Here is a 57,671-nt window from a genome sequence, read left to right as displayed (position 1 = left end):
ACAGAAGCAGCAGCTGACTGCACGAGGAATTATCGTTACGGAGCAGCAGGTAGCCGCTTTTCATGGAGAGGGCGGCAAGCTGCAGCAGGTAGAATTCACAGATGGTTCACGGATTGAGCGAACCGGCGGCTTCCTGACCCCGGCACAGCTGCCACAGGCGTCATTTGGCGAGGAACTGCATTACGAGAAGAACGAACTGGGCGGGATCAAGACCGATGAGACGGGCAGAAGCAGCGTTCCCGGACTGTTCGCAGCAGGAGAAGCGGCGAGCGGTGGTTCCTCACAGCTCATTCTCTCTGCAGCGGCGGGCAGTCTGATCGCAGTCCATATTAATCATGAGTTAAGCGAAGACACATTCAGCAAAGGAGAATCCAATGAATCAATCCCTGTTTGATCCAGAACAATGGAAGACCGCATGGGTAAATGACCCCGAAGCAGGAGTTAATCGTATGCTGCGATCCGGTATAGAACCGGTTAACGCTTTTAATGAGGCGGCGAGAGCCAGAAGTTTTCATGAGAAAGCGTTTGGTGTAGAAGGCCGCAGCCGGGCAGTTCGGATTATGGAATGGATGCGTACCCAGGGAGTATCTTTTGCCAATACATCGGTGTTAGATATCGGCGCAGCTTCCGGTGGATTCACTCTTCCTTTTGCAGAGCAGGGAGCTATGGTTACAGCTGTTGAACCATCTGTCCATCTGGCGGGATTAATGAGAGAAAGCACTCCTGCTGACCTGACAGACCGCATCGAGATCGTTCAGGAACCTTTCGAGGATATTGTACTGGAAGAGAAAGGCTGGGCAGGCAAGTATGATCTGGTATTTGCTTCGATGTGCCCGGCGATCTTCGGATGGGAGATGGTAGAGAAAGCGATCCAGTGTGCCAGCCGCTTTTGCTATATCAGCACGATCGCCAGCCCGAGAGAACTGAGCATCATTGAAGAGCTTCGTCCGGTACTGGGGATGCAGGACAAGCCTGCGTACAGTTCGGATATGGCCTATATCATGCAGCTGCTGAATTTGTACGGATATTCCTTTCAGTCACTGATTACACGGGAGAGTGAAGTGATACGAATGTCGCTCGATCAGGTGGTTCGTAACCTGCGCGGCTGGTTCCTGTTTGACGGTATTCCTGCAGACAGCGACTCACTTCGGGAAGCGGAACACTACTTGAGAAAGACATACACGGATCCAATGGTAGAGATTCAGCAGAGCGGCCGTTTTGGCAAAGTGCTGATTCGTCTGCAGGATCAGGCGATGAGCTGAACAAGATAGCCAGCACCGCAGCATTGAGGCTTCAAAGCATCACTAAGCCGAAGTGTAAACCGAATAACATGAACATGGACTGCCAGCGCTTATCTGGCAGTCTTTTTTTGATAGAGGCTTGTGTAATAACAATGGTGAACGACATAAAACAGAGCCTGCTGCATCGCAATTCTTTGCTGCTTTATTTTCATATTACTTTTCCCATATTACTCGTTGTATCACTGTATTTCCGTGTTACTAGCCAGAACACAAATGCAGCGATACTGAAAGCCGCCCCCAGCATACATACACCTGTCCATTCATATACAGCATAGAGCTGTGTGGAAGCAAATGAGCCTGTCGCACTGCCAATCGAATAGAAGATCATATATGCACCGGTCAACCGGCTGCCTGCCTCCGGACGGGCGGTGAGAATCATCGTCTGGTTGGTGACATGTACGGCCTGTACAGCCAGATCCAGCAGAATGATGCCTGCGAGCAGAGCGAACAGGGTAACATCCAGCCAGAGCATCATCACCCAGGAGAGAATGAGCAGCAGCAAAGCGATACCGGTCGTGCGCTGTCCATATCCTCTGTCGGCCAGCTTGCCTGCGCGGGCAGCAGCGAGTGCGCCGGCAATTCCAGCAATGCCAAACGCTCCGATCTGGGTATGATTCAGATCATGGGGCGGACTGCTGAGCGGCAGCACAAGAGCGGTCCATAATGTACTGAAGGCACCGAAGATGAGCAGAGCGAGCATTCCGCGTATCCGCAGCAACGGCATCGTCGCATACAGCTGCAGTGTGGAGAGGAGAAGACGAGCATAGGAGGTGGAAGACTCCTTTTCATGAATCACGGGAAAAGCGCGATACAGCATCCCGGTAATCACAGCGAGCAGCAGTGCAGAGACCAGATAGACTGAGCGCCATCCGGCGATATCTGTCATGATCCCGGCAAAAGTACGAGCCAGCAAAATACCGATCACGATACCGCTGGTCACCAGCCCAACATTGCGTCCACGCTCGGCGGGATTCGACCATCTGGCGGTCGCAGCGACCAGCGTCTGGGCGACAACAGCGAGCAGCCCGACTGCTCCCAACCCGGCGAAGAGCATAAGATGGCTGCCGGATAGGCCGACCACGAGCAGACTGAGCACAGACAGGCACATCTGTACCATTACGAGACGGCGACGATTAATCCGGTCCCCGAGCGGTACGAGGAAAAAGAGGCCTAGTGCATAGCAGGCCTGGGTAACCGTGATCACCATGCCGAGGATGGAAGCACTCAGGTCAAACTGCAGGGCAAGCTCATCCAGAAGCGGATGTGCATAATAGATATTGGCCACCGATATCCCGCAGGCAATGGCGAACAACAATACGGTTTGCCGTGGCAGGATGGCTGCGGGATGAGGCAAGCTCACGCTGTTCTCGCTGGATCGCGGTGGCATCTGATGTGGGTCGGTGGATGATGCAGAAGCAGGCAGCGACTCAGACAGTGTACAGATAGTGGGCTGATCGGATTTCATGGATACCCTCCTTTTTATTATGTACCATTCGGTAATTAATATAACGTGAATGATAGTAGGCCATAGAATAAATGTCAACCTTTCAGTTCTCTTTATCAGGTTATTCCTCTTTACAAGTACTAAAAATTGACATCAATGCACAACTACACTATGCTTTTATTAAATAACGATTGGTATAGAAAGTGGGCGGGGCAGATGGCAAGACCACGGGAATTTGATAAGGAGGCTGCGTTGGATACGGCGATGCAGCTGTTCTGGAGACAGGGGTATGAAGCGACTTCCATGAATGAACTCGCAGCGGCGATCGGGATTCAGAAGCCCAGCATGTATGCGGCATTTGGAGATAAAAAGGAATTGTTCGAGGCTGCTCTGCGGCGGTATAACCAGCAGCATGCCTCACTGATTCGCGGTCGGCTGCAGTATGCGGAGAGTGTACGGGAGTCTTTCCGTTATGTATTTGAGCAGATGGTTCAGGACGCGGCAGTTGGTGAGAGCAGCCGGGGATGTTTTTGCATTAATACGCTGGTGGAGCTGGCTCCGCATGATCCACGATTTGAAATATTGACCCGGGAGCATCAGATGTATCTGACAGCTGTATTTCAGGAGCATATGAATCGTGGAGTTCAGTCAGGTGAACTGCGTGCCGATCTGAATGTGGAAACGGCGGCGAGAGCGCTGATGTTGCATATGATTGGACTGACGGTGATGCTCAAGAGCCGACCGGAATCATCCTGGATCGAACAGTCACTGCATACTATTCTGAGTGTATTGGAATAACAGCAAAAAGAGCCGGGATACAGCTATCTGTCGGCTCTTTTGCTGTTATTCTTTTATTGTTATATGGAACAATTCAGATTTACTTCAATGCCTTCAGCGTGATCCGGGCAGCTTTTGCAACCAGTTCATTGTCTGTTTTGGCATCCTTGTCGTCATGGTCGGTCAGAATAGCCATGATAATCGGCGCACGATCAGGCGGCCAGATGATAGCGATATCATTACGTGTACCATATGCTGCACTGCCGGTCTTGTCACCGACAACCCAGCCTTTCGGTACCGCTGCCCGAATGAGCTGATCGCCGGTAGTGTTGCCTTTCATCCACTCGGTCAGCAGTTGACGCTTGTCCTGAGTCAGTACTTTGCCGGTAGTTGTAATGAGGCGCAGATCCCGTGCCAGTGCCCGTGGTGTACTCGTATCTCTCGAATCGCCGGGCACGATTTCGTTCAATTCCGGTTCTATTCGCTCGGACCGGGTGACTGTATCACCGATTTGCCGCAGTGCTTGCTGGAAGCCGGCTGGGCCATTCAGTTCCTGGAACAGAATATTGCCAGCGGTATTATCACTGTACTGGATCGCTGCCAGGCAGATTTCCCGGAGTGTCATACCGGTCTCCACATGTTTCTCGGTAATTGGAGAATACTCGACCAGATCATCGGCGGAATACGTGATGACCCTGTCCAGATCGGAGATGGAGCTCTGCTGCAGAACGGCCGCTGCAGCAAGTGCCTTGTATGTAGAGGCAAAAGCAAAGCGTTCATTGTGACGGTAAGCGACGACCCGACCTGTACCTGTATCTACCGCATATACACCGACCCGGCCTTTGTGCTGCTGTTCCAGATGCTTCAAGGAAGTGACGACAGAGGCGTTAGAATGCTTGGCAGGCGCAGGGGCAGCAGTATGATTGATGCTGCTGGCAGCTGTCATCGCCATATGACCTGCAGGAGGTACAGCGGCAGCCTCCGCTTGGCTGGCGGCGGGAAGAGTTGAACTTGTCAGAGTTAACAAAGTGAGGGCTGCCATTGCCAACGCCGCTCTGGAAGAGTATTTGTGCAGATGTACTTTTTTCAAGGAAAACACTCCTTTTCCGGTATGGTTATCGGGACATTGTTCGTTAACCAGCATAGGAATTTTCCGGACAAGGAACAATGGAACGAATCTGATAAATCTGTCATGGAGCAATCAGGGACAGGGGAGAAGATACGGGCGCTCTGGTCTAATATACATTTGTTCCACAGGAATGACGACATATATACAATTTTATATAAATAGACCATATGGCCTCATAAGACTATATTATCTTTTTTACATATTGATTTGCCAAATACATGACAAATGTCATGGTGTACTACTGACACTTATGACTTTATCCCAACACCAGCTAACGATACAATGGAGATACGAGGAAAGTTGTTGTACACACTGCACTTATCTTGGGGTATCTAACCCACGAAGGAGAAATGTTCATGTCTTCCATCAAACAATTAAAAAAAGAAGTTGCACCTTTTGAAAAAAATGACTCTAACAAGAGTATTATGCAACTATTCACAACTATTCTTCCATTGATTATACTCTGGTTCGCAGCGTATTGGAGCCTGTCGGTATCCTACTGGCTGACAATTCCGATTACGATTGTCGCTGGATTGTTCGTTATCCGCACGTTCATTATTTTCCATGATTGCTGCCACGGTTCATTCTTCAAAAACCGTCAGCTGAATAATATTATCGGTACGATTACAGGTGTCATTACCTTGACCCCCTACATGCAGTGGAAACAGAGTCATTCGATTCACCATGCAACAAGCAGCAACCTGGACAAGCGCGGAACCGGCGATATCTGGACCCTGACTGTCAAGGAATATGCAGAAGCACCATGGTATACCCGTCTGAGCTACCGTCTCTACCGTAACCCGATTGTACTGTTTGGTATCGGCCCAATCGCTGTATTCCTGATCCAACAGCGTTTTAACCGCCGCGGAGTGAAGCATCCGGAACGTCTCAACACGTACCTGACCAACATCCTGATTGTTGCCCTGTACACCGGATTGTGTCTGCTGATCGGCTGGAAAGCATTTGTCATGATTCAGCTACCTATTTTCTACATCGCGACCATGCTCGGCATCTGGCTGTTCTATGTACAGCATACCTTTGAAGATTCCTACTTTGAAAAAGAAGACGAGTGGTCTTATGTACAGGCTGCTGTAGAAGGAAGTTCATACTATCAGCTGCCGCTGGTACTGCAATGGTTCACCGGTAATATCGGTTTCCACCATGTACATCATCTGAGCCCTCGTGTACCGAACTATTATCTGGAGGATGCCCATAACGCTACGCCTCCACTGCAAAAGGCAACCACCATTACACTCAAAACAAGCTTCAAATCGATTCGTTTCCGTCTGTGGGATGAAGAAGGCAAGAAATTCGTCAGCTTCCGTCAGTTCAAGCAGCAGGAAAAACGCAATAAGCAGCCAAAAGCATCTGCTGCAGTCTGAATGAATTTGAAGTAAAATGGAAGTAGACCGGTGGAGAATATGCATTTTCCACCGGAATACAGCAAGAAAGCAATGGTGATATGTACAAGTGACCCGGATGAATAATCTTCAGGAACTCTTTCGTAAAAGTACAGGCGGCATCAATCTGTATATATGGCTGCTCTTTTTTATACTCCCGTTCTACTTTATTTATGATCAGTTCTCCATCAAAGGTTTTGTTTTCGGTGTAATCCTGATTCTTGTATTCTTCACCGCCAATCTGCTGTCCCTGATCGTCAAAGGACGGCAGATTTATGTATGGTTTGGGATCCAAATTGTACTGTCGGTCATTATGGGATTGAGTTTTGGTTTTATTTATTTCTCGCTGTTTCTGTCCTTTTTCCTGGGAAGCGTGCATAACAAGGTCGGATTTTTTGTTCTGTATATTATCAATCTGCTTAGTACACTCGGACTCAGCTACGTTAGTCTGATCTCCGATACGGCGGAATTTATCGGTCAGCTGCCGCTGCTGATGATTAATCTGATCGCTGTTATTCTCGTACCGATTCAGGCGCACAACAAGACCCATCAGGATCATCTGCAGGGACAGCTAAAAGATGCCAATCGTAAAATATCCGAGCTGGTGAAGCTGGAGGAACGTCAGCGAATTGCCCGTGATCTGCATGATACGCTCGGACAGAAGCTGTCCCTGATCGGTCTGAAAAGCGAACTGGCCTACAAGCTGATCGAAAGCAAACCAAAGCAGGCCGAGCAGGAAATGCTGGATGTACGGCAGACTGCCCGTACGGCACTCAAGGAAGTGCGGGAACTGGTCACCCAGATGCGCGGTACCCGCCTGGAAGATGAATTGTTCCGGGCCCGACAGATTCTGGAAGTCGCGGATGTCGAACTGAATCTGTCGCAGAATGATGATCTGCATGACGTCTCCCTGATCGCCGAAAATGTACTGGGTATGTGCCTCAAGGAAGCGATCAACAATGTGATCAAGCACAGTGAAGCAACAGCCTGTGATATCGTGATTGAGTCGAGTCCGACCGAGTTAATGTTAACTGTAAAGGACAATGGCGTAGGCATTAATCTAAAGTCCAAGCGCTACCCAGGCAACGGTCTGAGAGGCATGAAGGAACGGCTTGAATTTGTAAATGGGAACCTGTCGATTACATCAGATGACGGAACGGCTCTGCGGATTACCGTACCCAATGCGGTACAACGTCAGTTATAAAGAAAGAAGGTTCTGGATATGATCAAAATTGTCATTGCTGAAGATCAACGCATGCTGCTCGGTGCACTGGCTTCGCTGCTGGATCTCGAAGATGACATCACCGTTATCGGTAAAGCAACGAACGGGGAAGAGGCGGTCCAGCTGGTTCGCACCCTGCAGCCGGATATCTGTATTATGGATATCGAGATGCCTGCCAAAAGCGGACTGGATGCGGCAGAGGAACTCAAGGGAACAAGCAGCTGCAAAGTGATCATTCTCACGACTTTTGCCCGAACCGGTTATTTTGAACGGGCGCTCAAAGCGGATATACAGGGTTATCTGCTCAAGGACAGCCCGATTGAAGAGCTCGCTCATACGATTCGTATGGTCATGGCCGGACGCAAAATCTATGCTTCCGAGCTGATCGATGATGGCTACTACGGCGAGAAGAATCCACTCACCGAACGGGAAAAGGCTGTGCTGGAACTGATCGCGGATGGCAAGAACACCAAGGAAATATCGAGCGAACTGTTTATTACAACAGGAACAGTCCGCAATTACGTCTCGATCATTATGGATAAGCTGAATGTGAGCAACCGGATCGAAGCGATCAAGCATTTCAAGGAAAAAGGCTGGTTCAAATCGCAGTGAATTTCGCTATTGAAATTCACTGCTTTTTTGTATGGAAACAGGCAGAAAAGTTAATGCTACAAGCTTGAAGGAGGCTATTTGCAACCAACAGACAGCAGCAAAAGCGGGCAGAGCGATAGGCATCTGTCTGCCAACAACCGAAACCGGACATCAAAAAGCTGCAGACCAGGCATATGCCTGTCCCTGCAGCTTTTTTTGGAATGTATGCACTTGCGAAGATACCGGTGCTTCTTCGGAATATGCATACATGTTCTACATATTATGCTTATTCGGCGACTTTGAGAATGATTTTGCCGATATTACGGTTGGCTTCCATATGCTGCTGGGCTTCCATCGCCTGAGCAAGCGGGAAGACCGTATCGACAATCGGCTGGATTTCGCCCTGTTCCATATGCGGAACCACGTCTTTGACAAAATCAGCGGTTAGCCGCGCCTTGTATTCGTCGCTTCTCGGTGTGAGCAGGGTACCGGTGAGCTGTACACATTTGGACATCAGCGCAAACAGGTTCACCTGCTCTACCTGAATACCGCCCAGAATACCGATCAGCACCCAGCGACCTTCCTTTTTAATACTGGCAAGGTTCTTGTCCCAGTAATCCGCACCGACAAAGTCGAGGATCAGATCAACGCCCTGTCCATTCGTAGCCTTGAGTACTTCTTCCTCGAACGATTGCTGCTTGTAGTTGATCAGCACATCAGCGCCCAGATTACGGCAGAAGTCCAGTTTCTCCTGGGAACCGGCGGTAACGATGACCTGTGCATTACTCAGCTTTTTGGCGAGCTGAATCGCGGCTGTACCGACGCCGCTTGCACCTGCATGGATGAGTACGGATTCGCCGGGCTGCAGACGGCCGATCCAGTACAGCGTCTGATAGGCAGTCAGGAATACTTCCGGTACCGCTACAGCCTGTTCGAACGAATAGGTGGAAGGAATCTTCATCGCCCGGTCTGCCGGCATGACAGCATATTCAGCATAACCACCACCGTTGACGAGTCCCATTACCCGGTCGCCAGGCTTGTATTCGGAACTCCCTTCGATCTGCTCGACGACGCCGGCAATCTCAACACCGAGTATCGGATTGGTGGCATAGCCGGATTTACCCTCACGGGTCACGATATCAGTACGGTTAATCGCTGCGGCATGAACCTTAACCAGCAGCTCACCGGGAGCAGGTACGGGAGCGGGAAGATCCGTTAGCTTAAGCCCGTTAGCATTTTCCTGTTGTTCAACAATAATAGCTTTCATATCAGCACACTCCTTTGTGAATTCAATAGATAGCACAACAATTAATTTTACACTATTTAATTAAGAAATGACACCTCTTCATAAGTAAATAGTTACATTACATCTAATCTGACACTCTGAGAAGATGCGCCAGTCTGCTTAAAGTTCGTTCGTTGTCCCGGCGACCTCTACCAAGCTGCCGCACACCCTGTATGGCGCAATAAATTCCATTGCCGGATAGCAGGTGCTATCAGGTTTTTAACCAGAAATGGGGCGCTTTAACTAGATTATTGGGTCCAAGCCTGCCGTAACAGCCGTACACCGGTCAGAATTTGCTCTGGCGTCAGGTTACTGAAGCCCAGCTGAACCGTGGGTCTTTGTGCTGCTGTGGGTGCGGAATAGTAACGATTCGTTGGGTAGACCTGCACACCATGATGCAGTGCCTGCCGGATCAGTTCTTCTTCAGGAACAGGGTGCTGAATCTCTACCAGAATATACAGGCCCGAATGCGTACCGATGATCCGGATCTCTTCACCAAAAGCCTCCTGCAAAGCCATAACAAGCACATGCATCTTGCGGCGGTAGATCGCCCGCATCCTGCGCACATGGGAATCCCAGTACCCCTGCTCCATAAAATAAGCCATCGTCTGCTGATGCAAAGCCGATGAGGACTGCTCGACAAAGGTAAAAGTCTGCGCATACTGCTCCATCAAGCCAGGCGGCAGCAGCATATAGCTTAACCGGATCGAGGGCAGGAACGCTTTGGAAAAGGTACTCAGATAGATGACCGGGGCATCCTGCTGCAGCGAAGCAAGTGCAGGGATTGGCTGATGCCGATAGCGAAATTCGCTGTCGTAATCATCTTCTATAATGTATCCCTGTCGTTCTTCCGCCCATTTGAGCAGCTGATGACGCTCCGATACCGGCAGCACAGCCCCGATCGGAAATTGATGGGAAGGAGTAACATAGGCGATGTTGGATACCGACTTCCTCAGCTGCAGCAGATCGATTCCTCTGGAAGTTACCGGGATCGGCTCTGTCTGCAATCCCTGCATATGAAATATGGTGCGTGCACCATCATAACCCGGTTCTTCGACGGCTACCGAAGTGCAGCCGTTTCTCTTCAGTAGTATGGACAGATGCAGGAGCAGCTGCTGTGTCCCGCTGCCTATAATCAGCCGGTCAGCGGTTGCCCGGATTCCTCTGGATTGCAGCAAATAGGCTATGATCTGCTGTCTGAGCTCAGGCTCCCCTTGATAATGACCGTACGTATAGATCCCGGGCCGATGCAATATGGCATTGGCACATTTACGCCATTGATGCAGTGGAAACGATTCGCGGTCTACACTGCCGATACGAAAATCAATTAACGACGGCAGGTCGGCTGCTGGCGGCAATCCTTTTCCAATGGGTGTTGTATCTGTGCCCAGTTCTTCGACAGGCTCTACATAATAACCCTTTTTGGCTTCACTGCGAATATATCCTTCGGCAAGCAATTGCTCATAGGCAGTCAGTGTCGTATTACGGCTGACTCCGAGCTGTTCGGCCAGCTGGCGGATTGAAGGAAGCGCCGTATGTTCCTGCAGCTCTCCTTCCTCGATCAATGAGCGAATCGAGTGATAGATTTGTATGTATTTGGGCCGATTATGATCGAGATGGATTAATAGTTCTTTCATTGCGTTATCCTTCCTTTAACAATTGTCCAGTGTAACATGATAATCTGACATGTTATAATCTGAAAAATTGTACCTTTTATACATGTCAGAAATTATAAATACTATATAAGAAACCAGCTGGACTGTACAGAACAGATACAGAATATGAAATAAAATTACAGGCTGGAATCAATGCCAGCCCAACAAAAGGAGCCTGATCATGGACATCATCAAAGCGAATTTGCAGCATCTGAGCGACATGACTTCATTATTTGATCAATACAGGGTGTTTTATGGGCAGGACAGTGACCCGGCAGCGGCTCAGAAGTTTATCGAAGAACGTATCGAGAGAGGGGAATCGGTTATCTTTCTCGCTTATGAGCAAGGACAGGCTGTAGGATTTACCCAGCTGTATCCGCTGTTTACGTCAATCGGGATAAGCCGGATTTATTTATTAAATGATCTGTTTATTGCAGGTGACTGCCGAGGGAAAGGGGCAGGACGTGCTCTGCTGGAGCAGGCTTTTAATTTTGCCAGAAATGATGGTGCTGCGCGGGTGATCCTGCAGACGCATGTGGATAATACACCAGCCAAAGCATTGTATGAGCGTGCAGGCATGGAGCTGGATACGCAGTACGACCATTATAGTAAAGAGTTGTAATCACAGCTATCTCGCTGTTTGTTGTCAGATGGAATGGTCAGAATTTGTGGAATACAGTCTCATACTTTATTTTTATGGCAGTAAAAATGAACCTCTAGGAAATAAATACAGTTATACGTCAAATAAGCTGCTCCTGTTCTATACCGGAGCGGCTTATTTGGCGTGTGCTATCTCAGCAGCGGGTTACTTGTCGGCAGGTAATTCTACTTTGGCTGATCCGGTTAGTGACCCGGTGGCGAGCCGCAGCAGTGCTTCCGGGATATTCAGCTGATGGTTATCTGTCAGCTGTTGGATCAGTTCGTATTCGGGCTGCATCGTGTCGACCGACTTGATCGACTGAACCTCATAATGCAGTCGCTCCATCTTGTGATCCAGCGCAGTAGCAGAGTCTGCAGCGTCCTTGAGTTCATTCAGCAGATGTTCGGGTACGGCGCCTTCATACTTGTAAAAGATTTTGTGTTCCAGACTCGCCCAGAAGTCCATCGCAATCGTACGGATCTGTACTTCCACATAGACATCTTCCTGCCGGTCCGACATGAACACAGGCACCTGAATAATCATATGCAGACTCCGGTAGCCGTTAGGCTTGGGATTACGGATATAGTCCTTGATCTCGATCACTCGGATATCGGCCTGATTGGTGAGCATCTCGCAGACCCGGTAGATATCTTCGGTAAAGGAACAGGTGATGCGCAGTCCGGCGATATCCCGAACCGTCTCCTTGATATCATCCAGGCTTTGGGCGAATCCTTTGCGCTGCAGCTTTTTCATAATGCTATCCGGTGATTTGATTCGGGATTTGATATGTTCGATGGGATTGTATTCATGCAAAACATGAAATTCATCGTTCAGAATTTCGATTTTCGTGGTAAGCTCTTTTAAGGCGAATTCATACATCATCATAAAACGCGTCATATTGTTACGAATTAACTTCAACTGCTGAATCTGATTTTCCATAATTCTCTCCTGTAATCATAATAACGTGAACAACCATATACTTAGTATGCCTAAATAATAATCAAAAAGAAAGTTTACTAAACAAAATACGAAAAAATAAGCGGCATAGATTCATCGTACGGGAGGGACACACATGAACATACAGACTACAGACATACTCTCGAAAAAGATTCTCACCGAGGTCAAAGGTTATCTGGATGTCGGATTTACCCATTCGCTGAATCCCTACAGCGGTTGTGCTTTTTCCTGCAAATACTGCTATGTTCGACAGATGCCGATCCAGCAGTTTCGTGACATGCCGTGGGGAGAATGGCTGGAGATCAAGACGAATGCTGCGGTCATATATGATAAGGAAATGACTCGACTGCGATCTAAAGGCAAGCCTGTTCATATCTTTATGTCGTCTGCAACAGACCCTTATCAACCCGCCGAGCGCAAGGCCCGGATTACCCGCGGTATTCTGGAGGCTATGCTGGAGAACCCGCCGGATATGCTGCAGATCCAGACACGCAGTCCGCTAGTTACCCGTGATCTGGATCTGCTGCTCCAGCTCCGGGAGCGCTGCGAACTTCTGGTCTCCATGACTATCGAGACGGATCGGGAAGATGTTAAGCGGGTCTTCGCACCCTATGCGCCGGGCATCAGACTGCGGATCAATGCGCTGACCGAGCTGCATGAACAGGGAATCACCACACAGGCGGCTATTTCACCAGTACTGCCGTTTACGCCGGCTTTCCCGGAATTGCTGCAGTCCGCTGCCGATCATATCTGGATTGATACCCTGACGATCGGCGATGGAGCCGGAGGACGTCGCTCCCGTCAGCTGGAGATGCCGGAGCTGTTCCGGGAACATGAATTTCAGGATTGGTATGCAGGCGATATTCACGAGCGAGTCCGGCGTTACTTTGGCAAATATTTTCCTGCAGACAGGGTAAGAGTATCCAAGGAAGAAGCATTTTTGAAAAGCTAAGTAAAAGCTACGTCTGGATAATTTTGTATTCCTTATTTCCATCTAAAGTGTTAATATCTACCATATGAGGAGCGAATCTTTCTCTGATTGTCAGCAGAGGGATTCGCTTTTTTATTGATGGAAATGCAGGTTATGGTCCAGCCTTTCCATAGGCAGTCGTAGATTTATTCATAAAATAGAATGAAGGGGTCTTGTCATGAATTCCGTCCGCAACTACAGAGCATCTTACCAGTCCTATCTCACACGCCAGGATGTCGATGGCGCCAAAATCAAATACATATTTATCATTAATACGATGGAAAGTCTGCAGCGATATATGAAGCGCAATAATATGCAGACTGTATTCAACAAATTCTCTCCACTGTCGATGTATGGAGACATTCAGGTATTGGCCCAGCTGGGTGGCGAATTTTACCGTTTGCCGGAATTCAATGAGAAGAGTGCACCCAAGTATATGAAAAACAGCATCTATGGTAAGGATGCCTCTACCGGAGAACGGGTGGATCTGTTCTCTGATCTTTTCCATACCAGCGAATTGACACATATTATCTGGTTTACTGATGAGGAGATTACGCCATATGTCCCGGTCGTGCAGTCGATGCATGCACCGCATCTGTTTTGGAACTTTGTATCGATCAAAGGGTATCCGCTGCGCTGTGCAGCCACGCCGCCTAAAAACATCAACCTGACCCATGCACCCAAAATCTCCAGCCTGGCGACTTCCGTGCTGTATCGCAAAGTACTCAACCGATTCTCCCAATACGTCAACAAGACTGATCTGCCTCTGAGCGGCCGGGTACGGATCAGCCGTACAGAAGATCTATCCGGCTCCACTTCCATTATTAAAGGGGCCAAAGTTCCGATCGAACACCGGAATCTCAAAATCGGTATTGGCTGGAAAACATTCGGCGAAGAATGTCTTAGCGCAGCGATGCTGTTAACACAGGATAAGCTGCTGGATGCTGAGAATATTACTTTTTTCGGTAACAAATCCACGATTGGCATGACGCATATTGATGGAAGAGAGCTGCCGACCGAAGATATGGAGCAGTACATTATTAATCTGTCCGCTGTCGAACAGGCCGGTCAGGACAAAGTACTCTTCTCTCTCGTCATGCCGGGTGGTGCGCCGGAACAGCTGTATATCCGTATACTGACCTATGATAATCGCGAGCTGCTTCGCTACCATATCGACATGAGTATGTGTCAGGACAATACAGCGCTGGAACTGGGAGCTCTATATGCCTACAAGGAAGAATGGCGCTTCCATGCCATCGGCAATGGCTATAACGCTGGTATGGAGAAGATCGGAGCGCAATATGGAATCAGCGATCTGACGGAAACCTATGATTTCACTCCCGGCGTTCTCGAAGACATTGCCCTGGATGGCAAAACATTTGAATATCATATGCAGGATCTGTTCACCAAGCTGGGATATGAAGTGGAGATGCCGACCAGCGATCCGTATGCTCCCGATTATGGAGTCGATTTGGTTATCACTAAAGCAGGCATCCGGACAGCGGTGCAGCTGAAATGCTTTAACAATGTTGTGCCGATCAAAGCGATTCAGGAAGTGTATGCCGGTGCGCAGATGTATAACTGTACCAAATATATGGTAGCCGCCACCAACTACTTTAGCCGTGCAGCCCTCCAGCTGGCCGATCAGCTGAATGTGGAGATATGGGACAAAACACAGCTGAAAAAGGTCGAAGACCGTCTCCGTTCACGGGTCGAAGTATCACCGGAGCATGAATTGAAGCTCAAGCTGTCCAAGCAGGAAGCGGAGGATGAGATCGATATCGATATCTCGGCTTTTCTCGTCAATGAACACGACCACTGTCTCAGCGATGACGATCTGGTCTTCTACAACCAGCCAGAGCATAGCAGCGGCTGCATACGCCTGATCAACGATACTACCTGGGAAAAGCTGATGTATCTGAACCTGTCCCTGCTGCCGTCTCACTGCGAGCGAATCATCATTATCGGTTCCCTGGATGCCTACAAGCAGCGGGTAGAACTGATTATTGATAACGAGCTTAATCTGTACCATACGTTTGAATACATGCCCAGCGCGGTGTGTGATACGCTTGTCCTCGGACAATTCCGCAAAATCGACGGCGCCTGGGCATTTACGACGTCCGATAAATATTTTGTGGGTGGATTGCCGGAAGCCTGCAAAATGTACGGCCTAACTGTGGAAGAATAATTTTTGTAGTCTTGCATGCTTACCATCACAGCTTTATCGATGTATCGTCGAACGGAGCTGCTTTCACAATTTACGACTGAAATTACAAGAAGCTGCCAAGATTGAATCCGGCAGCTTTTTTGTCATATGCAGCGGATATTATTTGCTATTTGACATGTAACCCGTTTCAACGTTTAGAGTGAAAACAGAGCAAGCAGCTGCTCATTACATATATAGAGGAGTCTGATAACTGATGAACAATATAGCCCAAAAGATTGTCTTTATCGATATTGATGGTACTCTGGTCGATGACTATGGAGATGTTCCTGCATCGGCTCAGCTGGCATGCAGGCAGGCAAGAGAGAATGGTCATCTGCTGTTTCTCTGCACGGGTCGCTCCAAGGCGGAGATTTACGATTCAATCTGGGATATCGGCTTTGACGGGTTGATTGGTGCCGGGGGAGGATATGTGGAGATTGCAAATGAGGTGTTATATCATAAAAAAGTGCGGCCGGAAGATGTGCGTCATATGGTTGATTTTTTCAATCGTCATGGAATTCATTTTTATCTGGAATCCAATTCTGCGCTGTATGCCAGCGCTCATCTGAAAGCGCAATTGGAGACGCTGATTTACGGGGATATCGATCATGATCCAGAGGCAAGAGTGCGGATGGAGCAAGCACCGCACCCATTTATTGCCGGGCTGACCTACGGCGAGACCGACTTGTACAAGGATGATGTCAACAAAGTATGCTTTCTGGAAAGTTCAATTCCCTTCGAGCAGATCTGCGAGGAGTTCGCAGACCGGTTCGAAGTGATTCAATGTACGGTTCCGCTGTTTGGCCCGAATAGCGGAGAACTGATGATACCAGGCATCCACAAGGCGATTGCAATTGCTGATCTGCTGGAACATCTTCAGCTGCCACGAGAGCACACGATGGCGATCGGTGATGGTATGAATGATGCCGAGATGCTGGAGCACTGTGCTGTCGGCATAGCGATGGGTGATGCCAGACCCGGACTGCTGAAGATTGCCGATGATATTACCGATCCCCTGGAACAGGATGGACTGTACAACAGTTTTGTGAAATACGGTCTGATCACCGGCCCATCCGCAGTCTGATCTTCCTGATTTATCAGCGCTCCCTTATCTGTCATAAAACGTTCTTCCCATAAAAACTGTAGAATTCCCGGATTATTGGGTAATAATAAAAAGATAGCGCAAAATCATTTAAATTCTCAATTAATTACTCACTATTGATAATGGGTGAAGTCGACAGAAATCAGGAGGATCGATATGACAAAACAATTCGATGTGTTATTCATAGGCAGTGGACAGGGAGCGTGGAATGCGGCATTACCACTCAGTGCAGCCGGCAAGAAAGTAGGCATGATTGAGCGTGACAAGATTCTGGGTGTATGCACCAACTATGGCTGTAATCCCAAAATCATTCTCGATGGCCCGATCAAGGTAATGGAAGATGCAGAGCTGTTCGGTCCGGTCGGTCTGACAAGTCAATTCAAGCTGAACTGGCAGCAGCTGATGGATCATAAAAACAAAATTATCGGCCCCCTGCCGGTTATGATGGAGAAGAACCTGCAAAAAGCAGGCGTAGAGATCATCCGGGGCGAAGCGCAATTTGTCGATGCGAGCACGGTTGCGGTAAACAACGAGCACTACACCGCAGACCAAATCGTGATTGCAGCTGGGCACCGACCAGCTTCCTTAAACATACCGGGCGAACAATATATGAAGACCAGCAATGAATTCCTGTATTTGCCGGAACTGCCGGAGCGTATCGTCTTTATTGGTGCAGGTTACGTATCGATGGAACTTGCTTCGATCTCGGTGAAAACAGGTGCCGAAGTCCATGTCGTGCAGTCTTCGGATCATATACTGAATGGATTCCACCAACCCTACGCCAACAAGATGATCGACAAAATGAAGCAAGAAGGCATTCATTTCCATTTTAATGATCATGTGACCGGTGTGGAGCAGCAGGGCAGCGAACTGGCTGTCACGACCGAAAAGGGACTTCATCTGACAGCAGGACTGGTGATCAATGCAACCGGTCGTGTACCGAATGCGGATCAGCTGAATCTGGAAGCTGCCGGTGTAGAATACAACAAACACGGTATCGTAGTGAATGATCGTCTGCAGACCTCACAGCCGCATATTTACGCGACTGGTGATATTCTCGACAAAACGCAGCCGCGTCTCACACCAACAGCCGTATTTGAAGCCAAATATCTGGCAGGTTCACTGCTCGGCACGATTAACGCTCCAATTCAGTATCCTCCGATTGCGACGATTGCCTTTACCGTGCCGAGAATTGCCCAGATCGGCATCAGCATCGAGGAAGCGGAGCAATCTTCGGACTATAAGGTCAAACCGGTGGAGCTGGGCAAGCAGTGGGACTTTGCCGGACGCAATGATACCGAAGCTCATCTGACCCTGGTGTACGATCAGGAGAACAAATTGGTCGGAGCAGCTGCCTACAGCCAGGAGGCGCTGGAGATCATTAACAGCCTGACACCGGTCATTACGCTGGGACTGACAGCTGAAGATGCGGATAAGCTCATTTATGCATTCCCATCTTTTGAGACGATGATTCCGAGTTATCTGCATCAGGCAAATCAGGCCCAATAATCGAATCTATGATTACAACCAGAACTTTCTGTAATCAAAAAACAGACGCCTTTGCAGCGTCTGTTTTTTGCATGTTCATTTTATAATCAGGCTTGTTCGTTGGAAAGTTCCACTTGTTCCCCGAATTTCTTGCCGTACTCTTCCATCAGGTCAATAATAGGCAAAAGTTCTTTGCCTTTGGAGGTTAGGGAGTATTCAACACGCGGCGGAACTTCCGGATAGACCTGGCGATGGATCAGACCTTCGGCTTCAAGTTCCCGCAGCTGCTTGGTAAGAGACCCCTGCGAAATATTCCCGAGAAAAGCCTTAATTTCACTATAGCGACGCTCTGAAGGCTTCAAAAACCACAGGATAATATATTTCCAGCGCCCGGAAAGTATATTTTGCGTATAGGCAATGCCATATACTTCGCGTTGTTCCTCTATAAATTCTCTTTCAAATCCATCCTTGCACAGTCTGGCCATCTTTTCCTGCTTTCTGCCATAGGTACAAAAAAGTGTACTACAGCAATTTTTATTGCCTTCTTCAAAAAGAGAAGAATTGATTATATTCTAGTACATGTACCGAAGATACTCAACATAATAAGCCAATCGGCAAATCATAGAGGACAGGTCATGTTATTACCCTATCAGTCTCTATCAGGCATCTAATGCTGGATACAGACTGGAGTACATTTATTTATTTCAACAATTTACAGCGTTAATAATATGAAGAGGAGGATGAAACATGCACAGAAAATTACGGGCAGGTATTATCGGCGGGTCCATAAATAACGGCTGGGCCAGAGGAACTCATATTCCGGCCATCGAGCAGCTGGATGAACTGGAACTGACGGCTGTGGGAACAAGCAATATGGAGAGCGCACGCAAAAGTGCAGAGGTCTTCCAAGCTGCCCATGCGTTTGACCAAGTGGAAGAACTGGCCTAGCATCCTGATGTGGATCTGGTCGTCGTCAGCATTAACGCCAAGGAACACTATGAAGCGGTAAAAGCAGCCATTCCTGCCGGAACCACTGAAAAGCGATTCAGGATTGGTTCTGAATGTTGCCCAGGTGTACAGCAAGTTTACCGAAGATATCCGGAATGGAACTTCCCTGACTCCTGGGTTTGCAGAGGCGGTCCAGCTTCACCGGCTTCTGGATGCTATCGAAAAAGCAGCCCAAACCGGTGAACGCCAGTACCTATAAATATAAAAGGGAGATTTACATGAATACAACAATCGAATTACTTCATAACCACACATCTGTGCGTTCCTATACGAAAGAACCACTAACCGACCAACAGCGTGAGGCCATCTTCAAGGCAGCCCATCAGACTTCCTCGTTCAGTCTTTTACAGGCCGTCTCTATTATTCGGGTAACCGATCCTGCTTTGCGGAAAACAGTGATGCAGCTGTCCGCCGACCAGCCTTATATTGAAGAAGCGGCGGAGTTCTGGATTTTCTGTGCAGATTTTAACCGTAATCACCAGATTGCTCCGAATGTGGATCTGGATTATATCGAATATTTGTTAATAGCCACTTTTGATGCCGGTCTGATGGCTCAGAATGCTCTGACTGCTGCAGAATCGCTGGGACTGAGCGGCGTATATATCGGAGGCGTGAGACTGAATATCGAGGAACTGACCAAGCAGTTAAAACTGCCGGAATACGTGGTCCCTCTGGTAGGTCTGTGCATCGGTCATCCTGCCGGAGAGAAGCCTGGCCTCAAGCCGCGCCTGCCGCAATCGATGGTGATGTTTGATAATCAGTACCAGCCGCTGGATGAAGAGAAGCTGGAAGAATATGATCAGCAGATGCGTGAGTATTACGAAGGCCGGCCGGTGAAAGCACCGTTTACCGTGAAAAAAGTAAAAGGTTGGAAAGACCATATCGAAGATCATCTGGAGCGAAGCAAGCAGCCCTTTATGATGGACTATCTGAACAAGCAGGGATATGCCCGCAAATAAATGCAGCACCGATTACATTTTGTTCTATGCTCCGCTGTCCGGTTTCTTATTTGCCGGATCAGCGGAGTTTGCTGTATGCTGAAAGAAGAGATTGTACGGTAATGAGGCATACGGAGGCAGATGATGAACGAAGAAGAATTTATCGAATATTGCTTGTCCTATCCCGGGGTGTACAAGGATTATCCGTTTGATGAGACATGGACGGTTATGAGGCATACCGGCAACAAAAAGTCCTTTGCCCTGATTTTCCAGCGTCATGGTCACTTATGTGTCAATCTGAAGTGTGACCCGATCAAAGCCGACTTTTTGCGGACATTATATCCGGAAGTGCAGCCGGGGTATCATATGAACAAAGAGCACTGGAATACGGTGACTCTGGATGGGGAGATTCCGCGGGAAGAGATAGAGGATATGGTACAGCACAGCTATCAGCTGACCCAACCGAAGATTCGCAAAAAGAAGTCGGCGGAATAAGCTGGATATCGTGCTGTTGCTGCTCTGGCTGTCGTGAACCATCCTTTAACAAGCAGTATATCAGAAAGCAAAAATTTGGCAGTGGTAGCGGTAGCTACTGAAGAAAAAATACGTACAAAACAGACGGATCAAACATCATTTTTCCTTATGATGTTTGATCCGTCTCGTTGTATTGCTGCTGTCCCGCTTGCCAGCGCTGCCAGTTCATATAGACGAGGAGGAGTGCCATTACAGTAAGCATTCCCCCCAGTATGCGAAATCCGGCAAAGGTCAGTTGGCTTCCTGTCACCATGCTGATCAATAGCGAGGAGAGAATGGTGCCCAGATATCTGGATGTGCTGAACAGTCCGGAGGCTACCCCGATCATATCCCGGGGTGAACTCTGGAACAAAGCAGCCTGCATGCCGACATTATTCAATCCGTTGCTAACTCCGAATACAGCGAGAGCGAGACAGATACTAATGATCGATGAAGCCAGACCAAACGCAGCCAGCCATATCGATCCCAGTGTCATCAATAGGGCAGACGTGAGGAGAGTCGGTCCTGTACCTGATCGATCCACCCATCGTCCAGCCCAGGGAGAAATCAGCAGGGAGCACAGTCCCAGGCTCAGCATAAGAATTCCCGCATTGATTTCACTGATATGATGCACAACCTGCAGGTAGGAAGGCATTCCAAAAAAGACAGCATAATAAATAAGATTGATCAGTATAAATTCCACATTAACCCACGCCATCGCAGGATATCTGGCAAATGTGCGCAAAGGAATAAAGGGCGACGCTGTACGTAATTCGTGCCATACAAAAATCGCCAGCAGTACGATCCCCGCCATACTCATCCAAATAGGAGACCCCCAAAATGAACCTGATGATTTGGCAGACAATAAGCCAAGCAGCAGAGCGATCAGCCCCACTGTAAAAAGAAAAATGCCTACCGGGTCCATCCTGCGAATCCATTGACCCGACACATTGTTACTGACAGCAGAAGTGGAAGATTCGTCTACCGGAATCGTTCTCCAAGCCAATAGCAGACTCACCAGTACAACGGGGATATTGACCAGAAAAATGGCCTGCCAGTCCCACCAATACATCAGCAATCCCCCGATAAAAGGTCCGACCGCTGCCGCTCCGGACAGAAAGATGGATAATACCGATAGCGCAGCTGCCTGCTTCTCCGTAACATGGATACGCACGATAGCCATTCCTACAGCTACCATCATACTCGTTCCGATAGACTGTACGATGCGGAATACAATCAGCCAGCCAAAGCTTAACGATAACGGAGCACCCAGGGATACAATCAGGGAGACCAGCAACCCGGCCAGAAACAGGTTTCGGCGGCCGAACAGATCGCTCATTCTGCCCATGACAGGCTGGGCAACCGCACTCGCAATATAAAAGGAAAAGATAATCCAGGAGACTGCTGTAAAATCCAGCTGAAATGAATTCTGCAATTGCGGAATCGCTACCGAGATCATGGAAGAGTTCAGCGGATTTAGCATAATGCCCAATCCAACAGATATCATTAACCACCAGCTGCGTACGCTCATTATATTATTCCTCCTCAAATGTTCTATCCTTATCGTAAGCGAATAAAATGATTTACTCCAACGCATTTTATGCTATCATTTCATGTATCAGAAGGAATGAATGGAGGGGAGTCATGGAACTTCTTCAACTGCAGTATTTTATGACGGTAGCTCGATTGGAACATATGACAGAAGCAGCGCAGCAGCTGCATGTCACCCAATCTTCGCTCAGTAAAACGATACAGCGTCTGGAAGAGGATCTAGATGTTCCATTGTTTGACCGGACCGGCCGGAATTTGCGATTGAATGAGTCAGGACGCCGATTTCTTCGTCGTGCGGAAAAGGCATTATTTGAATTGGAGCAGGGAAGACAGGAGATCAGGGATTTGGCTCATATACAGCAGAGTACACTGGAGCTCGCGGTGACTACTGCCAGCACATTGCCGGGCATTCTGCAGGAATTCAGGAAAAAGAGACCGGAGATTCAGTTTCATGTACAAATGCTGGCTACCGAGGATATGGTTACACTTTTGCAGCGAGGAGAAGTGGATCTTTGTCTCTCGTCTCCGCCGATACATGGAGAGGATATCGAGTGTCAGATTGTCTACAATGATCCTATCCTGCTTGCTGTTCCAGAAGGCCATCATTTCTCTGATCGGCAGAGTATCTCGCTTGAAGAACTGGAGGACGAGTGGTTTGTCGGCGTCAAGCAGGGCTACGGAACCCGCGATCTGGTCGATGCCGCCTGTTATGATGCCGGATTTACACCCCGGTATGTGTATGAGGGAGATGAGCCGGCGAGAATGAGTACGCTGGTAGAGACCGGAATAGGGATTGCTTTCATGCCGGGTACAGCGAGGAACCCGCGGGAACGTATCCGGTATATCCCCTTGGAGCAGCATGAACTTGTACGGCAAATTGCTTTGCTGTGGAACCGGAACCGATATGCTTCACAGGCAGTTTTGGAGTTCCGTCAGATCGTGATGGATTATTTTGGGACATTGAAAGTACCACCCTGTACAATAACACGCAAAAAAGCGGACAATACTCCTTAAAAGGAAATTGTCCGCTTTTTCATTTTGTCTATTTCAGATGCGATACACAGCATCAATATGTCGCCATTCGGACTGGGCAAAGCAGGATCGCCACGACTATTCTACCCAGAGGGCTGCATATACAAAGCCGACGATTAAAACTACAGGTGTAACAATTGCCAGGATATACGCCCAGCGGATGAAGGGGATACTCAGATACTCTTTGATCATTTCCCAGTCGCTTTTTATGTAATGTTCATCAGTGAGGCTGCTCGTTGGACCGATTGACGGATCAGTTGGCAGATCGTTTTGCAGATCAGTTACTATTTTGCTCAGAATGATTTTTTGCTCGGATGCATTTCTTTTGCTTAACTCTTCGTTCAGTGCTTCTTTTAGTATAGATACGTCGTTATAAGAGTTCAATCTGTTCACCTCCTTGATTGGCGGATGTATGGCATGTTATTTATAATAACATTATTGAAAATATTCCCAATAGTCCCGGAGTCTTTTTTTTAAAACATACAGGGATCTGTAGTCCGGCACTTCTGGACTACAAACAGACTAGAGAAAAAGAAAGAAGCCGTGAATATACTCACGGCTTCTTTGCTAATTATCCAGTTATCTAATTGGTTAATGGGCTAGTTGTCGAGGGTGGCGTCCAGCGTAGTCAGCTCAAAAATTTCATACAGATGATCATTGACCTGCCTGTTCCAAAGCTCCACTTTATTCCCTACCCGAATCTCTCCAATATGAGACTCTTTTCGAAGCCGGGTAAAGGTAATGGATGGGTCTTCCTCCACTCCTATCGGCATAAGCTCATTAATATAAAATGAAGTTCGCTTTGTAACGACAAATGCTTTGCCATCTGTAAAAGTGATAAGGTATTTGATCCGGGTTCCATCAATACTGTTATCCCTTTTCTCTATGCTGCGGATGACGCCTGTATAGTAGGACTGCAGCGGAGATGGATGTGTATCGGTCCTCACTATCCAGATGCCTGCAAAAAGAAGAAGCACAATCAGTACAATAAGCCACACAATCCAATTTTTATAAAGTAATCTCACTTCGCTCCCGTTCTTTGCAGCAGATAGGCATCGATACGGCGAAGTGCTTCCTCGGTACCGCCGCACTGCTCAAAGCTTTGATTGATCTTGTGTACGCCTTCCTTGTAGGACGGATTGGACAGCACTTCCTGCACCGCTTCGCGCAGCGACTGCACATGAATCTGATCTTTGGTGATGCGGTAGCCGGCCTGCAGTTCGGTCAGGCGCTGGGCGACCATCGGCTGGTCTTTGTCCTGAGGCAGTACAACCAGAGGCACGTTAAAGTGAATGCCTTCATTGACGCTGTTCATACCGCCATGGGTGATGAATACGTCGGCATGACGCAGCACTTCCAGCTGCGGAACATACGGGGAGATGATAAAGTTGTCAGGTGCCGGATTAATTTTGGCAAGATCCGCCTTCTCACCGGCGGCAATAACCACGATCCCGTCGAAATCGCTAAAAGCTTCGATACAAGTATTGAAGAACTCTTCAATATGATCAAGCACCGTACCCATCGAAATATAGAGTACCCGCTGACCTTGCAGCTTTTCCAAAGGAAACGAGCCGGATCCTTTGCGCTCCGGAAAGCTCGGGCCAATAAAAAGATTCTTTTCCTCAAACTGCTCTCCATTCGGCTGGAAGTACTTGCTGGTATATACAATATTCAGCGCACCACTATTGTTCATAAACTGAATCATTTCCTTTGGCGCAACGCCGTATTTTTCTTTCATCAGGGACAGGGATTCGGCAACAAATTCATCCGGTGGAGCAGGCGACTCTGCACTGGGACGGAACAGATTGGTCGCCATATGCTGATTGGAGATCGGGAAGGACGGGGAGGAGGAGATGCCCGGAATATTCAGCATATCCCTTACCAGCTCACCTGCGCCAAATCGGTCGTACAGCACGAGATCAAAGGCAATGGTAGCGGATAGCTGCCGGACGAGCTCCAGAATGTCCAGGGAAGTGCGAATATGGATTTTCATAAATTCATTAATGCTTTCCCGGTTCCCTGTATCGATGGAAGCGGTTCGGACCAGATCCGGGTGCAGATGCACGGTAGCGCCTACAGCTTCGATTCTTTCCTTGTATTTCTCAGTCGTGACGTAATGCACTTCATCTCCACGCGATGCAAAGGCTTCTGTAATCCCCAGCGTAGGGTTCACATGTCCTTCTGCAGGAAAATTAACGATTAAAATACGCAGCATCTGGTATCACTCCTATTTATATTTGGGATGAATCTTTGGGGAACCAACTCCTTCATAATACCAATAATAACTATTTATGCAAAACTTGAGCAAAATTAAAGCGGTAATCAAAGAGGCTACCCTAATGAAGAAGCAAGATAGCAAAAGACGGCATCCTTTTCCTTTCATATAATGAAGATACCGTGTTACAGTATGATTTCATATAACTATAGAGGGGGAGGATAGTTTTGAAAACGAAAGACGCAGGTATGCTGATACTGCTCGCCGCTCTATGGGGAGCATCCTTTTTGTTTATGAGAGTAGCAGTGCCCGAGCTTGGCCCTATCGTGCTCATCGATTTGCGGGTGTTGATTGCAGCAGCCGGGCTGCTGCTCTACACGCTGGCGCTGCGCAGACGGCCGCATATCCGGCACAAGTGGAGACAATACCTGGTGCTTGGTGCCTGCAATGCGGCTATCCCGTTTTGCTTTATTGCAGCTGCGGAGATGAGCATGAACGCCTCGCTGGCGGCTATTCTTAATTCGATGACGCCGCTGTTTACCGCAGTCATCTCCTACATATGGGTCAAAGAAGCCTTTACCTGGAGGAAGTCAATGGGTCTGCTGCTCGGAATGACTGGCGTTATCGTACTCGTTGGCTGGAATGCACAGGCTGGAGGTACGAGTCTGGTAGGCCCGGTGCTGCTGTCGCTGGCGGCTGCAGTATTTTATGGAATCGGCGGTATCTATTCGGCCAGAGCGTTCCAGGGCGAGCAGCCACTTGACCTGGCGATCGGACAGCAGCTGGCCGCAGGTCTTTTACTGCTTCCCGTCGCTTTGTTCTTCCTGCCTGCGCACCTGCCGGGTATATCGGCTATCAGCTCGGTGCTTATGCTTGCTCTGCTATCGACAGCGTTTGCCTATCTGCTGTATTTCCGGTTGATTATCAATGTAGGGGCGGTCAAGACAGTGAGTGTCACTTTTCTGGTACCGGTATTTGGAGTTGTGTGGGGTTGGCTGTTCCTGGATGAGCCACTGTCGACAGGTACGATGCTCGGACTGATGATTATTTTGCTCGGTGTTGGTCTTGTGACAGGTATCCGTCTGGGATGGCGGCGCAAACAGGCCGCCTGATGGTTCAGTAGTCTATTATTTTCATTTATCCATTCTAGAAATTCCGATCCAGCAGGATGCCGGTTTGTTCCGCAATCACACGCGGAGGGACTGGCATTCCATTTTTAAACCACCATTCTACTGTTCCCACTACAGCCGAACCCATAAATTGCAGTACAACTTCGTCTCCCAGCCCCTGATTGGTTCCCTTGGTCGTATCCACTTCTACCCTGTATTCTTCAACGACCAGATCGAGAAACCGACTGCGAAAGTGAGCGGCACTCTTCGTATTCAGCATCGTCGAAAAAAACAGATGATGCTCGGCAAAATACTCAAACCAGACATAATTGCCTTCCTGAAAAGTCATTTCCGATGCATTATGGCACAGTTCGCGCAGATTATTAATATGTTCTTCAATAATTTTATCTAGCAAATCATACTTATCCAGATAATGAAGATAAATGGTTCCCCGGTTCACATTGGCACGCTCCGAAATGTCCCGGATTGTAATGGAATCGAAGTTTTTCTCGGTCATCAGTTCAAGAATCGCTTTTTTGATGGCTTCCCGGGATTTGATGACGCGTCGGTCGATTTTATTCATTATGGAGATCACCCTTCTGAAATAATTAACAATTCTGCTGATTGTGTTCAGTACTCCACATCTAACAGCAGATTGTCCATTGCAAGCATGATGTTTCTGTTTAAAATTATAAACACAGGTTGATTAAACAATCAATGTTCATTTTGTTAAAGGAGGATCATCATATGAGTACATGGACCAAGGAAGAACTGCAGCAGATCGCCGGAGCGGATGATCTGCATATCTCACCATTTCGTGAAGACGGGAAGACATACGGCACCCCTACATGGATCTGGTCGGTCGTTGTGGACGATGCTCTCTACGTGCGAGCCTATAACGGTCAGAATTCGCGCTGGTATCAGGCAGCGCAGCGGCAGAAGGCAGGACGCATCACCGTAGCCGGCATGACCCGGGAAGTTACTTTCGAATTCGTCGAGGGACCGATCCATGAACAGATCGATCAAGCCTATCGGACCAAATACCAGGGCAGTCCCTACAAAGACTCCATGGTTAGCGAACGGGCACGCGCAGCGACCGTCCGGATCGTGGCAGATGTTAAGGGATAATATACAATTTCCGTATGAGAATATCCTCATTCTCCTATCGGTTCATAACAAACAAAGCGAAGAGCGATCCTCCATGGAGCCGCTCTTCGTTTTGTTGCCTGGACCTGTATGCATACGCTGAAAAGGATGACCTGCTTATAGGATAATGGACGACGATCCACTACAATAAAGGAAGCAGTACCGGCTGCTTGCTGTACATCATCTAAACGATCCCAGCTGTCCATCAGATGGAGTCCAAACTCGCAGACAGGGGCCAATTCACACACGACAGGGAGAGGTAAGCATGACAGAAGAAGAGCGGATCTTTAACGGACTATTGTTTAACCCGGGCCATCCCGATCTGAGAAAGATCAAAGCCAAAGCACACCGGCTTAGCCAGCAGTACAGCGATACGTACGAAGATCAGGTCGAAGAACGGGAAAACATACTTCAGCAGCTGCTTGGCGCCAGAGGCGAGAAATGCTTTTTGCAGGGACCGATTTTCTTCCACTATGGGACTCACACCGAGATTGGCAGTCATTTTTTTGCCAATTACAATCTTACGGTTCAGGATGACGCCAGAGTGAGTATTGGCAGTTATACGAGCTTTGGCCCAAATGTGACTATTGTGACGCCTGTGCATCCATTTATCGCCTCGGAACGACGGCAGATGATTGACCAGCATGGACAAGCCAACTCATTATGTTATGCCAAACCGGTAACGATCGGTAATGATGTATGGCTGTCTGCTAATGTCACTGTTTGTGGAGGCGTTACCATTGGTGATGGATGCGTTATTGGGGCAGGCAGTGTCGTCACCCAGGACATTCCGTCTAACTCCTTTGCAGCAGGTGTACCGTGCCGGGTCATTCGCAGCATCACCGCATCCGACAGCATGCAGTTCAAGCCCGAGGTTCTGGCAGATTGCCGGATCAAGGAGTAGGGAAACTGCTGTTATTATTTGATACAGCTGTGTATGCTTCTCTTATCATGAATGTCTCTCGCTATTAAAATAAATAAAAAATGGCCCGAGCCAACCGAGAAAACTCCTTCTGTTGTGTACCTTCTACAGAGGGAGTTTCCATATATTTATAATCATCCTGTAAAAGCAGCTACTTTTCTTTTTGTACAGATGAATGGGAGGATGGAAGCCAGGTCGCTTATTTGATATGTCATCATGTTGTTATATCAGAGGGAGCATGATATCATTTTTCTGAGCCAAATAAAACCATTATTTTCAATTAAATTACATATTTATGCTCACCTTTGGTGAGGTATGGCATGGTATCAGGCACTCTTCTTTATTGAAGAATGCTTTTATACAATTCTATTTGTAAGCGTTACCAAAATGAAACGGAGGTTAACTGATGATTCGAAAATGTCTGGCTGTACTTTTTGCTTGTGCTTTATTATTCACTGCTTTTCCCCAATACCATGTGGAAGCGGCGAACCGACCCCTGGCCAAACTGCCGGGGAATGCCAATCCGCTCATGGATCATAAGCTGGGCGCCGATCCATACTCGCTGGTCTACAATGGCAGAGTATATGTGTATATGTCCAGTGATACGTATGTATATAATGCTGACGGATCGATCAAGGACAATGACTTCAGTGCACTGGATCGCATTCAGGTAATATCTTCTGCAGACATGGTGAACTGGACCGATCATGGAACCATACCTGTCGCAGGCGCCAATAACAAAAATAACGGCAGAGGCATCGCCAAATGGGCTTCGAATTCCTGGGCCCCTGCAGTAGCGTACAAAAAAATAAATGGCAAGGACAAATTCTTCCTGTACTTCGCCAATGGAGGAGCCGGTATTGGCGTGCTGACAGCCGATACACCTGTGGGTCCCTGGACCGATCCGATGGGTAGAGCGCTGCTGACCCATAATACACCGGGAATGGCGGGTGTCACCTGGCTGTTCGATCCGGCTGTACTGGTAAATGACGATGGCAGCGGATATCTGTACGTCGGTGGCGGTATCCCCAATGAATCCGATCCGGCTTCCATCGCCAATCCGAAAACGGCCAGAGTCGTACGGCTGGGAGCCGATATGATCAGCACTACCGGCAATGCCCAGACAATAGATGCTCCGTATCTGTTCGAAGATTCCGGCATTCACAAATATAACGGCAAATATTACTACTCGTACTGCATCAATTTTGCCGGTACCCATCCTGCCCAGTATCCAGCCGGTGAAATCGGATATATGGTCAGCGACAATCCGATGGGACCATTTACGTACAAAGGACATTTCCTGAAAAATCCGTATTCATTCTTCGGAGTGGGCGGTAACAACCATCATGCCGTATTTAATTTCAAAAATGAATGGTATGTCGTCTACCATGCCCAGACTGTCAGCAAGGCTCAGATCGGAGCCGGCAAAGGATATCGCTCCCCGCATATCAACAAGCTGGTGCACAATGGAGATGGCAGCATCGCCGAAGTACAGGCTAATATGACTGGTGTAGGCCAGCTCGCCAACCTGAACCCGTATACACGCGTAGAAGCGGAGACGATTGGTTGGCAGGCAGGTATCTCCACCGAGCCGTCACAGGCGGGCGGAGGACCCATCAGCAATATGAATGTAACCAATATCAATAACGGTGACTGGATCGCAGTCGGCAAAGCGGATATGGGCTGGTCGGGTGCCAGAGCATTCAAAGCGACTGTAGCTTCGAACACAGGCGGTACGATCGAAGTCCGCCTGGATAGTGCAACCGGTCCGCTGGTCGGCACTCTGCAGGTTCCTTCCACAGGAGGCATGCAAAACTGGCGAGAAGTGCAGACAACTATTCGCAATGCGACCGGTGTTCATAACCTGTACCTCGTATTCACCGGAGGCAGCGGCAATCTGTTCAATCTGGATGCCTGGCAGCTTGTACCCAATGCCGGCATTACCGAACTGGATGCAGGCCAAGAAGGGCAACAAGATGAACAAGTACAAACAGACGAACAAGAACAGCTTCCAAACGAACCGACCGAATCCGCTGCGAATGCAGCAGATATAAATGAACTTAGTGAACATACGGCTGACGAATAAGACAGAAATGATTAAAAAAACAAAATGGAGGTTTGACATGAACCAAAAATCACTGGTTACACTGGTAACGACAATGGTTATTTCCCTGTTCTTTTCGACAAGTTCATTTGCAGCGAGTGTATTCTGGGAGCCTTTGACGTATTTTAATCCGAGCACCTGGCAAAAGGCGGATGGCTACTCCAACGGCAATATGTTCAACTGTACATGGCGCGCGAACAATGCCAGTTTTACAAGCGATGGCAAGCTCAAACTGGGCCTGACCAGCTCATCTCCCAACAAATTCGACTGCGGTGAATACCGGACGACCAACACGTATGGGTATGGCAAGTATGAAGTACGCATGAAACCAGCCAAAAACGTAGGGATTGTCTCTTCATTCTTCACGTATACCGGTCCTGCCAATGGTACACAGTGGGATGAGATCGATATTGAATTCCTGGGGAAAGATACCACCAAAGTACAGTTCAACTACTATACCAACGGAGTGGGTGGGCACGAAAAAGTGATCAACCTTGGTTTTGACGCTGCAGCAGGTTTCCATACGTATGCATTCGATTGGCAACCAGGCTCCATCAAATGGTATGTAGACGGCGTACTGAAGCATACAGCTACCACGAATATTCCGACTACACCTGGTCAGATCATGATGAATCTGTGGAATGGAACCGGGGTAGATGATTGGACAGGCACATATAATGGTGCCAACCCACTGTACGCAGAGTATGATTGGGTGAGATATACGAGCAATTAATCGTAGGACAACAGAAGGGACAGCTCTCCGGGGCTGTCCTTTTTTAATAAAGCTGATTATCGGGTAGTACATAAAAAGGGGGATGGGTATAATCATACAGCATTTCTTGTTGTATACTGGAAATAACAGGATTTCCCTGATAACAATAAACACAAACGGATGAAATAGACTTTCGGCAAAAGTGAATGAAAGGAGCCTTATCCATGAAAAGCAAAAAAGAAAGTAAAAAAGAAAAAAACGTAACCGGAATCATGCTGGCTTTACTTTACTGTGTTGTCACTTATTTTATTCTGGTAGAGACACCTAACGGAGAACCTCCTAACCATCCGCTATGGCTGTATAGTATTATTCCTATTGGAGCTACACTAATCCGATTTCTGTTTGATTATGTGATCAAGTTTGATTTTTTTAAGGAGTAAGTGTATGTAATATAGAGTAGGACCATTCCGCATCAGCCGCTCACAAAGCAGAAAAAAGGCTGGATTCAACCAAGGATTGAAAACGATCACAAAAAAGACATATCAATATTTTGCAGATTACACGGATACGGGTACAAATGGATAAATGGAATGGTCTGTTCTATAACTGGTACAACACAGAAGATGGGTCGCTCAAAAAGGATTGGGGCGAGTTCATCTCCCAGGTGGATAATAGCTGGCTGTCAGCCGGTCTGATCGTCATAGGACAAGCCTATCCCGAGCTTCACGGACAATTCGAAGCACTCATGCCCGGTATAGTCATCAATGAAAAAGAAATGGGTACCATTCCTTGCATTGGAGTATGCTCCTAAAGAAGCATGGAAAAACATCGAGGCGCTCAAGAAATTCAACATGGCTGGCAAATACGGATTCTACGACTCGGTCAATGTAGAGACTGGAGAGCTGACCAAAGCGTATCTTGCACTTGATCAGGGGATGATCATAATATCGATCGCCAACTATCTCAAGGACAGAGTCATTCGCGATTATTTCCATAGCGACCCGATCGGCAAGAAACCGGAAGCGTTATTAAGAAAAGAAGTTTTCTCGATTCGATAGACAGAGGAGACCTTTCGATGAAAGGAATTAAAAAGGAACGAAGTCAGATCACTTCTGCTTCGTTCCTTTTTCTATACATGATTTTTGTATCATGGACTGCAAAAATACAATAATTCTGGATGCTGCTTTTTATCGATTATATATTTTATTTATTGGTAATATTTTCTTTATTTGCCGAAAGAGATTGATTATGCTTAAAACAAATACATAACAAGGGAGGTTAGGCAGTAAACGGAATGCTCACTCCGCGTCATACTATGAATACTGGAGGGTTATGATGAAAGCAAAATTTCATAATGTGCGATTGTATGTGATAAGCATGATTTTACTGCTGCCTGTCTTTTATGGCGGTTCTGTTCCCTATTCGGCTTATGCGAAATCTGCCGCCCGTCTGTCTGGTCCTGCTTGGGTAAAAGCTGAGCGTGGAGATGAACAGGTATCACTCAGTTGGAAGCCAATCAAGCAAGCGGAGAGTTATACGATCCGTTATGGTATAAGTCCTGGACAGTACAGTCAGACTATTTCCGCATCAAGCGATACGTACGGACAGACGGTCATTCCCCGTCTTACGAATGGAACAATGTATTATTTTCAGATTGCGGCTCTGGTGAATGGTGAGAGGACATTCTATTCCAAGGAGAAAGCAGTTGTCCCTATGCCGGGATTTTCGCCAAAAAACTATGTAGAAGCTGAAGGCAGCAACATACTGGCAAAAGAGAACTGGAACAAAGCGGTAGATGGTGATCCCAAAACAGCATGGTCTTACGGAATGGCCAGCGACAATATGTTCCTGCACGCCTATTCCAAAATATACCTGAACGGTATTCAGCTGATGGCCTCATCGATCAGAGAGATGGACCGTACCTACACAGTGTATGGAAGGTATACGAATACTGGAGAAGAGCAGGAAATCGGAAGCGTTACCGTTCATCTTCCGGGCGGGAACACACCGATATTAATTGATCCTATTCAGGTAAAACCTGGATGGTACACACATATCCGGCTCATGACGGAGTCGGAGACAGAGCTTGTATATATCCATGAAGTGTCTTTTCTGTCTGATAAACCACCTGTGCAAAATGTGAAGGGTATTCCAGGAGATAGACAGGTGAGACTGTCATGGGATCCGTTTCCAGGAGCGGAACAATACAGAATCGATTATGACCACAATTCTTGGTTCTCCTCTCCAAAGCAGAGTGTGACTGTGAGTAAGGATGCCTATACCGGCTATACGCTTGCAGGCCTAAATAATATGTATCCTATGAACTTCTCGACAGTGACTGCCATCGTATATGGAGAGGAATACACACCTTCCATTTTAGCCAAGGTACCGATCAGTCCGTATCCGATAGGTGATCAGGTTCCGGAAGGCACTAAGGTCTCTGCTACCGGCTATTACGGTCTGGAGAGCTTTAATTTTCCTGAAAAAGCGATTGACGGAGATTTCACCACACACTGGGCCCCTCGTATGGGTTACAAGGCAGATGGAACCATTAGCATTATTTTCCCGGATCCGGTCAATGTGCATAGCATCCAACTTCCGACTTTCAGTGTAGCGGATATCCAGATTTATGGTTTGCAGAACGACAAATGGAAAGATCTTGGAGTTAGAAAATTCGATAGGGAAATGCTTGACAGGTACGAACCCTATCCGGTTCCTCCAGGTGAATATGAAGGATTCCTGCTCTCGATAAAGAATAAGACGGGTGCATTTGGTTTATATGAACTGCGGCTTTTGTATAACACAAATTAAACAGGCTGTTAACGGCTGTCCACACAACTGCGCCGAGTCACCCGTATGGTCGTTCCTGAATTGGAGCGCATGGGTGCCATGATTGTGGAGATTGGCAACTTTTTCGAGCGGGAGGCCAATCCTTCAATGTAACAGCAAGCAGAGAAACGAAGCAAAAGCCTGCCTATTATGGGCGGGCTTTTTTTATATGTAAGAGATTTTGCGCATTTCCGAAACGATGTCAACATTAATATAGGACTATAGAAGAATATTCATAAGATGGTCGATTATATAAAATTAGACATTGGAGAAAGGGAGTGGGAATGTTATATCCAACCAAAATAAAATAGAATTATCGGAGGACTGTAAGTAAACATGAATAAACAGAATACAAGTTATGCAGAATTAATGGAACAACAGCAGAAATTCAAACAATATCGAAAAACATTTTATGCAGCTTTTTGGAAGAGGTGGATAGCCTATCTAATAGATGGTGCTATTATAACTACCGGGCTTTACACGTTAATCATAGTGGCCATAGGACTCACAATGGGATTCAATTATGAGTTGTCGCCCACCGATGAGTTAAGTAGTCTTCAGGCGTTCATCATGATAGCGTGGATCATATGCTGTTTTATACTGCCTTGGTTTTATTATGGATTTTTCGAACGCTCTAAATTCCAGGCCACACCAGGCAAGATGCTTTTCAAAATTGTTGTGGTTGATGTGCACTTTAATCCTATTGGATTTGACCAAGCAAGCGGGCGTTACTGGGGAAAGGTACTCAGCTATCTGTTGTTTTATATCGGTTATATCATAGCAGCTTTCACTAAACATAAGCAGGGCTTGCACGATCTTATGGCAGGTACATATGTAGTGAACAAAAAGGAACTTGCTAAAAAAATGCAGTTCTCTGAAGATAAACAAGAGTTGAGCGTAATGAGTACTACAGACTTTCTACAAACTGGCAAGTATGACTAAGAGAAAAGATTGATGCAACTATTGAAAAGTCTCGTATACGTATATGTACGAGACTTTTCTTCTATTTAAGCGAATAGGTACATAAAGGAGATTATTACAATGAATCAGAAGAATATGAAAATAGCTGCAGCCTTTGCTTTAACACTAGCGTTAACAATGGGTTCTTCCATGAGTACAATACATGCTTTGCCACTTTCCGAGGACTCTCAAACTAGCATTATGTCTGCCAGGGCGACAAATGCAAAGGCTCTCACTGATTTGAAGGTAGGAAGTAAAAAAATAGAGTATACGACGGTACCTACACAAAGTGATGGCATGTTTCATGATGGATTCCTTTTAGCAGCCAAAGCGGATGGTACAATGGTATTTTATAATGCTCAAGGAAAAGAAGCTTTTACTTTGGCAGATCATATAGTTCCCGTATCGGATTTCCATAATCAACGTGCTTTAGTTGAGGATACATCAACCAATTTATCTGGCTATATCAATACAAAAGGAAACCTAATCATTCCTTGTACTTATGTATAAACAAGTAGTTTCTCGGATGGTATTGCTTTTGTTAAAAAGGATGGAAAAGACAAAGGAGCTTTTATTAATCCAGCAGGAAAACAAGTGACGGTGTTAGATCGATCTTATGGTTCGAATTATTATTTTACCGAAGGCCTAGCTTTAGCCTATGCACCTAACAGCGGTAAAATTGGGTATTTGGATAAAAAGGGAGCTCTTGTTATTCCTTATCAATACAGTTACGGCCGTCCATTTTTTGAAAATGCGGCTGTTGTACAGGACAATAAAGGGAATTATGGGGTTATATTAATATGAAAGGGAAAGTAGTCATTCCTTTTCAATATGCTTCAGCAGAAAGCTTTAGCGAAGGGCTGGGAGCCGTTTATAATAAACAGGACAAAATGATGATTGGCTATCAATATACCAAAGCTTCTTCTTTTGCTGACGGCATAGCCGCAGTAGGTATCAAAACGAAAACAGGCAGCAAATTTGGCTATATTAATAATCAGGGGAAGTTGTTAACACCTTTGCAATATCAAAAAGCTCACTCCTTCAATGAAGGTACAGCGATAGCATTGACCTCAGATCAATTGGCACTTATCTTAAGCAAATGAAGAAGAAATTAAATAAAAAGAGTGGCTTGTGCCGCTCTTTTTTTATTTAAAATGTAATGAGCTGGAGAGAACTGTATAAGGGGGAATTTACAAGGTTTTATCGATGACAATGGATAGTTTGTAGTTGGCGTAATGGTTCAACTCCACCAAAAAGGTATTCAACACTTCATTACTCGGGAACCTGCATTCCAGCAGATAACATCCATCACCGCTTATTTTGTAATTATTCAGGATGTACTCTTTTTTGGACTGAATAAAGGTAAGAAAGGGATGATGGTGTGTATCTTTGATATAAATATTTAAAAAGGCATACGTATAACATCCCAATTTGGCTTGATTAACCTTGATGCTGTATCCCTCTATAACTCCATTATCCTCCAGTTTTTCTACCCGGGCTGCTGCTGCAGGTCCAGTGAGGTGAACTCTTCCCCCTAATTCTTTCATCGTAATTCGGCTATTCCGACTCAATTCTTCAATAATTTGTTTATCGGTCTGATCCAAACGTAACGCATCTCCTTTAAAAATAAAGTAAAACGGCCCATACACTTTATTTAATCTGTGTATTTGAAGGCTGTATCTAGTATAAACTTATCAACGTTAACAAACAAAACTTAAAAACAAAAGGAGAATTATATACCAACATGCATATTCAACAAATTCGAAACGCCACCATTCTTATTCACTACGCAGGTCAAAAGTTCCTGGTCGATCCATTACTCGCGGATAAAGGCCTGTATGATCCATTTGCGGCGGGCATCAGAGAAGATTTGCGAAATCCGATCGTTGATCTGCCCATGTCTGTTCACGAGATTATCAAAGATATCGATGCTGTGATCCTGACTCACCTGCATCTGGATCATTACGATGATATAGCCAAAGCCGTACTTCCCAAAAACATTAACGTTTTTGTACAAAATGAAGAAGATGCCGCAAAAATTAAAAATGACGGTTTTGAGCAAGTGGAAGTACTCACGGAAAATACGCATTTTAAAGGAATTCAGTTAATCAAAACGAAAGGCGAGCATGGCAGAGGGGAAGATTTATTAAACATAATGGGTGAGGTATGTGGTGTTGTCTTCAAACACGTAAGCGAGAAGACGTTGTACCTGGCTGGAGACACCGTATGGTATGAAGGAGTGGAGAACGAAATCAATTCCCATACTCCCGAGATCATCGTATTGAACGCTGGAGACAATAGTTGGCACGATGCAGGCTCATTGATCATGGGCAAAGAAGATGTGTACGAGGTGCATCAAGCGGCTCCTAACGCCAAAATTATCTCCGTCCATATGGAAGCCGTGAATCACTGGACATTATCCAGACAGGAACTAAAAAGCTTTGCAGAAGAAAAGGGATTTACCTCCAGCTTATTCGTTCCGGAAGACGGAGAGGCGTATACGTTTTAATTTGCAGTTTTTGAATTGTACTGCGAATAGTGAACGTGCAGTATAAATCGCATCACGCATCACATCTTGACCCCTTAGGAAAATCTGCAGATAGGAGAATATGCTATGAACCCAACGAATCCTAAACTGTGGACGAAAAACTTTATTATTCTTTCAGTTGTCAATTTTATTATGACATTAATATTCTTTTTGTTAAACGCGACAATAACGCTGTATGTCATTAAGGAATTTGATGCATCAACCGGGCAGGCGGGTATCGTCGCAGGTATTTTTATTATCGGTTCCTTAGTCGGTCGTTTGTTCACAGGACGTCTAATCCATTCCAAAAAAATATTGATGACCAGCCTGTTTTTATTGATTGTTACCACTTTACTTTATTTCGTCCATCTGAATGTTAACTTTCTCATACTAACCCGGCTTTTAAACGGGATTACAGTGGGGATTATCTCTACCATTGTGAGTACCGTGGTCGTGCTTAGCCTTCCTTCATCACGAAAAGGGGAAGGGATCAGTTACTTTGCAATCAGTACGGCATTGGCTACAGGCATCGGTCCATTTATTGGATTGGTTTTGATTCGGAATTCCAATTTTGATATGATTTTTTCTTTAAGTTTGTTGCTTGGAATGTTCAGCTTAATAATCGCATTTTTCTTGAAGTTCCCTGCAGCGCACAAGATGGTGAAGAACAATAAAAAGGGAATACGAATCTCTGACTTTATTGAGCCCAAAGTCATACCGATTGCCATTATTATCTTTTTTATGACCTTTTGTTTTTCCGGCATTGTGTCCTATTTAAATATATATGCTTTGGAGTTAGGGTTAATAGACGCAGCCAGCTTCTTCTTCATGGTATATACGGTTTTTGTCTTAATTTCGCGGCCTTTTACAGGACGAATAATGGACAGAAGAGGCGCTAATATTATTTTATATCCGGCTCTTATTATATATGCAGCAGGAATGTTTCTTCTTGGTTCAGTTAACAGCAGTTTTACACTGTTATTGGTAGGCGCACTTGTTGCTCTGGGTTTTGGTAATATCTCTTCCGTCACGCAGACGATAGCGATCCAATTAGCCGATCCTCACCGGGTCGGCCTAGCCACGGCGACGTTCTTTATATTTTATGATCTGGGGAACGGATTCGGCCCATCTATTATCGGTCTGATCCTTCCAGCGGCAGGATATCGAGGTCTGTATGCCATACTGGGATTTATTATACTGGCTACGCTTTTGCTGTATTACATGTTGTATGGAAAGAAAGAAGGTAAAGTCCGAAAGCCAGTGGTGGATTAAACGCTAACCGCCGGGATAAGAAAGGGATCTTTTTGGAAACTAGAGAAAGGAGAACTATATGACTATCGTATTAAAAAGAGTGAATAACGGGAATAGGGATGAGATCAAAAAGATCTATGAGGATTCATTTCCTGTAGAAGAGATGGTGCCGTATAACAAATTGATAGAGATCAGCAATGATACCGACCATTTGTTTTATGGAATATATGATGATGACACGCTGGTGGGAATGAATTATCTCATCATAGAGAAAGATATGCTTTACGTATTGTATCTGGCAATTGGTAAAGGCTATCAAAGTAAAGGGTACGGAAAAGCCGTTATTACTGAGATAAAGAGTAAATACTCCGGCTATCGAATTTGCCTGAATATTGAAGAGGTGCACCCCAAATTTATTAATCATGATCAACGAATGAAGCGGAGACGTTTTTATCAACTTTTGGGGTTTGAGTCTCAGGATTACCTGGTTACCAATTATGAAGGTATAACGTTCGAAACGATGTCAATCAATGGGGACGTCGCCTACGAGGAAACGAAGGCGATATTCGATTATTTGAAAAATTTGATGTAAACGGAGAATCATACGAATCAGTGGCAAGAAAATGAGTAAAGGAATATAAATGGTCAAATAACGGTATTTAACGTTGTTTGAAAATAAATAAGCAGTCTGCAGATGAGCAGGCTGCTTATTTTTTGCTAAGCTTATGTGAAGTTGTTAATAAGACATAAGGGAGTGTCGCGAGATAGACATATAAACTCCAATTTAAACGTAATATGCCTAATTCAACATCTTTACTATAAGGGGAGTATATCAGTTTCATCGTTTATGTTGATTTTAACAACATATTGTATATTGCTTTCAGTAAGTACGATACATGAAACCTGATTTTCTGGAAAAGATCCAGGCAGCCAATGCCATGATAAGTGCAACCAATATACCTGACTCACCTGTCCATAAATAGGCATTTTCTCCCTTGGTAGATGCATCAAATGAACCCTGAATCACAGCGTTCCAGGAAGCATGAAACAGGATGGCTGGCCAGATGCTTCCAGTGCTTAAGCGGATTTGGCTAATAATAAAATTAAATGAACTAATCGTGATCAGAAATAAGAGGATGGACAAGATTAATGAAGGGCCGGAGTAATAACTGCCTAACAGAATAGCGGGAATATGCCAAGCTCCCCAGATCAATCCGCTTGTCATAATGGGCTTCGGTACGCCTGCTGTTATTAATCGGCTGAGCATATATCCTCTCCATCCCAATTCTTCCCCGGCACTGCTGATCATACCGAATAATGTGCCCACAGACAACTGATAAAGAATGCTTACCACTAACGGCCATATATAGGAGTTGTCCGTTGGTACGAAGTCAACCAGACCCGTTATCCATGCCAAACCGTACGCTAGTATTCCAATAATCACCGGGAAAAGTAATACAAACGGGATTGATTTTAAGGTTAAGTTACCTCGAAATCGAAATGAAATATCTGTAAATCCTTCACGCAGCAAAAGGCGGGTCAGGAGAGAGGACAATCCTGGTGACCACATCAGTAGAAGCGCAAATACAGGTGCTACATAGATCGCAAGTACATAGCTGAGGAATGTTAGAGGAACAAGCCATGCGAAAAAAACAAGCAGCCCTTTTCTTGATTTATGAACGATGTTCGGGTCTTCCTTGTTGGTTACTCTGTCATTAGTTCTGTAAGATTCCAAATGATTTCACTCCTTTAAAGGATGGGTGTATTATAATGGAAGTATAACAGTGGATGGAAATAGGAGGAATAAACCTAAGTCCAGACTCTGCTTGAGACTTTAGGAGAGTACAGAATGGAACCCAAGACGGATTACATAATGATGATGTTTACAACTAAATTAGCTTCCGAATATTTATTCTGATTAACAAGTACTTTCTCGGAACGAGATTAAGAATACGATTTGGAGGACAACAGCTCATTTAGCGCTATTGAGTATTATCGTTTTCAAACCTCATAATTTAGAGGGAGTTACAACATGAATAAAGAGATGATCCGGCAAAATGTATAAATAATATAGGAATTTGGGATGGAGAAATTATAAGTAAGAGTGTAAATCGCAAAATATATACATATGTACAAAATACGAGTTTTGTGATTATGTATATAAGATTTGAAGTTAGTTATATTTGATCTTATCTTATAACCATAATCATTGCTCATATATCGTATTTTTAATACTAAAGTATATTACTCTATTTTTTTACTATTTAGTGCTTGCTCATCTTAATTCTTTTATTGATGTTATTTAATGTTTTGATACTCCCAATATTTAAATAAAATAAGCCCGCTGTAATGATTATAAGAATACATTACAATTGAACGCGATTTAACATGTCTGCCAATTCCTTAGTTTGTTTATTATCATAGTTTTCAAATAACTGTGAAGGCGTAATATGTAAAGCTACTAGAAATTTTTGTAAATTATCTAAAGAGATATTACGCTCTCCACGCTCAATATCTTCAACATAAGGTTGCGGTAATTCTACCATTTCTCCCAACTGAGCCTGTGTCAGATTTTTTGCTTTTCTATAAAAACGAATTCTTTCACTACATATATAGGGAGATGAATTTAATTATGAGCTTACTCCCATATCAGGTTGTAATAGAAAATGTAATTCAAAGTAAAATGCGTAGAAAAGTTATTTATCAAAGCAACGTCCCTTCTACGTTACTATATTTATGTATTAAAAATAACAATAAAAGGATGTGTAATAATGTTTTAAAACGAATATGCAAAAAAAAGTGGCTGTTGTTATGTCTTCTGTTATGCTAGTTGGGTTTTCTTCAAGTGCTTTTGCTTCTGATTCTGTCTCTATTCCATCAAGCAATAGTTCACCGTCAACTCAAAGCCCGCCTCCACTAATTGAATCTCCGGCTGGATAAAAAAATTCAATTGAAACACAAGGTTGGCAACGATATTTATCTAAAAAAAGCTATTCAAGGTATCTCTTCAGCATTAAGATCAGGAGCAAATAATAGATGGGTACAAAAAGCAATCAATGAATATTTTGATGCAGAAACTGCTGTTGTCTTCAAAAAGAACTTACATAATATTGCGGACGTTTTTGATGAAGCCTTAGAGCTTGAAAACCTTGCTACTAACTGGATTTACAAATAGCTCTATAATAAACTATATAGTGTAACTAAAAATCATGGTATAACAGAATCTATTACCGATGGAGTTATAGCTCTGATTAGTGTATTTGTTTAAAACAGATATCTTATAAGGATGGATAATATGGAAGAGAAAATCAATGCAGAATTAATAGAACTTCAAGAAAAAATGTATTCTCTTGAAAAAAACTTGAAGCGTCTTGCTATAATTATGCCTCCTAACTTCAAATATCCTTACTGGCATAAGCTATTATGTTTCGGGATTTCTGAACAACAAAGGGAAAAAGCAGAATTTGCATGTTCTATCTTTACGAGTAGAATTAATCAAGAAATAGAATTCTTGAATGCAAAAAAGAATGATACTCATGAATTTTCTCTGGAGTTGTTTCGAACAGAGCCCCCTACACAAGATGAGGTTCTAAGGATTATCAACAACATTTTTGACCTGGGTCCAGAGGAGAACTGTAAGGAACTTTTATTATCTATGTTCCAACAAGGAAAGTTCCAACAACTGATCTCTTACATTTTTCCAGAAGATATTCATGCTCTTCAAGAATCAAATCACAATTGATATGTACACCTCCAATGTACCCTACAAGACGGACTCTTTTAAAAGGTCATCTTATAGGGTACATTTAGATGCATCAAACCGCTATGTGTATTGACCTTGATCTCTGCGCCGCTGCTACCCAGAATCTTCAGTGCTTCCGTTATAGCTTTGCCCTGGGACTGCGACTGATCCGCAATGATCCGAACGACACTGCGCTTTTCGGCTTGCTGCAGTGCAGCCACGATATCCGGATGCGTCAGGCGTTCAAAAAGTGTACAAGAGGTCTCCCAAAAACTGGATTTAATAATTAGCTTACATCACGCAGTATTCAGACTTTGATTTTGCGACCTTTCCAACTCACGGAACGGAAAACATTCACCCTGATAAAGGAATATAAATAGATGCCTATAAAAAACGCAAACCATATCGGGTAAACAAGAAAAATCGCTTTTTTGAAGTTCCCCACCCTGCCGGCAAACCATCCTGTCTGAATGGCATACAGCACATATAATATCCCGCTCAACAGGATCGCAGCAGGATTCCATCCTATCAGGGAAGAAACTAGAGCGGATGCAGCAATGAAACTGCCGGATATCCATAAGATGACCATGAACATGACAACCGGATGCGTCGATTTGGAACCGACGGCAAAACTTTTACACCAACCCTCGATCAGACTGCCAATGCCTTCGGGATACATGCGCAGAGATATAATACCTTTCCCCCCCAGGCAGCGTACAGGAAGGTTTTGTTCAAGAAACGCCTCTCCCAGTGCCAGATCATCCATGATGGCTCCTTCGATTTTTTTATGCCCGCCGGACAAAAAATAATCGTCGCGATTGCATAAAATACACGGACCGAACGAACCAGCCGTTTTAAACCGCGACCCCCAAACGGTAAACAGATTCATTCCTGTTACAACGATGATGTTAAAAATAACGGAGAGATGTTCATACCAGCGCTCTACCGTATGAAAAGGCTGCAGCGCCGTAATGCCTCTGGCTCCCTTGTCTCGATAGAATTGCAGCAGATTGCTTAATCCGTCTGCGCTTTCAAATTTTGTATCCGCGTCCAGAAATAATAACCAGCTTCCTTCGGCCTGTTCAGCCCCGTACCAGCAGGCCGACGATTTTCCTGCTCCTTCGTTTTGCAGTACCTTTGCGCCGAAGCTTTCCGCAACAGCAGCGGTCCTGTCTGATGAATCGTCATCCACAACCAGAATTTCGAACTCAGTGAACCGCTGCTCCTGAAGAGATCGCAGCAAAGGCACAATCCTGCTTTCTTCATTTCTGGCCGGAATGATGATGGACAGAAACGGCAGGCCGTTCGCGCTCCTGGAGGAGGAAAGAGGCACAGGCAGCGACCAGAATACGAGGAAACCGGCTATAAGTGCCGCGAATCCAATCGCCAGTTTAATAATGTCCAAAGCCGTTATAACATTCGCCACCTTTCTTTATTTCACCGAATAATCAAACAGCTCGCCTGTATCATCCTGGATCAATTCCTGAGCGGCGATTTTGGCTGACAGGAGCACGATTGGAACGCCGGCACCGGGATGCGTGCTGCTTCCGGTAAAGTACAAGTTTTCGCAGTCGCTCGCTTTGCTTTGCGGACGATAATGATTGCTTTGTTTTAAAATGGGCTGCAAACCAAATGTAGCGCCATTATACGCATTGAACTTGGAACTGAAATCCAGTGGCGTGATATGGGTTTCGGTTACAATCTCCTTGTCCACATTTTCAAAACCACGAATCTTCTTTAATTCATTTAAAATGTAACTGCGATAATAAGCGACTGTCTCCTCATCCCATTCATAATTGGATTCCTTTGCATTCGATACAGGCATCAGAATATACAACCCATCTTTCCCCTCAGGAGCCAGGGAAGAATCCATTTTCGAAGCGATATATACATAAAAAGAAGCATTCGTCAGTTTTTTTCCGTCAAAAATATCTTTCAGATTCTGGTCAAGGTTTTCATTGAAAATAAAGTTGTGCACATGATCCGTTTCTTCATACTTTCGGTTCATACCGAGGTACAACAAAAAGCATGAACAAGAGTACTGCATGCTGTCGACTTTCTCATCCGTATATGTCCCTTTGGCAGGCTTGTCTTGTACCAAATGCTTGATCGCATACGGGAAGTCCGCATTGCAAACGACATAATCCGAAGAGATCTTTTGTCCGTCCACGACAATCCCTTCTGCTTTTTGATTTTGAATAGAGATCTGCTGTACATCTTTGCCGTAATGAATCATTCCTCCAAGCTCCTTGAAGAGCCTTTCCATCGACAGAGCCATCGTATACATCCCGCCCTTGATAAACCATACTCCATACAAAAATTGAAGCATCGGAATCATCGTATAAAAAGAAGGACTGGTTAGCGGAGAAATGCCTATATACAACGTTTGAAAACTAATCATCTGTCTCAGCCTTTGGTTCTTGATGTATCGACCGACAAATTTATCTGCGGTGTCGTAAGGTTTCAGCTTTAATGCTTTCTTCAGCATTGGGAGGTTATAAAAGTCCTTCCTTTTGCGGAAAGGCCTAGGAAGAATGTAATGCTTGGCAATGATGAATTTTTGGTAAATTTCATGCAAATACCGAAAAAAGCCTGCTGTATCTTCTTCGCTGATCGCTTCGATCGTTTGGGTCAACTTGGTCATGTCAGTAGAGATATCAAAAGGTTCATCGGGAATATCGCTAAAATAAGCCCGATAAATCGGATCCAGTTTTTCCATGGGAATATAGTCATCCGGGTCACGGCCGCACACTTCGAAGATTTCCCGGTAGATCTCCGGCATCATCACGATGCTCGGTCCCAAATCGAATGTATATCCGCCTTCCAACTCAATGCGATTCATTTTACCGCCAGGCGTTGAGCCTTTTTCATAAATTTCAACCTGATAGCCGGCTGCCTGAAGCCTTATAGCAGAAGCGAGCCCCGCCACCCCGCTTCCGATGACAATTACCTTTTTACTCATACAAAATCCTCATTTCCGCATCCTGTTTTCTTAGTCTCGATACCAGTTGTTTACAGAATCCGCTTTCTCAACTTTTTTAAAGCTTTCATATTTTGCTTGGAATAAGGCGGAAATTTACCCGAAAAGCGCAAGTAATGATAGGTTCGAACATTCGTCTTTTCATAGCTAAAAGCCAGAAAACCGGCTTTGCCATGGTAAGCGCCGTATCCGCTTTGTCCGACTCCTCCAAATGCGATATGGGGACTTGCGGCATGATGGATCACTTGATTGACGCTGATCGTCGAGGAGCGCATATATTCGTTAAACTGCTCAATTCGATTATTATCCGTGCTGAATATGTATCCGGTAAGCGCATCGCGCTGAAGACTGCCACTGGATAATAATGAATTCAAATCGGTATAGGGAATGACCGGAAGAACAGGTCCGAAAATTTCTTCTTCCAAAACCGAACTTCCCGGCTCAATATCCGTTAATACGGTCGGAGCAATAAACCGATCGGCTTGATCATGTGCGCCGCCATACCGAATCGTACCCTGGTCGATAAATTCAACCACTTTTTGAAAATGGGCATCGGTACAGATTCTGCCATAATCCTTGCTTGCTTGTGGCTGCTCGCCGTAAAAAGCGGACAGCGCAGCAGAAATTTCATCCAGCGTTTTCTCATAAACGGAATGATGGACGAAAAGAGTATCCGGCGCAATGCACGTTTGGCCGGTATTGAGGAATTTCCCCCAGACGATGTCCCTGACCGCAGCTGTTGAAAAGCCGGTTTCGTCAAGAATGCATGGGTTTTTCCCACCGAGTTCCAAAATCACCGGTGTCAGCTGCTTGGCTGCCTGATCGGCGACCAGCTTGCCCGTTTGCCCGCTGCCCGTGAAAAAAATCAGATCGAACGGAGCCGAAGTCAGCTGACTGGCGACATGTCCGTCTCCTGTCACCACATGAACGTGTTCGGGTAGAAATGCCTGGTTGATGATTTCTTTGAGCAGTTCAGCCGTTGCCGGCGCGTATTCGGACGGTTTGATGACGCAGGAGTTCCCGCCGGCGATAGCCCCGATCACAGGCATCAAGGTAAGCTGGACCGGATAATTCCACGAACCGATGATCAATACACTCCCGTGCGGATGCCTCTTTTTACGAAGAACTTCCACATAGCCCAATTTAAGGTGCCGGGAGCTTGTCGATCGGTTCCATCTGTTCAAATGCTTGCACACATAATCGATTTCGTTCAACAGGACAGCAAGCTCCGAGGAAAAAGATTCAAACGCCGGTTTGCCCAAATCGGAATAAAGCGCATCGGTCAGTTCTTTTTCGCGCTCTACAATGATATTTTTCAGTTTTAAAAGCTGTTTTTTGCGCATCTCGCTTGAAGGGATGCCTTTGGATAGCAGTTCTTCCCGCTGCCTTTCAGGCAAAGTCTGCAGAAAACGATGTTCATTGTCCGGCATGGGAAACATCCCTTTGCACAATTTTTTTGCTGACAAGCTGGCCGCTTAACGTAACCATAGGCATTCCGCCTCCCGGATTCACCGTTCCGCCTACAAAATACAGATTGTTATAACGTTCGCTTTGTTTGGCATGCTTGAACCCTTTATTTTTTTTGCGGTTTGACACCGTTCCGTAAATGGCGCCGCGATCAGAGCCATACGTTTTTCTGATATCTTCCGGCGTCCACATATCTCTGGTCACGATATTGGCCCGCAAATCGTGCAAGCCCATTTTTTCCAGCTTGATCAGAACTCGTTCGGCAAATTGTTCATAGTCCTGCTGAGTGAACGGTTTCTGATCCTGAATATAAGGGATATGGGGCAGTACTTTTATATTTTCATGTCCTTCAGGAGCCTGCGACGGATCGGTTTTATTAACATTAACCAAATAAATAACTGGATCCTCCGGCAGGGTATGTTCATGGAAAATGGACTGCATTTGCTGCTTCATATTTTCTGCGAAAAAGAAATTATGATGGCGAAGCTGAGGGTAGCTTTTTTTCACGCCCAAATGCAGCACGAGACCAGAACTGGCTGGTTCGAATTTTTTCTTTAATTTATCTACAAAGCGATTGTCTTCTTCCAGTAAGCGTTCATAAACCGGGATGACCTCCATATTGGAAACATAATAATCTGCAGTCAGCTTTGTTCCATCTTCCAAAAAAGCTCCCGTGATTTCATCGTTGTTTTTTTCGAGTTTGACGATTGGTGTCCCAAGATGAAAATGAACGCCCACTTCTTCAGCCAGCTTCACCAAACCGTCTGCCAGTTTATTCAACCCGCCGGGTACATACCATAATCCTTGATCATGCTGCATATAAATCATCATATTCAAAACAGCCGGTGCGTCGTAAGGCGACGAACCCACATATTTGATAAAGTAGGACAGCATATCGCGCAATTGTTTATTGCTGATCCGCTTGTCGATAGCTCCATGAACAGTAGAGAACAAATCGAAATTTTTCAACGCGCCAAACAGGGTCGTATGCTTCATAATTTCTCTCGTGCTATCTACACCATGCTTAAAATAGGTTTTGTCCGTCATGTTGTAGATTTTTTTGGAATAATTAAGCAGGTTTTGATACTCGCGCATATCTTTTTCGCTCAAGGAATCGTTCTTCTCCTGCATGTCCTGCAGATTTTCATAGAGGTCGATGATATTTCCGTCAGGGAAAAAGGAACGCCATTGATGATTCAGCTTTTCGATCGGAACATAGTCCTTCATCGATTTGCCGCTGGCAGCAAACAAATGTTCAAACACTTGAGGCATTGTCAGAATAGACGGGCCCAAATCAAAACCGAAACCGTCCTGGTCCAGTCGGTTCAATTTCCCTCCGATGTGATGGTTTTTTTCATATAAAGATACGTCATATCCTGCCTGTGCCAGCGAAATTGCAGCTGACAGTCCTCCAAGTCCGCCTCCGATAACCACTACGTTTTTGTTTGTCGTTTTCACTTGTCTTGTTTCCCCTTCCATCAATCAAGAATGGTATTCATTGTTGCGCCAAGCCGGCATATGCCTTACTTTATTCTGCATGCCGCTCATTCGCCGTTTCTCTGATTTTACGTGCGATCATTTCCCAGGCTTCCTCCGCTTTGTCTTTTGGACCCAGGTGGGTAAATGCGTGTTTGCAGTCTTTGAATACTTTTTCCTCAATATGTACCCCAGCTTTCCTTAATTTCTCCGCATAACATTCCGCCTCCGGCCTGAAGGCGTCATGCTCCGCGATGAGAATAAGGGCAGGTGCCAGCTGATTGCTTACGACAGCGCGAACCGGAGAAGCGAGAGGGTGCTCTGCTTGACCTTTTTCCGGGACGTAGCACATGTTCAAAAAGTGAGCGGCCTGGGGATACCGTGCCCGCCATTTGTCCGTTTCCGGCTTGTTGGCATGCGGAGTCGCAAAATCCAGCATCGGACATGATAGCACTTGAAGCAGCGGCTGCTTTTCCTTTTTTTCCTCCAAATAGAGACAGAGAGCAGCGGCCAGATTGGCTCCCGAACTTTGTCCGCCGACCATCATTTTTTCCGTGTCGATATTCAAATCGTCGGCTCTGCTCTGGATCCATCGAAACACTTCATAGACTTGTTCGAGTGGGTTGGGAAAAGGATACTCCGGCGCTTTTGCGTACTCCACATTCGCAATGATGCATGCTGTCCGGTTGGCCAGGTAACGGCAGTACGGATCGTCCATCTCCTTTTCGTACATGATGAACGCTCCCCCGTGAAAATTAATATACAACGGGAGTTTTTTCAGTTTGGATTCCGAGGGATAGTAGAAGGAAATATCTGTGAGTTTTACAGATGTCTCTACTTTCATCTCTTTTTTTTCCTTCACTGGCTCGAAGGAGAGCATGGGCGTCTTTTTCGCCTGATTGGGGAAAAGACGAAGAAACCTTGCAGCTATAAGGGTGAACAATAGGATAACCTCGCTTTTTTACCGTTTAAACTGGCAATGAATCGTTTCTAACATTGATTCTCTAATGCTATTACCCTTTTTTCCTTCAAATGTACTAACTTAGAAAAAAAAGCGTCAATGTGAGATACCTTTCTCTTTCTTCCACATGTTCGAGTTTATTTAAGTGATCATTAAATTTATCGATATATTCTTCTTCATTTATAAAGTGGTCTACAATAACTGTGCGTGTTCTCCTCGTTCGAAGGTTAATAACTGGAAAAAAGCTTATTTAAAACAGGAGGTTATCTCATGATTACCCATCAGGATTTACGTTATTTAGAACGCTGTATTGAACTCGCTGAAGAAGCACTGAATGGCGGCAATGCTCCATTTGGTTCTGTTCTGGTATCGGAAGATGGCAGAGTGCTCGCAGAGGATTATAATCGTATTGCCGGAGGAGATGATACGCAGCATCCCGAATTCGCTCTGGCCCGTTGGGCGGCCGCTCATATGCCACCCGAAGAACGTGCACGCGCAACAGTATACACATCAGGCGAGCATTGCGCTATGTGTGCTGCTGCCCATGGATGGGTAGGCCTTGGACGTATCGTCTATGCAAGCTCGTCTGCACAGCTGGAACAGTGGCTTGCCGAGTGGAATGACGAGCCTTCCCGGGTACATACACTATCCATCGAGCAGGTCATTCGCGATACTCCGGTAGATGGGCCGGTTCCCGAGCTGGCTGAGCAGGTATATGTGCTGCACCGTCAGATGCATACCCAACAGAAGCGGCAGTCATAAATGGTTTCCGCCAGCAGACAAAGCTGATTGAAATACGCGTTTCATAAGGCGGACAACTGTGTTACGTGGGAGCCATCTGGGCAGCTGAGCCATGATATAATTGCTACGTCCTGCAATGATGCTGCTGCAATCTTTATCAATGGCTCGAAAGGCTGCATTGACGACATCGATCGGTTCCATTCTTTTACTGGTCAGATGATCCGAACCGGACATCGTATGAAAGGAACTTTTGGTCTCGCCGGGGCATAATGCCATAATCCGTACACCTCTGTCTTGATATTCCGCCCACAAGGCTTCCGTAAAAGAAAGAACATACGCTTTGGTAGCTGCGTATACTGCCATATAGGGTACAGGCTGAAACGCAGTGAGAGAAGCCACGTTTACGATTACTCCCTCTCTACGATCCTTCATCTCTCCCAGAAAATGCTGTGTCAATCCTGTTAAAGACAACATATTCAGCTGCATTTCCCGTCTGATCCGTTCCAGAGGAATCTCATCAAATCGACCGAGTGTGCCAAACCCTGCATTATTGATAAGAATATCCACCGATAGGCCAAGCCTATCGATTTCTCCTTTGATATAATCATCTGCGCCGATTGTAGAAAGATCGGCAGAAATGACAGCAGCACGAATAGAATAGGTATTCTGAAGGTTCGCGGCGATCTGTTGAAGTTTCTCCTCCGAGCGAGCTACCAATACGAGATCGCATCCTTTTCGGGCAAGCTCATGGGCGAATACTTCACCAATTCCCGAAGAAGCTCCAGTGACGATTGCCGTTTTTTGTGAATAGTTCATTTAATGTCCTCCTTTATTATGATCAAATGATTAAACTTTTGATTATTATATTCAAAAAATTGACTCTCTTTCATTTCTGTAAGAAAGTCAATTTTGTTACTCCAATATGTTTTTGTCCGGATGATGGATAACCCTTTCGGCAGCCTGAATGATAGATTGAAGCTGCTTGATAACTGCATCATCAAAAGACAAATGGTAATATACTTCTGTTTTTTCTTTGATAGAATATAAAATTCCAGCCTGCTTCAAAATGCGCAAATGATGGGATACAGCTGGTCTGGATAAGGGAGATTGTGCGACAACCTGTGCTACATTCATTCGTTTGGATATCATGAACATCATCAGAATATCCTGTCGGATCGGATCCGCCATCGCTTTGAAAATATCTGTAGACTTACGAATCTCCTGTATTAGAGCTTTCTTTTGTTCCAGCAGCTCATCCTGCTCGTCGTATTCTTTCATGGTATCCCGCCTGTTTAAAATGATTAAATGTTTGATTACTTGATCAATATAATTGATTACGAGAGAGAAAGCAACCTTGAAGAAGGATGGGTTTTGAATATCTGCTGATTATTATGTAATCACGAATCCGGATATTGAAAATCATATCGCCAAGCTGCGTGGACATTTAAGTCGAGTTTTCGCACTTGAACTTGCAATTTAAGGTCGGCATATACAAACGATTCTGATCGAATGCAAACACAAAAAGGCAATCTCTTCTTGATTCGAAGGGGTTGCCTTTTTTCTAAGAAAGAATACTATATGCATGTCTGTAAGCAACATCTATATTATATTTGTACTTTCTCTTCCCTATTTCGCTTTGTATAGCGAATTCCTAATCACTTCAAGCCTTGCGGAGCATCAGTCTCGCGCTTAGCTGTGAAAGCATATCCTTTGTCATAGCCTTCAAGTCGTAGCGAGCCTGAAATCCCCATTCTGCTTTCGCTGCCGTCGCATCAATAGAATGCGGCCAGCTATCGGCAATCGCCTGTCTCTTCGGATCAACGTCATAATCAAGAATAAAACCGGGAAACTCCTCCCGAATCGCTGCAGCAATCGCCTCCGGATCCACGCTCATAGCAGTAACATTAAATGAATTGCGATGCACCAACCGATATGAATCCGCTTCCATTAAATTGATGATAGCGTCCAGGGCATCCGGCATATACATCATGTCCATATTGGAATCCTTGGCGATATAAGATGTATACCGACCAGTCGTTACGGCTGCGTAATAAATTTCCACCGCGTAATCCGTCGTGCCTCCGCCGGGAGGCGTCATATAAGATATCAAACCCGGGAAGCGTAGCCCCCTGGTATCCAGGCCATATTTGTGGAAATAATAATCACAAAGCAGTTCGCCGGATACCTTGTTCACACCGTACATCGTATTGGGCCTCTGGATCGTATCCTGCGGGGTATTGTCTTTCGGAGTCGAAGGGCCAAAAGCTCCAATAGAACTTGGCGTGAAAAATTGGCAGCCGAGCTCCCTGGATATTTCAAGTGCATTCATCAATCCGCCCATATTCAAGTTCCAGGCAAGCAGAGGCTTCTCCTCTGCCGTAGCTGACAGCAGCGCAGCCAAATGGATGACGGTATCCACTTCGTACCGCTTGGCAATTTCGAACATCGCTTTACCATTCGTCACGTCCAGCAACTCGAATGGCCCGGATCGGGTAATTTCGTGGGCGGATGACCTGAGATCCGTAGCAACGACGTGATCCGCACCATAAATCTCACGTAATTTAACAACTAACTCAGAACCGATTTGCCCCAGTGCTCCGGTCACCAGAATCCTCTTCATAAGACATTCCTCCCGAAATATAATCCCACGAATACAGCTAAATCAGCTTCATTTCCCTGCCAACTTTCTCATAAACGGAGATCACCTGATCCAGCAGCTCTCTGGTATGGGCAGCTGTCGGCATATTGCGTATTCTTCCCGTTCCTTTTGGAACTGTCGGAAACACGATTGCCTTGGCGTAAACGCCTTCTTCATAGAGCCGTTTGCTAAAGTGTTGGGTGGTTACTTCATCGCCAATGATACAAGGGGTGATCGGCGTTTCGCTTTGTCCTACATTATATCCAAGCCGACTCAAGCCATTTTTCAAATAATCGCCGTTCTCCCACAGCTTCTCGATCAGCTCTTTGTCATTCATCAAAATGTCGACAGATGCACTACACGCAGCGATTGCAGCTGGAGGTAGCGATGTTGAGAACAGAAACGGGCGGCTTCTCAGCTTCAACCATTCGATTAGTTGTTTTTTACCTGCCACATAACCGCCGACAACGCCGATCGCCTTGGACAGCGTACCAATTTGAAAGTCAATGCGATCGGACAATCCAAAATGCTTCACCGTTCCTGCACCTGCTCCGAGAACGCCTGAACCATGGGCATCATCCACATAAGTAATCAAATCGAATTCTTCAGCTATTTTCACGATCTCGGGCAGCTTGGCTATATCACCATCCATGGAGAAAACCCCATCGGTAATGACCATAATTTTATTGTACTGACCAGACTCCTTGGCATCTTTGGCCTGCTGTCTTAAATCATTCATATCCGAATGCTTAAAGCGAATCACCTTGGCTCTGGACAGGCGGCAGCCATCAATAATCGAAGCATGGTTCAGTTCATCGGATAAAATGGCATCATGCTGATCCATTACCGCAGATATAGCAGCCATATTGCAGTTAAATCCCGATTGATACACGATAACAGCTTCCGTTTTTTTGAAACGGGCCAGTTTTTCTTCCAGTTCAATATGAAGATCCATCGTACCATTAATGGTTCTCACTGCCCCTGCGCCTGCTCCGTAGGTCTGCGATGCCTTAACAGAAGCATCAATCAGGCGAGGGTCGGTTGCCAGTCCTAAATAGTTATTAGAGGACAGATTGATCAGGGACTTTCCGTTGATACGAATAACAGGACCATTCGCACCCTGCAGCGTGTCGATGGAATTATATAGTCCTTTCGTTTTTAGATCTTCGATATTTGAACTTAAAAATTGGTCCAATGCTTGACTTGACATTCCATTACCTCCTTGGTGTACGTATGTCTTCTCACAGGAGACATGACACTCTTTGAAAGCCCTTTCATAAAAGGGAGTGAACTAATTTCAATGTATCATCTTTTATATTTTTTGTACACATGTGAAGGACAAAAAGCAAAAATATTCGCAAAAAATAACGATTGCTCCCTCATTTCTGGAAGCAATCGTTGCTAAATCGTTGCTGATGTTTTTCGCTGGTTGGTAACTTCTTATACTGCCATTATTTCTTTTGCTTATTCCTGTAAATCAATCCATTTTTCCCAGTTCAAACAGGTTCTTTTGTAAGCCTCATAAAATATAATGATGAACTATCAAGTTATAACCCATGAAAAAAAATAAAGGATGAAAGTGAGTATCTGTAATACTCAGTCCCTTGCTTTGGCACGAAAATATTTGCTGGACGGCCTGGGCGACCGGGAAAGAAATACATTTGATCTTTGTACTGCCCTTCTCCTTCCGTAAATTTCGTTAATCGCATGTCTCCGATATCGACAGTATCCTGGTAGGCCCATTTTTCCCCGTAGACTTCGATTTCCGGAGCACCGGCGGCCAAGCGCTTTACCGTGGAATACACAGTCGGTTTGATCTTGTAGAGGAGCACCGTTTCCACCCCTATGTATACAAAAAATAAAATAAAGATAGCCAATATCCATTTCGTAATTCTCCTGCGCATATCCTCACCTCTTTTATGAATAAGGTACCTTTGACGTATATGTAGTGTGTCTGTATAGACTATAAATCATAAAACACTGGAAACTGGAATATTGTAAATAAAGCGCTGAATCAATATGAGATTCAGCGCTTTTATTCACCTTATTATTTTTCCGTTCAGCCTATACACTCCGAATATACTCATCCAAAAACGCATTGCTAAACTTACCCTCTGGATCATACTTTCCCAGCAGTTCCCGGAACTGTGGCAGCTTGCCAAACTGCTGCTGCAAATTTTTAGCCGGAACCGTAAACAGCTTGCCCCAATGCGGGCGGGCGTGAAACGGCGCCAGCGCCTCTTCCAGCAGCGGCAGTATACGCTCGACACCCTGCCAATCGTCTTTCCAGGTGAAGTGGAACGCCACGGACGGCTGATTGTAAAAGGGACTCATCCACAAATCGTCCGCAGCGATCGTACGCACCTCGCTCACGAACAACACCGGCGCAAGATGTTCCCGCAGCTGATGTACCGCAAGACTCGCCTGGTACGCATGCTCGCGTGACATCAGATACTCACTCTGCAGCTCCTTGCCGGCACTCGGTGTGAACTCCATTTTGAAATGCGCGAGCCGTTCATGCCACATGCCGGGCTTGCCGAGCTGCTCTGTACAGTTCTCCGCATGCATATCCGGCAGCGGATGCAGTGCAGCCGTCGCCGGATATGCCCCGTAGAAGTTGGTCCGTCCCTGGTAGCTGTCTCCATCTTCCTCTCTACTTTTGGTCCATACCTGATGGAAGTTCAGCTGCTGCCAATCTGTGAACAGGCTGACGCTATAGGCACTGGAGAAGATTGCCTCGGCGTTATCTTCAAGCTGCGCTGCCGGCAGATTTTCGTAAACGAACTGTCTCACCGTATACGCAGGCTCTACCTTCAGCGTCAGCTTGGTCACGATGCCCAGAGCACCCAGATTGATCACAACGCCGGCAAATGCCTCGTCACCCCGGCTCAATGTATGCAGTTCTCCATGGGCGTCAACGAGTTCGATCGCCTCTACGGCCGCTGCCAGACTGACATTGCTGCTGCCTGAACCATGTGTCGATGTGGCTACAGCCCCTGCAATTGTAATATGCGGCAGTGATGCTAGATTATGAAGCGCGTAACCGGTCTCACTGAGCGCTGCGCAGAGTTCACCGTAAGTGGCGCCGCCTTCGACGGTTACTGTACCACGATCCTTGTCCAGATGCAGTAAGCGGTTCCAACGACGAAGAGAAATGAATATACCATCTGTATCTGTAATCGCATTGAACGTATGGCCGCTGCCAAGAACCTTTATCTTTTTATGCTTTTGTACCAGCTGCTGCAGGTGCTCGATACTTTCAGGATAAATCAGTTCGGCAGCGCCATATGTATAGTTACCGGCCCAGTTTTGATAGCTCATGTTAAATCCTCCCTTATTGCAAATGTAGAGCTGTAATCTTAATTCCTATAATATAGCAAATGTTCTGTACATAAATCCAGATTCAACAAGCCTGAAAAATGTTCCAGACGTGTATCATTGTTATTTGGAATTCAAAGGCACTTCCTCGAAAACGGTACGGCTGCTTCTCCTTGCCATCTTTTTTCCATTCGTAGTATCCATCTGCCAGGATTACCACCCGGTGCCGGGCAATAAGCGAACGAAATGAAGCTTTGGCACTATATGAAAAGACTGCCGGATCTGCTCGATATCCGTTAGCAGCGTGAATCGTCCACACATATGGTAACCTCCTCTAAATAAATCATAAGCATGAATACCCTACCTTCAAGCTGGCTTAATCACTTCTAATACCATGTACACAGCAATCAGGTAACAGAAAGCAAATAAACTGTAATACTGTCACAATATTATAGAATAATTTTACAATTAAAGGATATTAAAGAAAATAAAATTCATATATACTCGAGTTGTATCCAAATCCATACACTCACACCGGAGATGGATCAAATACATACCACATGGCTTTGGACAATATCATCATTTATACAGGAGGTTTTACAATGACAAAGTGGTCCGCTTTTATGTTGTCCGTCTCTCTGCTTGCTGTCACTGTCAGTGCAACGTCTGCTTCTGCCGCTAACGCCAAGTCCGATTCCGTCTCTTCTACAGCTGCGAACAGACATCAGGCATCATCCGTACAGGCTTCCGTCAGTCAGGGAGAAGAAAATTATCATAGTGTTCACTTTTCCTTCGATTTCATGGATACGATTATGCTCGGAGATACAGACATACGTGGACGGTTTTATCAGGCTCTCGAAGAAGCTATTGGAGCACCGGTTATTTTTTATGATTTCTGGAATGACCGTATCATAATCAAGGTCATCGACAAACAGCTGTCTCCGGAAGAAGCCAAAGCAGTCAAGGACAAGATCAACAGTCTGGAATGGCTGCATGAGGCTTATGAAGTTCCAATGGATCAGGAGATTATTACGGAGATTTACTGGTTTGACCGCTGGGAATGAGGAGTACCATTTCACTTAATGAATCTGGGAGGTTTTACTATGAAAAATTGGTCTGCTCTTCTACTGTCTGCGTCCCTGCTTGCTATAACTGTCAATGCAGCGTCCGCTTCTGCAGCCGATCTACAGAAATCGGATTCGGTCTCTTCTACAGCGGCTGTCAGCAACGAAGCAGCGGCTGTGGCGTCTTCTCGCTATCAGGGTGTCGAGAATTACCATAGTGTACGCTTTTCTATCGATTTTATGGATACGATCATGGCGGGCGACAGTGAGCCGCGTGTCCGTTTCTATCAAGCTCTCGAG

General features: G+C 45.8%; 61 protein-coding genes and 1 pseudogene (2 of these 62 cut by a window edge). 36 read left to right on the top strand and 26 right to left on the bottom strand.

All coding sequences use genetic code 11. The features are described 5' to 3' along the window. Both WH45_RS09960 and WH45_RS09955 read left to right on the top strand, forming a co-directional pair. On the top strand, positions 1-394 hold the end of the coding sequence (locus tag WH45_RS09960; protein WP_046214206.1) for an NAD(P)/FAD-dependent oxidoreductase. The gene continues 539 nt to the left of window position 1, outside the view; 394 of the gene's 933 nt are visible here — the last part of the coding sequence; its start codon lies off the left edge, out of view; its stop codon occupies positions 392-394. Beyond that, positions 375-1,262: a class I SAM-dependent methyltransferase gene (locus WH45_RS09955; RefSeq protein ID WP_046214205.1), complete on the top strand. Its 888-nt coding sequence runs from the start codon at positions 375-377 to the stop codon at positions 1,260-1,262. The genes WH45_RS09960 and WH45_RS09955 overlap by 20 nt, the downstream gene beginning before the upstream one ends. 187 nt (positions 1,263-1,449) lie before the next feature. Here WH45_RS09955 and WH45_RS09950 read toward each other — a convergent pair whose 3' ends face one another. After that, positions 1,450-2,688, bottom strand: coding sequence for an MFS transporter (locus WH45_RS09950; RefSeq protein ID WP_046214610.1), 1,239 nt, complete (start codon positions 2,686-2,688; stop codon positions 1,450-1,452). 273 nt (positions 2,689-2,961) lie between these two features. On the opposite strand from WH45_RS09950, the gene WH45_RS09945 reads away from it, so the two are divergent. After that, a complete protein-coding gene (locus WH45_RS09945; RefSeq protein WP_046214204.1) occupies positions 2,962-3,543 on the top strand; it encodes a TetR/AcrR family transcriptional regulator in 582 nt (193 codons plus the stop codon). A gap of 79 nt (positions 3,544-3,622) precedes the next feature. Here the strand turns inward: WH45_RS09945 and bla are convergent, their stop codons facing one another. Beyond that, complete coding sequence (gene bla, locus WH45_RS09940) at positions 3,623-4,612, bottom strand: class A beta-lactamase (RefSeq protein WP_235338333.1); 990 nt, start codon at positions 4,610-4,612, stop codon at positions 3,623-3,625. Between the two features lie 389 nt (positions 4,613-5,001). On the opposite strand from bla, the gene WH45_RS09930 reads away from it, so the two are divergent. The 3 genes from WH45_RS09930 to WH45_RS09920 all read left to right on the top strand — a co-directional run bounded on the left by WH45_RS09930 (position 5,002) and on the right by WH45_RS09920 (position 7,885). Further along, positions 5,002-6,033: a Delta(5) desaturase DesA gene (locus WH45_RS09930; RefSeq protein WP_046214202.1), complete on the top strand. Its 1,032-nt coding sequence runs from the start codon at positions 5,002-5,004 to the stop codon at positions 6,031-6,033. 97 nt (positions 6,034-6,130) lie between these two features. Then, a complete protein-coding gene (locus WH45_RS09925) occupies positions 6,131-7,255 on the top strand; it encodes a sensor histidine kinase (protein WP_046214608.1) in 1,125 nt (374 codons plus the stop codon). An 18-nt stretch (positions 7,256-7,273) separates the two neighbouring features. Further along, positions 7,274-7,885, top strand: coding sequence for a response regulator transcription factor (locus WH45_RS09920; RefSeq protein WP_046214201.1), 612 nt, complete (start codon positions 7,274-7,276; stop codon positions 7,883-7,885). 265 nt (positions 7,886-8,150) lie between these two features. On the opposite strand, the gene WH45_RS09915 is transcribed toward WH45_RS09920, so the two are convergent. Next, the gene (locus WH45_RS09915; RefSeq protein WP_046214200.1) at positions 8,151-9,131 is read right to left on the bottom strand and encodes an NAD(P)H-quinone oxidoreductase; all 981 of its coding nucleotides are present in this window, start codon (positions 9,129-9,131) and stop codon (positions 8,151-8,153) included. Between the two features lie 266 nt (positions 9,132-9,397). Then, a complete protein-coding gene (pdxR, locus tag WH45_RS09910; RefSeq protein WP_046214199.1) occupies positions 9,398-10,786 on the bottom strand; it encodes a MocR-like pyridoxine biosynthesis transcription factor PdxR in 1,389 nt (462 codons plus the stop codon). A gap of 199 nt (positions 10,787-10,985) precedes the next feature. Here pdxR and WH45_RS09905 point away from each other — a divergent pair, with 199 nt between their 5' ends. Continuing rightward, the gene (locus WH45_RS09905; protein WP_046214198.1) at positions 10,986-11,426 is read left to right on the top strand and encodes a GNAT family N-acetyltransferase; all 441 of its coding nucleotides are present in this window, start codon (positions 10,986-10,988) and stop codon (positions 11,424-11,426) included. Positions 11,427-11,609: 183 nt separating this feature from the next. On the opposite strand, the gene WH45_RS09900 is transcribed toward WH45_RS09905, so the two are convergent. Beyond that, entirely contained in the window at positions 11,610-12,383 is a 774-nt protein-coding gene (locus tag WH45_RS09900; RefSeq protein WP_407668021.1) for a GTP pyrophosphokinase, read from the bottom strand. A gap of 133 nt (positions 12,384-12,516) precedes the next feature. Here WH45_RS09900 and WH45_RS09895 point away from each other — a divergent pair, with 133 nt between their 5' ends. From WH45_RS09895 to WH45_RS09880, 4 genes are all read left to right on the top strand, one after another. After that, the gene (locus WH45_RS09895; RefSeq protein WP_046214196.1) at positions 12,517-13,353 is read left to right on the top strand and encodes an SPL family radical SAM protein; all 837 of its coding nucleotides are present in this window, start codon (positions 12,517-12,519) and stop codon (positions 13,351-13,353) included. 196 nt (positions 13,354-13,549) lie between these two features. Then, on the top strand, positions 13,550-15,559 hold the full coding sequence (locus WH45_RS09890; protein WP_046214195.1) for a TerD family protein: 2,010 nt from the start codon (positions 13,550-13,552) through the stop codon (positions 15,557-15,559). A gap of 232 nt (positions 15,560-15,791) precedes the next feature. After that, complete coding sequence (locus WH45_RS09885) at positions 15,792-16,661, top strand: HAD family hydrolase (protein WP_082096670.1); 870 nt, start codon at positions 15,792-15,794, stop codon at positions 16,659-16,661. 174 nt (positions 16,662-16,835) lie between these two features. Then, positions 16,836-18,188, top strand: a complete 1,353-nt coding sequence (locus WH45_RS09880) for a dihydrolipoyl dehydrogenase family protein (protein ID WP_046214194.1) — start codon at positions 16,836-16,838, stop codon at positions 18,186-18,188. An 86-nt stretch (positions 18,189-18,274) separates the two neighbouring features. Here WH45_RS09880 and WH45_RS09875 read toward each other — a convergent pair whose 3' ends face one another. Further along, positions 18,275-18,652, bottom strand: coding sequence for a winged helix-turn-helix transcriptional regulator (locus tag WH45_RS09875; protein ID WP_046214193.1), 378 nt, complete (start codon positions 18,650-18,652; stop codon positions 18,275-18,277). Positions 18,653-18,914: 262 nt separating this feature from the next. Between WH45_RS09875 and WH45_RS22825 the strand changes: the two genes are divergently transcribed. The 3 genes from WH45_RS22825 (at position 18,915) to WH45_RS09860 (ending at position 20,608) form a co-directional block, all read left to right on the top strand. Continuing rightward, complete coding sequence (locus WH45_RS22825) at positions 18,915-19,115, top strand: hypothetical protein (RefSeq protein ID WP_052723707.1); 201 nt, start codon at positions 18,915-18,917, stop codon at positions 19,113-19,115. 278 nt (positions 19,116-19,393) lie between these two features. Further along, positions 19,394-20,134 (top strand): oxygen-insensitive NADPH nitroreductase, encoded by a 741-nt coding sequence (gene nfsA, locus WH45_RS09865; RefSeq protein ID WP_046214192.1) that lies wholly within the window; start codon positions 19,394-19,396, stop codon positions 20,132-20,134. A 123-nt stretch (positions 20,135-20,257) separates the two neighbouring features. After that, positions 20,258-20,608: an MmcQ/YjbR family DNA-binding protein gene (locus tag WH45_RS09860; RefSeq protein WP_046214191.1), complete on the top strand. Its 351-nt coding sequence runs from the start codon at positions 20,258-20,260 to the stop codon at positions 20,606-20,608. A gap of 145 nt (positions 20,609-20,753) precedes the next feature. Here WH45_RS09860 and WH45_RS09855 read toward each other — a convergent pair whose 3' ends face one another. Then, entirely contained in the window at positions 20,754-22,157 is a 1,404-nt protein-coding gene (locus tag WH45_RS09855; protein ID WP_046214190.1) for an MFS transporter, read from the bottom strand. A 113-nt stretch (positions 22,158-22,270) separates the two neighbouring features. On the opposite strand from WH45_RS09855, the gene WH45_RS09850 reads away from it, so the two are divergent. Beyond that, entirely contained in the window at positions 22,271-23,191 is a 921-nt protein-coding gene (locus WH45_RS09850) for a LysR family transcriptional regulator (protein WP_046214189.1), read from the top strand. A 96-nt stretch (positions 23,192-23,287) separates the two neighbouring features. On the opposite strand, the gene WH45_RS09845 is transcribed toward WH45_RS09850, so the two are convergent. The 3 genes from WH45_RS09845 to WH45_RS09835 form a co-directional block, all read right to left on the bottom strand. Further along, the gene (locus WH45_RS09845) at positions 23,288-23,593 is read right to left on the bottom strand and encodes a hypothetical protein (RefSeq protein WP_046214188.1); all 306 of its coding nucleotides are present in this window, start codon (positions 23,591-23,593) and stop codon (positions 23,288-23,290) included. A 215-nt stretch (positions 23,594-23,808) separates the two neighbouring features. Continuing rightward, the gene (locus WH45_RS09840) at positions 23,809-24,156 is read right to left on the bottom strand and encodes a hypothetical protein (protein ID WP_152663531.1); all 348 of its coding nucleotides are present in this window, start codon (positions 24,154-24,156) and stop codon (positions 23,809-23,811) included. Positions 24,157-24,230: 74 nt separating this feature from the next. Next, positions 24,231-25,424 carry a macrolide family glycosyltransferase gene (locus WH45_RS09835; protein WP_046214186.1) on the bottom strand — a complete coding sequence of 398 codons (1,194 nt, stop codon included), beginning with the start codon at positions 25,422-25,424 and terminating at the stop codon, positions 24,231-24,233. Between the two features lie 227 nt (positions 25,425-25,651). Here WH45_RS09835 and WH45_RS09830 point away from each other — a divergent pair, with 227 nt between their 5' ends. Further along, on the top strand, positions 25,652-26,536 hold the full coding sequence (locus WH45_RS09830) for a DMT family transporter (protein ID WP_152663530.1): 885 nt from the start codon (positions 25,652-25,654) through the stop codon (positions 26,534-26,536). A 34-nt stretch (positions 26,537-26,570) separates the two neighbouring features. On the opposite strand, the gene WH45_RS09825 is transcribed toward WH45_RS09830, so the two are convergent. Beyond that, positions 26,571-27,116: a TetR/AcrR family transcriptional regulator gene (locus WH45_RS09825; RefSeq protein WP_046214185.1), complete on the bottom strand. Its 546-nt coding sequence runs from the start codon at positions 27,114-27,116 to the stop codon at positions 26,571-26,573. 164 nt (positions 27,117-27,280) lie between these two features. On the opposite strand from WH45_RS09825, the gene WH45_RS09820 reads away from it, so the two are divergent. The 12 genes from WH45_RS09820 to WH45_RS22810 all read left to right on the top strand — a co-directional run bounded on the left by WH45_RS09820 (position 27,281) and on the right by WH45_RS22810 (position 36,309). Further along, positions 27,281-27,661 (top strand): DUF2255 family protein, encoded by a 381-nt coding sequence (locus WH45_RS09820; protein WP_046214184.1) that lies wholly within the window; start codon positions 27,281-27,283, stop codon positions 27,659-27,661. Positions 27,662-27,944: 283 nt separating this feature from the next. Further along, positions 27,945-28,583 carry a sugar O-acetyltransferase gene (locus tag WH45_RS09815; protein WP_046214183.1) on the top strand — a complete coding sequence of 213 codons (639 nt, stop codon included), beginning with the start codon at positions 27,945-27,947 and terminating at the stop codon, positions 28,581-28,583. Between the two features lie 424 nt (positions 28,584-29,007). After that, on the top strand, positions 29,008-30,687 hold the full coding sequence (locus tag WH45_RS09810) for a glycoside hydrolase family 43 protein (RefSeq protein WP_082096668.1): 1,680 nt from the start codon (positions 29,008-29,010) through the stop codon (positions 30,685-30,687). A 37-nt stretch (positions 30,688-30,724) separates the two neighbouring features. Beyond that, the gene (bglS, locus tag WH45_RS09805; RefSeq protein WP_046214182.1) at positions 30,725-31,438 is read left to right on the top strand and encodes a beta-glucanase; all 714 of its coding nucleotides are present in this window, start codon (positions 30,725-30,727) and stop codon (positions 31,436-31,438) included. Positions 31,439-31,641: 203 nt separating this feature from the next. Beyond that, the gene (locus WH45_RS09800) at positions 31,642-31,857 is read left to right on the top strand and encodes a hypothetical protein (protein WP_046214181.1); all 216 of its coding nucleotides are present in this window, start codon (positions 31,642-31,644) and stop codon (positions 31,855-31,857) included. Positions 31,858-31,994: 137 nt separating this feature from the next. Beyond that, a complete protein-coding gene (locus tag WH45_RS23905) occupies positions 31,995-32,228 on the top strand; it encodes a hypothetical protein (protein WP_046214180.1) in 234 nt (77 codons plus the stop codon). Beyond that, positions 32,182-32,475 (top strand): glucoamylase family protein, encoded by a 294-nt coding sequence (locus WH45_RS23900; protein WP_235338332.1) that lies wholly within the window; start codon positions 32,182-32,184, stop codon positions 32,473-32,475. The genes WH45_RS23905 and WH45_RS23900 overlap by 47 nt, the downstream gene beginning before the upstream one ends. Before the next feature lie 274 nt (positions 32,476-32,749). Next, positions 32,750-34,228 carry a fibronectin type III domain-containing protein gene (locus WH45_RS09785; protein WP_152663529.1) on the top strand — a complete coding sequence of 493 codons (1,479 nt, stop codon included), beginning with the start codon at positions 32,750-32,752 and terminating at the stop codon, positions 34,226-34,228. A 354-nt stretch (positions 34,229-34,582) separates the two neighbouring features. Beyond that, entirely contained in the window at positions 34,583-35,188 is a 606-nt protein-coding gene (locus WH45_RS09780; protein ID WP_052723706.1) for an RDD family protein, read from the top strand. 99 nt (positions 35,189-35,287) lie between these two features. Further along, positions 35,288-35,716 carry a WG repeat-containing protein gene (locus tag WH45_RS22820; protein WP_052723705.1) on the top strand — a complete coding sequence of 143 codons (429 nt, stop codon included), beginning with the start codon at positions 35,288-35,290 and terminating at the stop codon, positions 35,714-35,716. Positions 35,717-35,800: 84 nt separating this feature from the next. Then, on the top strand, positions 35,801-36,010 hold the full coding sequence (locus WH45_RS22815; RefSeq protein ID WP_052723704.1) for a WG repeat-containing protein: 210 nt from the start codon (positions 35,801-35,803) through the stop codon (positions 36,008-36,010). Beyond that, the gene (locus tag WH45_RS22810) at positions 36,007-36,309 is read left to right on the top strand and encodes a WG repeat-containing protein (RefSeq protein ID WP_052723703.1); all 303 of its coding nucleotides are present in this window, start codon (positions 36,007-36,009) and stop codon (positions 36,307-36,309) included. Before WH45_RS22815 ends, WH45_RS22810 begins: the two co-directional genes overlap by 4 nt. Positions 36,310-36,396: 87 nt before the next feature. Here the strand turns inward: WH45_RS22810 and WH45_RS09770 are convergent, their stop codons facing one another. Further along, positions 36,397-36,810, bottom strand: a complete 414-nt coding sequence (locus WH45_RS09770) for an Lrp/AsnC family transcriptional regulator (RefSeq protein ID WP_082096664.1) — start codon at positions 36,808-36,810, stop codon at positions 36,397-36,399. A 140-nt stretch (positions 36,811-36,950) separates the two neighbouring features. Between WH45_RS09770 and WH45_RS09765 the strand changes: the two genes are divergently transcribed. From WH45_RS09765 to WH45_RS09755, 3 genes are all read left to right on the top strand, one after another. Continuing rightward, on the top strand, positions 36,951-37,715 hold the full coding sequence (locus WH45_RS09765) for an MBL fold metallo-hydrolase (RefSeq protein WP_046214177.1): 765 nt from the start codon (positions 36,951-36,953) through the stop codon (positions 37,713-37,715). Between the two features lie 105 nt (positions 37,716-37,820). Continuing rightward, the gene (locus tag WH45_RS09760) at positions 37,821-39,005 is read left to right on the top strand and encodes an MFS transporter (protein ID WP_046214176.1); all 1,185 of its coding nucleotides are present in this window, start codon (positions 37,821-37,823) and stop codon (positions 39,003-39,005) included. Positions 39,006-39,063: 58 nt separating this feature from the next. Next, the gene (locus WH45_RS09755; RefSeq protein ID WP_046214175.1) at positions 39,064-39,576 is read left to right on the top strand and encodes a GNAT family N-acetyltransferase; all 513 of its coding nucleotides are present in this window, start codon (positions 39,064-39,066) and stop codon (positions 39,574-39,576) included. A 288-nt stretch (positions 39,577-39,864) separates the two neighbouring features. Here the strand turns inward: WH45_RS09755 and WH45_RS09750 are convergent, their stop codons facing one another. Both WH45_RS09750 and WH45_RS23130 read right to left on the bottom strand, forming a co-directional pair. Continuing rightward, positions 39,865-40,719 (bottom strand): CPBP family intramembrane glutamic endopeptidase, encoded by an 855-nt coding sequence (locus WH45_RS09750; RefSeq protein WP_046214174.1) that lies wholly within the window; start codon positions 40,717-40,719, stop codon positions 39,865-39,867. Between the two features lie 631 nt (positions 40,720-41,350). Next, the gene (locus WH45_RS23130) at positions 41,351-41,581 is read right to left on the bottom strand and encodes a helix-turn-helix domain-containing protein (protein WP_268748570.1); all 231 of its coding nucleotides are present in this window, start codon (positions 41,579-41,581) and stop codon (positions 41,351-41,353) included. Positions 41,582-41,934: 353 nt separating this feature from the next. On the opposite strand from WH45_RS23130, the gene WH45_RS09745 reads away from it, so the two are divergent. Both WH45_RS09745 and WH45_RS09740 read left to right on the top strand, forming a co-directional pair. After that, entirely contained in the window at positions 41,935-42,159 is a 225-nt protein-coding gene (locus WH45_RS09745; RefSeq protein WP_046214173.1) for a hypothetical protein, read from the top strand. A gap of 120 nt (positions 42,160-42,279) precedes the next feature. Next, positions 42,280-42,726, top strand: a complete 447-nt coding sequence (locus WH45_RS09740; protein WP_046214172.1) for a hypothetical protein — start codon at positions 42,280-42,282, stop codon at positions 42,724-42,726. 307 nt (positions 42,727-43,033) lie between these two features. On the opposite strand, the gene WH45_RS09730 is transcribed toward WH45_RS09740, so the two are convergent. The 5 genes from WH45_RS09730 to WH45_RS09710 form a co-directional block, all read right to left on the bottom strand. Next, the gene (locus WH45_RS09730) at positions 43,034-44,152 is read right to left on the bottom strand and encodes a glycosyltransferase family 2 protein (protein WP_235338330.1); all 1,119 of its coding nucleotides are present in this window, start codon (positions 44,150-44,152) and stop codon (positions 43,034-43,036) included. A 6-nt stretch (positions 44,153-44,158) separates the two neighbouring features. Further along, positions 44,159-45,688, bottom strand: coding sequence for a phytoene desaturase family protein (locus WH45_RS09725; protein WP_046214170.1), 1,530 nt, complete (start codon positions 45,686-45,688; stop codon positions 44,159-44,161). Between the two features lie 50 nt (positions 45,689-45,738). Then, positions 45,739-47,136, bottom strand: coding sequence for an aldehyde dehydrogenase family protein (locus WH45_RS09720; protein ID WP_046214169.1), 1,398 nt, complete (start codon positions 47,134-47,136; stop codon positions 45,739-45,741). Continuing rightward, positions 47,123-48,631, bottom strand: coding sequence for a phytoene desaturase family protein (locus WH45_RS09715; protein WP_046214168.1), 1,509 nt, complete (start codon positions 48,629-48,631; stop codon positions 47,123-47,125). Before WH45_RS09715 ends, WH45_RS09720 begins: the two co-directional genes overlap by 14 nt. A 70-nt stretch (positions 48,632-48,701) precedes the next feature. Further along, positions 48,702-49,493 (bottom strand): alpha/beta hydrolase, encoded by a 792-nt coding sequence (locus WH45_RS09710; RefSeq protein ID WP_046214167.1) that lies wholly within the window; start codon positions 49,491-49,493, stop codon positions 48,702-48,704. A gap of 387 nt (positions 49,494-49,880) precedes the next feature. Here WH45_RS09710 and WH45_RS09705 point away from each other — a divergent pair, with 387 nt between their 5' ends. Further along, positions 49,881-50,372, top strand: coding sequence for a nucleoside deaminase (locus WH45_RS09705; protein ID WP_046214166.1), 492 nt, complete (start codon positions 49,881-49,883; stop codon positions 50,370-50,372). Here WH45_RS09705 and WH45_RS09700 read toward each other — a convergent pair. The 7 genes and pseudogenes from WH45_RS09700 to WH45_RS23895 form a co-directional block, all read right to left on the bottom strand. Next, on the bottom strand, positions 50,367-51,167 hold the full coding sequence (locus WH45_RS09700) for an SDR family NAD(P)-dependent oxidoreductase (RefSeq protein ID WP_046214165.1): 801 nt from the start codon (positions 51,165-51,167) through the stop codon (positions 50,367-50,369). The two genes, WH45_RS09705 and WH45_RS09700, sit on opposite strands and share 6 nt — an antisense overlap. 96 nt (positions 51,168-51,263) lie before the next feature. Continuing rightward, entirely contained in the window at positions 51,264-51,629 is a 366-nt protein-coding gene (locus tag WH45_RS09695) for an ArsR/SmtB family transcription factor (RefSeq protein WP_046214164.1), read from the bottom strand. A gap of 382 nt (positions 51,630-52,011) precedes the next feature. Beyond that, positions 52,012-52,971, bottom strand: a complete 960-nt coding sequence (locus WH45_RS09690) for an L-threonine 3-dehydrogenase (RefSeq protein ID WP_046214163.1) — start codon at positions 52,969-52,971, stop codon at positions 52,012-52,014. Between the two features lie 37 nt (positions 52,972-53,008). Beyond that, positions 53,009-54,199 carry a glycine C-acetyltransferase gene (locus WH45_RS09685; protein WP_046214162.1) on the bottom strand — a complete coding sequence of 397 codons (1,191 nt, stop codon included), beginning with the start codon at positions 54,197-54,199 and terminating at the stop codon, positions 53,009-53,011. A gap of 337 nt (positions 54,200-54,536) precedes the next feature. Next, positions 54,537-54,893: a hypothetical protein gene (locus WH45_RS09680; protein WP_046214161.1), complete on the bottom strand. Its 357-nt coding sequence runs from the start codon at positions 54,891-54,893 to the stop codon at positions 54,537-54,539. Positions 54,894-55,053: 160 nt separating this feature from the next. Continuing rightward, complete coding sequence (locus WH45_RS09675; protein WP_046214160.1) at positions 55,054-56,310, bottom strand: FAD-binding protein; 1,257 nt, start codon at positions 56,308-56,310, stop codon at positions 55,054-55,056. A 148-nt stretch (positions 56,311-56,458) separates the two neighbouring features. Further along, positions 56,459-56,563 (bottom strand): annotated as a pseudogene (locus WH45_RS23895) (SOS response-associated peptidase family protein); the annotation flags it as partial. A gap of 346 nt (positions 56,564-56,909) precedes the next feature. On the opposite strand from WH45_RS23895, the gene WH45_RS09665 reads away from it, so the two are divergent. Further along, on the top strand, positions 56,910-57,371 hold the full coding sequence (locus tag WH45_RS09665) for a hypothetical protein (RefSeq protein WP_046214158.1): 462 nt from the start codon (positions 56,910-56,912) through the stop codon (positions 57,369-57,371). A gap of 39 nt (positions 57,372-57,410) precedes the next feature. Then, positions 57,411-57,671, top strand: partial view of a hypothetical protein gene (locus WH45_RS09660; protein WP_046214157.1) — the 5' portion only. Its footprint extends 204 nt past the window's final position; 261 of the gene's 465 nt are visible here — the first part of the coding sequence; the start codon lies at positions 57,411-57,413; its stop codon lies beyond the right edge, outside the window.

This window comes from Paenibacillus wulumuqiensis, from assembly GCF_000971965.1.
In the GTDB taxonomy this organism is placed as follows: domain Bacteria; phylum Bacillota; class Bacilli; order Paenibacillales; family Paenibacillaceae; genus Saccharibacillus; species Saccharibacillus wulumuqiensis.
Note: the sequence above shows the minus strand (reverse complement) of the source record. Positions and strands in the feature narration are given on the sequence as shown.

Bases quoted from the DNA above. Each gene is read 5' to 3' on its own strand.
- WH45_RS09955 (WP_046214205.1), top strand. From the start codon at position 375: ATGAATCAATCCCTGTTTGATCCAGAACAATGGAAGACCGCATGGGTA.
- WH45_RS09950 (WP_046214610.1), bottom strand. From the start codon at position 2,688: ATGCCACCGCGATCCAGCGAGAACAGCGTGAGCTTGCCTCATCCCGCA.
- WH45_RS09945 (WP_046214204.1), top strand. From the start codon at position 2,962: ATGGCAAGACCACGGGAATTTGATAAGGAGGCTGCGTTGGATACGGCG.
- WH45_RS09930 (WP_046214202.1), top strand. From the start codon at position 5,002: ATGTTCATGTCTTCCATCAAACAATTAAAAAAAGAAGTTGCACCTTTT.
- WH45_RS09925 (WP_046214608.1), top strand. From the start codon at position 6,131: ATGAATAATCTTCAGGAACTCTTTCGTAAAAGTACAGGCGGCATCAAT.
- WH45_RS09920 (WP_046214201.1), top strand. From the start codon at position 7,274: ATGATCAAAATTGTCATTGCTGAAGATCAACGCATGCTGCTCGGTGCA.
- WH45_RS09915 (WP_046214200.1), bottom strand. From the start codon at position 9,131: ATGAAAGCTATTATTGTTGAACAACAGGAAAATGCTAACGGGCTTAAG.
- pdxR (WP_046214199.1), bottom strand. From the start codon at position 10,786: ATGAAAGAACTATTAATCCATCTCGATCATAATCGGCCCAAATACATA.
- WH45_RS09905 (WP_046214198.1), top strand. From the start codon at position 10,986: ATGGACATCATCAAAGCGAATTTGCAGCATCTGAGCGACATGACTTCA.
- WH45_RS09900 (WP_407668021.1), bottom strand. From the start codon at position 12,383: ATGGAAAATCAGATTCAGCAGTTGAAGTTAATTCGTAACAATATGACG.
- WH45_RS09895 (WP_046214196.1), top strand. From the start codon at position 12,517: ATGAACATACAGACTACAGACATACTCTCGAAAAAGATTCTCACCGAG.
- WH45_RS09890 (WP_046214195.1), top strand. From the start codon at position 13,550: ATGAATTCCGTCCGCAACTACAGAGCATCTTACCAGTCCTATCTCACA.
- WH45_RS09885 (WP_082096670.1), top strand. From the start codon at position 15,792: ATGAACAATATAGCCCAAAAGATTGTCTTTATCGATATTGATGGTACT.
- WH45_RS09880 (WP_046214194.1), top strand. From the start codon at position 16,836: ATGACAAAACAATTCGATGTGTTATTCATAGGCAGTGGACAGGGAGCG.
- WH45_RS09875 (WP_046214193.1), bottom strand. From the start codon at position 18,652: ATGGCCAGACTGTGCAAGGATGGATTTGAAAGAGAATTTATAGAGGAA.
- WH45_RS22825 (WP_052723707.1), top strand. From the start codon at position 18,915: ATGCACAGAAAATTACGGGCAGGTATTATCGGCGGGTCCATAAATAAC.
- nfsA (WP_046214192.1), top strand. From the start codon at position 19,394: ATGAATACAACAATCGAATTACTTCATAACCACACATCTGTGCGTTCC.
- WH45_RS09860 (WP_046214191.1), top strand. From the start codon at position 20,258: ATGAACGAAGAAGAATTTATCGAATATTGCTTGTCCTATCCCGGGGTG.
- WH45_RS09855 (WP_046214190.1), bottom strand. From the start codon at position 22,157: ATGAGCGTACGCAGCTGGTGGTTAATGATATCTGTTGGATTGGGCATT.
- WH45_RS09850 (WP_046214189.1), top strand. From the start codon at position 22,271: ATGGAACTTCTTCAACTGCAGTATTTTATGACGGTAGCTCGATTGGAA.
- WH45_RS09835 (WP_046214186.1), bottom strand. From the start codon at position 25,424: ATGCTGCGTATTTTAATCGTTAATTTTCCTGCAGAAGGACATGTGAAC.
- WH45_RS09825 (WP_046214185.1), bottom strand. From the start codon at position 27,116: ATGAATAAAATCGACCGACGCGTCATCAAATCCCGGGAAGCCATCAAA.
- WH45_RS09820 (WP_046214184.1), top strand. From the start codon at position 27,281: ATGAGTACATGGACCAAGGAAGAACTGCAGCAGATCGCCGGAGCGGAT.
- WH45_RS09815 (WP_046214183.1), top strand. From the start codon at position 27,945: ATGACAGAAGAAGAGCGGATCTTTAACGGACTATTGTTTAACCCGGGC.
- WH45_RS09810 (WP_082096668.1), top strand. From the start codon at position 29,008: ATGATTCGAAAATGTCTGGCTGTACTTTTTGCTTGTGCTTTATTATTC.
- bglS (WP_046214182.1), top strand. From the start codon at position 30,725: ATGAACCAAAAATCACTGGTTACACTGGTAACGACAATGGTTATTTCC.
- WH45_RS09800 (WP_046214181.1), top strand. From the start codon at position 31,642: ATGAAAAGCAAAAAAGAAAGTAAAAAAGAAAAAAACGTAACCGGAATC.
- WH45_RS23905 (WP_046214180.1), top strand. From the start codon at position 31,995: ATGGATAAATGGAATGGTCTGTTCTATAACTGGTACAACACAGAAGAT.
- WH45_RS23900 (WP_235338332.1), top strand. From the start codon at position 32,182: ATGAAAAAGAAATGGGTACCATTCCTTGCATTGGAGTATGCTCCTAAA.
- WH45_RS09785 (WP_152663529.1), top strand. From the start codon at position 32,750: ATGATGAAAGCAAAATTTCATAATGTGCGATTGTATGTGATAAGCATG.
- WH45_RS09780 (WP_052723706.1), top strand. From the start codon at position 34,583: ATGAATAAACAGAATACAAGTTATGCAGAATTAATGGAACAACAGCAG.
- WH45_RS22820 (WP_052723705.1), top strand. From the start codon at position 35,288: ATGAATCAGAAGAATATGAAAATAGCTGCAGCCTTTGCTTTAACACTA.
- WH45_RS22810 (WP_052723703.1), top strand. From the start codon at position 36,007: ATGAAAGGGAAAGTAGTCATTCCTTTTCAATATGCTTCAGCAGAAAGC.
- WH45_RS09765 (WP_046214177.1), top strand. From the start codon at position 36,951: ATGCATATTCAACAAATTCGAAACGCCACCATTCTTATTCACTACGCA.
- WH45_RS09760 (WP_046214176.1), top strand. From the start codon at position 37,821: ATGAACCCAACGAATCCTAAACTGTGGACGAAAAACTTTATTATTCTT.
- WH45_RS09755 (WP_046214175.1), top strand. From the start codon at position 39,064: ATGACTATCGTATTAAAAAGAGTGAATAACGGGAATAGGGATGAGATC.
- WH45_RS09740 (WP_046214172.1), top strand. From the start codon at position 42,280: ATGGAAGAGAAAATCAATGCAGAATTAATAGAACTTCAAGAAAAAATG.
- WH45_RS09725 (WP_046214170.1), bottom strand. From the start codon at position 45,688: ATGAGTAAAAAGGTAATTGTCATCGGAAGCGGGGTGGCGGGGCTCGCT.
- WH45_RS09720 (WP_046214169.1), bottom strand. From the start codon at position 47,136: ATGCCGGACAATGAACATCGTTTTCTGCAGACTTTGCCTGAAAGGCAG.
- WH45_RS09710 (WP_046214167.1), bottom strand. From the start codon at position 49,493: ATGAAAGTAGAGACATCTGTAAAACTCACAGATATTTCCTTCTACTAT.
- WH45_RS09705 (WP_046214166.1), top strand. From the start codon at position 49,881: ATGATTACCCATCAGGATTTACGTTATTTAGAACGCTGTATTGAACTC.
- WH45_RS09700 (WP_046214165.1), bottom strand. From the start codon at position 51,167: ATGAACTATTCACAAAAAACGGCAATCGTCACTGGAGCTTCTTCGGGA.
- WH45_RS09695 (WP_046214164.1), bottom strand. From the start codon at position 51,629: ATGAAAGAATACGACGAGCAGGATGAGCTGCTGGAACAAAAGAAAGCT.
- WH45_RS09690 (WP_046214163.1), bottom strand. From the start codon at position 52,971: ATGAAGAGGATTCTGGTGACCGGAGCACTGGGGCAAATCGGTTCTGAG.
- WH45_RS09685 (WP_046214162.1), bottom strand. From the start codon at position 54,199: ATGTCAAGTCAAGCATTGGACCAATTTTTAAGTTCAAATATCGAAGAT.
- WH45_RS09680 (WP_046214161.1), bottom strand. From the start codon at position 54,893: ATGCGCAGGAGAATTACGAAATGGATATTGGCTATCTTTATTTTATTT.
- WH45_RS09675 (WP_046214160.1), bottom strand. From the start codon at position 56,310: ATGAGCTATCAAAACTGGGCCGGTAACTATACATATGGCGCTGCCGAA.
- WH45_RS09665 (WP_046214158.1), top strand. From the start codon at position 56,910: ATGACAAAGTGGTCCGCTTTTATGTTGTCCGTCTCTCTGCTTGCTGTC.